Genomic DNA, 53765 nt, shown 5'->3' with positions numbered 1-53765 from the left:
CGCGGCAGTGAATGCGGGCATTACGCGTCCGGAAAAGGGTCTTGGTGCTGCGACTTAAGGCCTGAATTATTGACATCCCGTTGCCTGCCGCACGGCTTTCCGGGCGAGATCAAGCGCCCGGAGGGACATAGGGCGGGCGTGGTATCGCCATATGGGCGGCCCGGAGCGCCGCCGACCAGCGCTCGCGCAGGTCGTGGAAATACGGCTCTCCTGCCTCGATCCGACGGTTGAGCTCGAAATCATCGGCGTCGCGCCTGATGACGACGAGGTCGATCGGCAGTCCGACGCCCAAATTCGAGCGCATGGTCGAATCCATTGAGATCAGCCCGACCTTCAAGGCATCATAGAGATGGGTCTTGTAGGTGACGGCACGGTCGAGGATCGGCTTGCCGTATTTGTGCTCGCCGATCTGCAGGAACGGGGAGTCGATTCCGCATTCGATGAAGTTTCCGGCGCTGTAGATCATGAACAGGCGCATCGGCTGCCCCTTGATCTGGCCGCCGAACAGCATGCCGATCTCGAACTTGACGTTCGCCTCCTCCAGCGCGGGCCCGTCGATGTCGCGGACATGGCGGATGCAGCGGCCGACGAGCTGGGCGGCCCTGAACATCGAGCTCGCGTTCTGCAATGTGTCGAGCTCGCCGCTCTCGGGATTGAGCAGACCTTCGTGGAGGAAGCTCACCACCGATTGCGTGATCGAGAGATTGCCGGCCGTCATCAGGCCGAAATTGCGATCGCCCGGCCAGTTGAAGACATGGAGCTTGCGGAAGGTCGAGATGTCGTCGAGCCCGGCATTGGTACGGGTGTCGGCGATCATGACGAGGCCATCCTGCACGAGGATTCCGGCGCAATAGGTCACGGGTTCGATCCCTGCTTTCTGGCCCTGCGTTCCCGGCCTCCCCAGAAAGGAGGCGGCTACTGGTTGGCGAAGCGGCCTTCGGCCTCGCGGGCGCTGACGCGGACGTCGAGGCTCTCACCTTCGCCGCCCTGGCGCGACCCGCGAACCGGTGCGGCGTCCGCGTAGTCGAGCCCTATCGCAACACGCACATGCGTGTCGATCGGGCAGAGCGCATTGGCGCAGTCGAAACCGATCCAGCCATACTCGTCGAGATGGACCTCGGCCCAGGCATGGGCGCCGTTGCCATGGGGCAGGCTCTCGGACTGCGCGACATAGCCCGAGACATAGCGGGCGGGCAGGCCGAGATGCCGGGCGCAGGCCATGAAGACATGGGCGATGTCCTGCGCGATCGCTTCGCGCGCCGCAAAGGCGGAGGCCGCGCCGACCCCGCTGCGGCCGCTGGCCTCGACGCAATCCATGCGGTCGCCGACGGCATTCATCAAGGCATGCATCTGGGAAAGCGGCGTGCCGGCGCCCGCCGTGACCGCGTCGGCGAAGCTGCGCAGCGCCTCGTCCTGTCCGGTGAGGAGCGTGTCGCGGCAATAGACCTCGCAAGGCACGCGCTCCAGCCCGCCGCGGACGGCGCCGGCGAGATCGATCGTCTCGATCAGCCCGTCGATGCGGATCGCGAGCGAGGAGATCGGCCCGTCGGCGTAGAACGAGTGCACGATATTGCCATGGGCATCCTGCGAGGCGCGCAGCCGGCCGTCGACATTCGGCTCGATGCGCCAGGACATGACATGCTGGCCGTCATGGTCGCGCGGCGTCAGCCGCAGGATCTGCGTGATGTGGCGCGCCGGCTCGGCATATTCGTAGCCGATCGTATGGGAAATCCTGATCCGCATGATTCAGTCCGGGGCAGGGTTTATGGCAGTCGCGCCGAGAGCGCAGGCAAGCGGTTCATTGCAGATACTGCTCGAAGATGGTGTTGCCGAGGCGGTTGTTCTCGGTGATGAACTCCTCGATGAACTCGTGCAGGCCGTGCTCGAAGACGTCGTCTATCCTTGTGTTGCTGAGGCTGCCCAGCGTCTTGCGCGCCTGGCGTTGCGCCGGGCCCTGGCGGCCATAGGCATCGCCGAGCGCATCGAGGAAGCGCGAGATGTTCTCGTAGCAGGCTGCGAGCGAGCGCGGCATGCGGCGGTTCAGCACCAGGAGATCGGCGACGAGGATCGGCTTCACCGCCTCGCGATAGACCCAGTGATAGGCCGTCAGCGCCGAAACCTCGCGCAGCACGGTCGTCCACTGGAAATAGTCGAGCGAGCCGCCGACCTGCTCGTCGGCCGGAAGCAGGACGTGGTATTTCACGTCGAGGATGCGGGCGGTGTTGTCGGCGCGTTCGAGATAGACACCGAGGCGCGAGAACCAGTAGCCGTCGTCGCGCAGCATGGTCCGGTAGGCCGAGCCGTCGAAAACCAGCGAGACGTTCTTCACCCAGTCGAGAAAGCGGGCGAATTCCTCGCGGTCCATGCGCTTCTTCTCGAAGCGCTGCAGTTCCAGCCAGGCGCCGTTGAGTGCGTCCCACATTTCCGAGGTCAGCGCCGTGCGCACGCCGCGCGCATTCGAGCGGGCCTGGGCGAGGCAATTGCGGATCGAGGACGGGTTGTCCGGGCTGAAAGTCAGGAAATCGCAGACATTGCGTTCGTTTGCTTCGCCATAGGCCTTGGCGAAATCCTCCTCGCAGCCGGCGGTGAGGACCGCGCTCTGCCATTCCGTGCCTGCACCGCCATAGGTCGTCGGCAGGTTGGTCAGGCGCGTCGTGGCGTCGAGGATGCGGGCGAGATATTCGGCCCGTTCGACATAGCGGGAAACCCAGTAGAGGCTGTCTGCGGTACGCGAAAGCATGGTCAGCGTGTGCCTTTCCGCGGGATGGCAGGCTGTTTCGGGAGGAGGGCTGGGGAGGGCGCGGCGGGGATGCTCATGCGTCGAGCACCCAGGTGTCCTTGGTGCCGCCGCCCTGGCTGGAATTGACGACGAGCGAACCTTCCTTGAGCGCAACGCGGGTCAGGCCGCCGGGCACGCAGGAGATGCCGTTGGCGCCGGAGAGCACATAGGGGCGCAGGTCGACATGGCGTGGCGCGACGCCCGAGGCGACGAAGGTCGGGCAGGTCGAGAGCGCCAGCGTCGGCTGGGCAATGAAGCCTTCGGGCTGGGCCTTGAGCTTGCGCCGGAAGGTCTCGATCTGGGCCTTGTTGGCGTGCGGACCGACGAGCATGCCGTAGCCGCCCGAGCCGTTGACCTCCTTGACGACGAGCTTGTCGAGATTGTCGAGCACATAGGCATTGGCCTCGGGCTCGCGGCAGCGGAAGGTCGGGACGTTCTTCAGGATCGGCTCCTCGCCGGTGAAGAACTTCACGATCTCCGGCATGTAGCTGTAGACCGCCTTGTCGTCGGCGACGCCGGTGCCGACCGCGTTCGCCAGCGTGACATTGCCGGCCTTGTAGGCGCCGATGATGCCGGGCACGCCGAGCACGGAATCGCTGCGGAAGGCGAGCGGGTCGATGAAGTCGTCGTCGATGCGCCGGTAGATCACGTCGACGCGCTTCGGCCCCTGGGTCGTGCGCATGTAGACGACGTCGTCCTTGACCAGCAGGTCCGAGCCCTCGACCAGCTCGACGCCGAGCTTGTCGGCCAGGAAGGAGTGTTCGTAGAAGGCCGAATTATACTGGCCGGGGGTCAGCAGGCAGATCGTCGGGTCCGACGAGGCGCTGCGCGGCGCGACCGAGCGCAGCGTCGCGAGCAGCTGATCCGGGTAGTTGTCGACCGGGGCGACGCGATGCGTGGAGAAGAGCTCGGGGAAGAGCCGCAGCATCACCTCGCGGTTCTCCATCATGTAGGAGACGCCGGAGGGCGTGCGGGCATTGTCTTCAAGAACATAGAAGGTATCGGCGTCGACGCGGATTATATCGATGCCGGCGATGTGGCAGTAGATGCCGTGCGGCACCTTGAAATCGACCATTTCGAGCTGATAGCAGGCGTTGCGATAGACCAGATCGGGCGGGATGATGCCGGCCTTCAGGCATTCCTTGGGGCCGTAGACATCGGCCAGGAACATGTTGAGGGCGGTGACGCGCTGGCGCAGGCCGGCTTCCAGCTTGGTCCATTCCGGCTTGGTCAGCACGCGCGGGATGATGTCGAAGGGGATCAGGCGCTCGGTCGATTCCTCGTCGCCATAGACCGCGAAGGTGATGCCGATGCGGCGGAAGAACAGCTCCGCCTGGCTGCGCCTGAGCGCCAGCATCTCGGGCGGCGCTTCCTTCAGCCAGCGATCGAGAGCCTCGTAGGCCGGCCTCAGTTCGGCTCCCGAACCGGTCATTTCATCGAATGCGACCATGCAGCCCTCTTCCCCGTTGAAGCCAGCCTATGCGCATTCGCGGGCGTTCGGGAAGAGGGAGAATAGCCTCGCGATTCATCTGATCTGCCTTTTTCGTAGGCAGTATTGATTAGGTACAGTTTGGTTTAGATGACCTCGGCAAAGATGAGCCAGACCGCTGGATACGGCTGTTCCTTCATCATGGCCGGCGCAGCGGCTCTGCCCGCACTATTCTTGGACCGAAAGTGTGCGGCCGTCCAGCCAGAGGCGCAGTGCCAGCGCATTGTTCCGATTCTCGTCCTTCGCCGCATAGAGCAGGACGACCGGGCCCTTCTTCCGCTCGGCGGCGAGGGTCGCCAGTGCGGCCTGTGCCGAGGGACTGCCGAGCTCGGTCGCATAGGCGACGCAGAATTCGTCCCAGCGATCGGGATGGCCGTGGAATTCGTGGCGGAGCGCGTCGCTGGGCGCGAGGTCCTTGAGCCAGAGATCGATCCGGTCCTTCGAGACGCCGCGCGGCCAGAGCCGGTCGACGAGGATGCGCCTGCCGTCGCCGGGGGCAGGGGGATCGTAGACGCGCTTGATCGTGAGGTTCGTCATCAGATCAGCCCAAGACTGCGGAAGCTGGCATGGCCGTCACGGCCGACGATGATGTGGTCGTGGATCGCGACGCCCAGCGGCTTGGCGATGTCGACGAGCTCGCGCGTCATGCGCATGTCGGCGCCGGAAGGCGTCGGGTCGCCGGAGGGATGGTTGTGCACGAGGATGATCGCCGAGGCGGAGAGTTCGAGCGCGCGGCGCATCACCTCGCGCGGATAGACCGGCGTGTGGTCGACCGTGCCGGTCTGCTGGACCTCGTCGGCGATCAGCATGTTCTTCTTGTCGAGGAAGAGGATGCGGAACTGCTCGCGCTCGGCGAAGGCCATCGCCATCCGGCAATAGTCGAGAACCGAGGACCAGGAAGAGAGCACCGGCCGCTTGCCGACGGCACCCTTGGCCATGCGCTTCAGGGCGGCTTCGACGATCTTGAGGTCGAGCGCGACGCCTTCGCCGACGCCCTTCACTTCGGTCAGGCGCGAGGCCGGGGCGCCGAGGACTTCCGCGAAGGAACCGAAACGCTGGATCAATTCCTTGGCGAGCGGCTTGACGTCACGCTGCGGGATCGAGCGGAAAAGCAGCAGCTCCAGCAACTCGTAATCCGGCAGGGTTTCCGCGCCGGATTCCTCGAAACGCGTGCGCAGGCGTTCGCGATGGCCGCGATAATGCGGCGTGCCGGCGTCGGAAGAGGTAGCTGGCGAGGGCGCCTTTCGCGGTCCCTTACCTGCCCCCTTGCCGATGCCGACGCTCATCGAGACCCCTCCGGGTTTTGTTAGGAGCTCTTAGCGGCGAGCGGATTGTCGAGGCCGCCGGGCGAGAGCGTGAAGATCTCACAGCCCTGCTCGGTCACGCCGATCTGATGCTCGAACTGGGCCGAGAGCGACCGGTCGCGGGTCACGGCGGTCCAGCCGTCGGAGAGAACCTTCACGCCCGACTTGCCGAGATTGATCATCGGCTCGATGGTGAAGACCATGCCGGGCTTCAGCAGCACGCCCTCGCCGGGGCTGCCATAGTGCAGGATGTTCGGTGCGTCGTGGAAGAGCTGGCCGATGCCGTGGCCGCAGAAATCGCGCACCACCGAGCAGCGCTCGCTTTCCGCATAACGCTGGATGGCGAAGCCGATATCGCCGGTGGTGGCGCCGGCGCGCACGGCCTTGATGCCGCGCTGCAGGCTCTCATAGGTGATCTCGACCAGGCGCTCGGCCTTCCGCGAGATCTCGCCGACGCCGTACATGCGGCTCGAATCGCCGTGCCAGCCGTCGACGATCAGCGTGTAGTCGATATTGAGGATATCGCCCTCGCGCAGCGGCTTGTCGTCGGGAATGCCGTGGCAGACGACGTGGTTGATCGAGGTGCAGATCGACTTGGTGTAGCCGCGATAGAACAGCGTCGCCGGATAGGCGCCGTTATCCATGGCGAACTGGAAGGCGAGCTCGTCGAGGCGCTGCGTGGTGGCGCCGGGCTTGACGTGGGAGCCGAGCATGTCGAGCCCCGCGGCGGTCAGCCGGCCGGCCTTGTGCATGGCCGCGAAGGCTTCGGGGCCATGAATCTTGATGGCGGGCTCGCGCGAACGCGAGCGGCCGATGGTGTCTTCGAAGGTCATTGCGCGCGGAAAACTCCTTGCCCCATATCTATTGCGTTTAATGGCGCACGCAAGCCGGTCGAGCGCGAGAGGCGGGTGACTGGCGCGCGGGCGCGGCGAGGTGTATCAGGCGGGCGCATGGCCATCATCGAACAGAACCCGGCGGAAGAGCGGCCTTTCGGCACCTTCGCTCCGAAAGCCTATCTCGCCCGCATCATCGCCCGGACGCGGGCGGCCTCCGACAGCTTCCTCGGGCGCAAGGTGGCCTATGCGCTGCGGCGCCTCGGTCTGCGCTCGCTTGACGGCGCGCCTGTCGACATCGAGTCGCTGGGGGCGAAGATGCGCCTCTATCCGGACGGCAATGTCTGCGAGAAGCGGGTATTGTTCACCCCGCAATATTTCGATGCAACCGAGCGCGAGCTCTTGGCCTCGCGGCTGCGCGACGGCTTCACCTTCATCGATATCGGCGCGAATATCGGCGCCTACTCCCTCTTCGTCGCGGCGCGGGCCGGGCGGGGCGCGCGCATCCTGGCGGTCGAGCCGCAGCCCGAGATCTTCGCGCGGCTCGCCTTCAACATCGCGCAGAACCCGTTCGGGACGGTCAAGGCGGTGGCCTGCGCGCTGGCCGACAAGCCGGGCGAGCTGACGCTCTTCATCGACTCGACCAATCGCGGCGAGTCGAGCGTCCGCATCCTCAATTCGAGCGCCGGGACCTCGGTCAAGGTTCCGGCGATGACGCTGCTCTCGCTGGTCGAGGGCGAGGGCTACGAGCGCATCGACGCGGTCAAGCTCGATGTCGAGGGCGCCGAAGACCTGATTCTCGAACCTTTCCTGCGCGACGCGCCGCAAGCGCTCTGGCCGGGCTTCATCATCATCGAGGATTCGCGCCAGCGCTGGCAGACCGATCTTGCCGGCCTGCTCGCGCGCAGCGGCTACAGGCTCGTCGCCCAGACGCGGCTCAACCTGGTGTTCGAGCGCAAGCCGGCCTGAGCGGAGCGCGTCGAGGGCGTAAGCCGTCATTGCTTCGCTGCGCTTGGTTCCTCGCAATGACGGCAACGGCTCTGCAGCAGAGGAGCTTGAGCGCTTCACGCGGAAAGCCTAGCTCTTGGGTGCAAGCCAGGAGCGCCGCATGTCCGCGAACGAAGCCAGTTCCTCCGCCACCATCGTCACGGCCGCAATCCTGGTGATCGGCGACGAGATCCTGTCCGGGCGGACCAAGGACAAGAATATCGGCTACATCGCCGAGTATCTCACCAATATCGGCGTTGACCTGCGCGAGGTGCGCGTCGTGCCTGATGTCTCCGAGGAGATCGTCGCCGCGCTCAACGCGCTGCGTGGCCGCTATACCTATGTCTTCACTACCGGTGGGATCGGGCCGACGCATGACGACATCACCGCGGACGCTGTCGCAACCGCGTTCGGCGTGACGATCGACCACGACCCGCGCGCCGTCGCGATGCTGTCCGAGCGATTCTCGCCTGCGGAGCTCAACGAGGCCCGGATGCGGATGGCGCGCATTCCCGCCGGGGCCGAACTCGTCGCCAACGGGATATCGAAGGCGCCGGGCTTCCACATCGGTAACGTTTACGTGATGGCCGGCGTGCCTGCGATCATGCGGGCCATGCTCGATGTCATCGGCCCGACCCTGCAGACGGGGGCGAAAATGCTGTCCGATACGGTGCAGGCCGGGCTGCGCGAAGGCGATATCGGGGGGCCTCTCGCCGAGATCGCGAAAGCGCATCCGGAGGCTTCGATCGGCTCCTACCCGTTCTGGTCCGAAACAGGTCCCGATACCAATATCGTCGTCAGAGCGCGCGACCCGGAGAAACTACTCGCTGCGATGACTGCTGTGAAATCCATGGTTGCTGCCGAGAAGCAGAAACGGCTCTAAAGAAAGTTTATTCTACAATTTTTACGTTTTTTGTACAACTTGACGGAGCGTTTGTGTCTTCAATAACCTAAATCTAATCTTCGTGCGCTTTTCGACCGTATTTTATAAATATGACGTATCGTTTTCGCGAGAATTTTCTACTATAGGTTGAGTTAAATTCTAGAAATAAACCAATCATAAACTAGTTTTGGGCGAGATTTGGGAGGGCCGGAAAGCATTCGGCCTTCCCTGCCGCGCTCCAGGCGCCGTAGGTATCCGATTAAGGGCTTTCACGACGACGCCGGCCACAAAGACGCCTGATCCGCGGGCCGCGCCGAGGGGGATATCAGATGTCGCTCTTTTCCGGCCTTTTCTCGACCCGGCACACTGCGGGGCAACTGGATGCGATCAATCGCTCGCAGGCCCGCATCGAATTCGACCTCGACGGCAAGATCCTGGATGCCAACGAGAATTTCCTGTCGGCGGTGGGTTACACGCTGGCGGAGGTGAAGGGCCAGCATCACAGTATCTTCGTGACGCCAGAGGAGAAGGGCAGCCCCGCCTACAAGCAGTTCTGGGCCGATCTCGGCCGCGGCGAGTTCTCGCGCGGGCAGTATCTGCGGCTCGGCAAGGACGGCAAGGAAATCTGGATCCAGGCGAGCTACAACCCGATCCTGGGAGCGGGCGGCAAGCCGGTCGGCGTGATCAAATACGCCTTCGACGTGACCGAGCAGAAGAACCGCCTCGCCGATCTCGAAGGGCAGCGCGCCGCGATCGACAAGGCACAAGCCGTGATCGAATTCGACCTCACCGGCAAGATCCTGACGGCAAACGAGAATTTCCTGAGCGTGCTCGGCTATTCGCTCCCCGAGATCGTCGGGCAGCATCACCGCCTGTTCGTCGACCCGGCCGAGCGCGAGACGCAAGGCTATCGCGCCTTCTGGGAGCGTTTGGGTCGCGGAGAATACGACGCCGGTCAGTACCGCCGCATCGGCAAGGGCGGCAAGGAGATCTGGATCCAGGCGAGCTACAACCCGATCCTCGATGCGCAGGGCCGCCCTTACAAGGTCGTCAAATTCGCCTCCGACATCACCGCCACCTTCAAGGGCAAGCAGCTCGAAGCGGCCGTGCAGGAGACGAGCGCGGTGATCGACCGGGCCAAGGGCAAGGACCTGACCGGGCGCGTGCCGCTCGACGGCAAGACCGGCGAGGTCGCGACGCTCTGCGCCGGCGTCAACGACCTGCTCGATACGCTGGCTGAGGTGGTCGGCACGGTCAGCGACATCTCGGCCCGTATCGATGGCGCGTCCCTCAAGATCACCTCCGACAGCCAGCAACTGGCGGAGCGGACCGAAGCCAACGCCGCGAGCCTGCAGGAGACGGCGGCGACGACGGAGGAGCTTGCCGCGTCGGTCAAGCACAGCGCCGGCAATTCCCGGATGGCGGTCCAGCTCGGCAACGAGGCGAGCGCGGTCGCGGCGCGCGGTGGCGCCATCGTCACCGACGCGGTGGCGGCGATGGAACGGATCGAGCAGGCCTCGTCTGGAATCTCGGAGATCATTTCGATGATCGACGAGATCGCCTTCCAGACGAACCTGCTGGCGCTTAACGCCGCGGTCGAGGCGGCACGTGCCGGCGATGCCGGGCGCGGCTTCGCCGTTGTGGCGACCGAGGTGCGGGCGCTCGCTGCCCGCTGCAGCGAATCCGCCAATGGCGTCAAGGCGTTGATCGCGAATTCTACGCAACAGATTCAAGCCGGTGTCGGCCTGGTCAAGGATGCCGGAACGACGCTCGGCGAGATCGTCGGCGCTGCCTCCAAGGTCGCCTCGACGGTCAGCGAGATCTCGCAGGCGACGACCGAGCAGGCCAACGGCATCGACGAGATGGCCCGCACCGTCGCGCATATGGACGAGATCACGCAGCAGAACTCGCTCCTTGCGGAGCAGAGCGCCAAGGTCGCCCGCGATCTCCAGCAGGAGACCGCGGCGCTGAGCACGATGGTCTCGGCCTTCCAGCTCGGCGACGACCGGCCTCGGCTCACGCCGCAACTGGTTCATTCCGCGCCTCCTGCGCCGGCACGCGCTGCGCCGCCGGTGATGCGCGGCCGGCGCGTCGCTGGCGGCGGCACGGCCGATGGCTGGGCGGAATTCTGAGACGGTTTGTCGACGCTGAATTGGGGATGTTCGGCGCGTGCCTCTTGTCAGGCGCGCGCCGATAGGCTTTTCGGTCGGAAACCCGCGCCTTTCGCGTCGGGCCAAGTCCGGAGCGCTGTCCATGGCCGAACCGTCCTCGAACAAGGCTTTCCCGGTTTCCTGGGATCAGTTCCATCGCGATGCCCGCGCTCTCGCGTGGCGCCTCGCAGAGAAGGGGCCGTTCGAGGCGATGGTCTGCATCACCCGCGGCGGGCTGGTGCCGGCGGCGATCATCTGTCGCGAGCTCGGCCTGCGGATGATCGAGACGGTCTGCGTCGCGAGCTATCACGATTACAAGAACCAGACCGAGCTCCAGGTGCTCAAGGACATCGCCCCGAACATCAAGGCGATCGGCGACGGCACCGGCAAGGGCGTGCTGGTGGTCGACGACCTCACCGATACCGGCAAGACCGCACGCGTCGTGCGCGAGATGCTGCCGAATGCGCATTTCGCCACGGTCTACGCCAAGCCGGCCGGCGTGCCGACGGTCGACACCTTCATCACCGAGGTCAGTCAGGATACCTGGATCTATTTCCCCTGGGATCTCGGGCTCTCCTATGTCGAGCCGATCGCCAAGGGGCACAAGGGCTGAAACGCCGCGTATTCGCCTCAGCCCGTCGAGGGCGAGCGGAACGCGATCAGCATGCCGGAGACGACGATCGCCATGCCGACCAATTCGGTAGGCGAGGGCGTCTCGGCCAGCAGCAGGGCGCTGGCGGCCGCCGTCGCCACCGGCACCAGCGGCAGGAACAATGTCGCCTTGGCCGCGCCCAGCGTCGCGACGGAGCGGGCATAGAGATAGAGCGCGACGACGCCGACTAGAACCCCCTGGTAGAGCGCCTGCAGCACGAGTTCGGCGAACGGCACGCGTGCCATATGGATTGGCAGCGCCAGCGCCACGATCACCAGCAGCGGCACCGAGAGGATGCATGAGGCGGCGGTGATCTCCAGCGAGCTGGCGCCCCAGCGGCGGGCGAGCAGACCAAAGATCGACCACAGCAAGGCGATCAGCACGAAAAGCAGGTCACCGATCCAGGCGTCGGGCCGCGACGGTGCCATGGCAAGCGCATCGCGCGAGAAGATGCCGATGCCCAGCACGATGATGCCGAGGCCGATGAGCCGCACCCGCCCGGCGCGCTCGCCGGTGACGAGAAAGATCAGCAGCGCGGTGAAGACCGGGATCAGGCCGGGGGAGATGATCGACGAGTGCAGGGCTGGCGCAAAATGAGCGCCGCCGACGAGGATCAGGCTGTAGAGCGGGCCGATCAGCAACGCCATCACCCAGGCGCGCGGCCAGCCGAGCGAGCCGACCGGGAAGGGCCGCATATGCCGGAGCGCCCAGGGCAGCAGCACGGCTGCGGCCGAGACGAAGCGCAGGATCGTGACATCGGCCGGGGTCAGGTCGATCAGCATGGCATGCCGCGAGACGACCGACTGGACGCCCCAGATCAGCGCGGTCAGCAGGCCGCAGAGGATGCCGAGCCATTGTGCGCGGGAGGTCATGGACGGGCGGCTTTCGGCGGGGCTGTGCAGGCGGCGGGATTCCGTGGCGCCGCTATGCCTGCGTGCGTGAACGGCCGCAATGGCGCCGGGTGCAGCCCGCCCCGGCGTTGCACCTATGCCGCACGCTTCGTGCTGGAAGGAAGGGGCATCCCGACCAGCGGCAGCAAGCGGGAATCCGCGATGGCGGCCAGGCGGTGTCCGTAGCCGGCGAGATAGCCCTCATGGCTGGCGAAGGCGATGAAGTTCTCCACGGAGGACTGCCTGATCAGCATCGCGCGGTCCCAGCGTTCCGCTTCCGGACCGATGAAGAACGGCCCGCCTTCGCCAATGAAGAGCAGCGAACCGCCGCTTGCCTCGAGATAGGGCAAGGTATGGCTGATGTAGCGGTGGAAGGCTTCTGCTCCGCTGATCGCTTCCGCCGGTGCCAGCTCGGGCGTGACCGCATAGTCGGCGATGTCGCGAAAGCGCAGGAGATTGAGCATCACGACCTCGCCAATGATGTTGCGGCGGAAGAGATCGCGGCCGGCTTCCCAGCTTGGAACGAGGTAAGCGGTCACGGCTTCGGTTCCGGCAGAGCGTGACCGGCGATGAGCTTCTGCGCATAGATTCGGATATCGGCGGGCCAGCTTCGGCTGTGTTCGGCAAAGCCGTCGCCGTCCCCGGCGAAGAGGGAGCGCGAGGCTTCCTCGAAACCTTCGCGGTCGCCCGCCATGGTCGCAATGAAGGCATAGGTGCGTTCTTGCGCCATTCGCGCCTGGCTGCGTCCGCCATCGTTCTTGCGGGCATCGTCGACGAGCCGCCGGAGAGCTTGCGAGGCACCGCCCGGTTGCAAAGCGAGCCAGTCCCAATGACGCGGCAGCAAGGTCACCTCGCGGGCGACGACACCAAGCTTCGGACGTCCTCTGCCGCGCGGTGTATCGGTTGCTTCGTCTGTTCGAGGGGCATAGCGCGCCGCGATCTCGGCATCGCTGCCGCGCAGGTCGAGATCGACCACCTTTCCGGTCGCATCGTCGAAGACGAGGATTGCGGCGGCCGGATCGGCGGTGAAGGCGGCTTTCACCGCGAGGGCGATGGCGGCAAGCGGGCCACCGGCGATGCGGGTGGCGTCATGAAAGGCAGTGTGGGGCATGGATTCCGACCCTGAGGTTCGTTGATTGCGAGCTTATTATCCGGGTGAATGTCTCCTGGCAATATGATCCGGGTAAAATATCGCCTGATCCACTGCGTCGCCTCGGCATGACGTCATGTCGAATTGGATCGGCTTTGAAACCTGGGTCGATCCCACTAGTTTGACCGAAAGAGGAAACGCCGACGGGGAGACGCGCCGGGCATGGCCGCCACCAGCTTCGACGCCGCGGGCGCGCGGATCACCATCTTCCGCGCCCTGCTTCAGACCATCGCCCGCCATGGCAAGGGCCGCATCGCGCTGGAGGACCCCGAGCGCCAGCCGATCACCTATGGCCGGCTCGTGCTCGGCGCGCTGGTCCTGGGGCGCAAGCTTGCGGCGCTGACGGCGCCGAAGGAGCATGTCGGTGTGCTCTTGCCGAACATGCAGGGCATGGCAGTGACGCTGTTCTCGCTCTTCGCCTATGGCCGCGTGCCGGCGCTGCTGAACTTCACGGCCGGCGTCCGCAACCTGCGCGCGGCTGCCGAACTGGCTGAGCTCAAGACCATCGTCACCTCGCGCCGCTTCATCGACCAGGGCAAGCTCGACGACGAGATCGCGGCGCTCGGCGAGGGGCGGCGCGTCGTCTATCTCGAAGATGTCCGCCGGGAGATCACCAGCTTCGACAAGGCACTCGGCGCCTTGCAGAGTCTGGCGCCGGGGCTCGTCCATGGCGCCCATGAAGCGCAGCCCGATGATATCGCGGTTGTCCTGTTCACCTCCGGCACCGAGGGCAAGCCGAAGGGCGTGGCGCTGAGCCATGCCAATATCGTCTCGAATGCAAGGCAGGTCTTCGCCCATGCGGCCGGCGCGATCTCCGAGCAGGACGTCTTCATGAACCCGCTGCCGGCCTTCCATTCCTTCGGGCTGACGGCCGGGCTGATGGTGCCGCTGCTGCACGGCATGAAGGTCGTGCTCTATCCGAGCCCGCTGCACTACAAGCAGATCCCGAAGCTGATCGGCGACATGAAGGCGACCTTCCTGCTCGCCACCGACACCTTCCTGCAAGGATACGCCCGCGCTGCGGAGAAGGGCGATCTCGGCAGCGTGCGTTATGTCGTGGCCGGGGCCGAGCGCGTGAAGGCCGAGACCAAGCGGATGTGGGAGCCCTACGGCACCACCATCCTCGAGGGCTATGGCTGCACCGAATGCTCGCCGGTCCTGGCCGTCAACACGCCGGCTGCGATGCGGGAGGGCACCGTCGGCAAGCTCCTGCCCGGCATCGAGGCGAAGCTGGAGCCGGTCGAGGGTATCCATGAGGGCGGGCGGCTCACCGTGCGCGGGCCGAACGTCATGGCCGGCTATCTCGATCCCGAGCAGCCCGGCCGCATCATCCCGCCGGAAGGCGGCTGGCACGATACCGGCGACATCGTCGTGATCGAGGACGGTTTCGTCGCGATCCGCGGCCGGGCCAAGCGCTTCGCCAAGCTCGGCGGCGAAATGGTCTCGCTCGCGGCGGTCGAGACCATGGTCGCCAAGGTCTGGCCGGACCAGAACCATGTCGTCGTCGCGCTGCCCGATGCGCGCAAGGGCGAGCAGCTCGTGCTCGTCACCGAGACGCCGCATGCCGATCGGGCTGCCTTGCAGGAGGCTGCGAAGGCGCAAGGCTTCCCGGAACTGTGGGTGCCGCGCGCGATCCTGGTGACGCAGGCCATCCCCGTGCTGGGCAACGGCAAGATCGACTACGGCTCGACGCGGGAGCTCGCGGCGTCGCGGCGGGCTCTGCTGTGAGACCGCCTCGCTGCCGTATGGCCACAATTGTAATTCTATTACGCCGGATGATGATTCCGGGTTCCGCCCTGGCGCTGCTGCGTGTCGCTACTCTTGCCCCTGTCCTGTCGCTGACGGGGCCGTCCGACCTTTCGGCACAGGCGCAGGCCTCATTCTATGTGCGCCGCGACGAATGCGTCGAGGCGGGCCGGCTGACTGCGGAGCAGTGCGAGTTCGCCTATCGCAACGCCCGCGCCGAATTCGAGCAGGCGGCGCCGCGTTATGGCTCGCGCGCAGCCTGCGAGCGCAACCACAAGCGCTGCGGCGCCCAGATGATCTCGGCCGGCGGCTGGGAATCCTTCGGCAAGGGCGGGGCGAGCTATGTGCCGCGCTTCATCGGCGTGCGCGTGACCGGCGAGGGCGCCGCGCGCCGCGCCTTGCCGGTGGTCGAGGGCACGGCCAAGGTCGCCTTTGCCGGGCGCTCGGTGACGGAATTGCAGGACAAGGTCGCGGGCCGGCGTGGCATCATCGGCCAGGCCAGCAGCGTCGGGCGCGGTGCGCATGGCCATTCCGGCCAGGGCGCTGCTCCCTATGTCAAGCGCGGCGACCGTGACGACACGGTGCGCGTCCCGATGGAAGAGAAGACGATCGGGTCTGACGTCAAGCCGGGGCTCTATGTCGATCCCGACGGGGTCGAGTGGTACAAGCCCGCCCGCCCGCATTGAGCGCTGCGCGGCCGGAGCGCGATCGCCGAGGCTTGCGCCGGCTGACGCTGCCCGCTATCGCTGTGCCCGCTGCGGACGTGGCGAAACTGGTAGACGCACGAGACTTAAAATCTTGCGCCTTCAAAGGCTTGCGGGTTCGAGTCCCGCCGTCCGCACCATTCGCCTCGCGGTGATTCCGGGATGCGCGATCGCGCCATCGGCGGTCATCTCTTCCTGAAGATCACGCTCAGATTGTTGGCGGGCATCTCGATGACCTCCGGCGCGCCGAAGCCGTTACTTGTGCCGAGCGCTGCGACGGCATCGAGATCGCGCAGGCCCCAGGCCGGATCGCGCCCGCGCAGGCTCTCGTCGAAGACGGCGTTGCCCGGTTCGAGCGGCCGGCCCGGCCGGCGATAGGGGCCGTAGAGATAGAGCGGCTGGCCCCGCTTCAAGAGGCGCCCCGCCTGCCGGAACAGCCCCTCCGCCGCGGCCCAGGGCGCGATGTGGATCATGTTGATGCAGAGGATCGCATCAGTGGATTCGACCGGCCAATGCAGCGCGGTCGCGTCGACGACGACCGGCGGAAGAATGTTGCCGAGGCCCGATTCCCGGGTCCAGGCCGCGATGCTCGCCACCGCGTCCGCAGAAGGGTCGCTCGGCTGGAAGGTCAGGCCGGGCAGGGCGCCGGCGAAATGCACGGCATGCTCGCCGGAGCCGGAGGCGATTTCCAGCACACGCCCGGATGGCGGGAGCACTTCCTTGAGGACGGCGAGGATCGCGTCGCGGTTGCGCTGGGCTGAAGGTGCCCGCAAGCGGGGATCGGTGCCGGTTTGTGTATCGGCGTTCGGCTGCCAGAAGCTGGGCTTGCTCATCATCCGCTCACGAATCTTTCGTCCGGCCCATCGCGTTGGGGCGATGATCCGCTATAAGGAGGCAGGAAGCGGGCCGCCAGATGTCGTGGCCTCGCAGCAAGCAGGCTGGTTTTGTTAACCGAAATCCTGATCGTCGTGGCGCTGACGATCGTCAATGGTCTCCTCGCCATGTCGGAACTCGCCGTGGTTTCGTCACGCACGGCGCGCCTCAAGGTTCTCAGCGATCAGGGCAACAAGGGCGCCGCAACCGCGATGCGCCTGGCGGAAGACCCCGGCCGCTTTCTCTCCACAGTCCAGATCGGTATTACGCTCGTCGGCGTGCTTTCGGGCGCCTTTTCCGGTGCGACGCTTGGCGCGCGCCTGTCGGAATGGCTGGGCACGCACGGCTTCTCGCCATCGGTTTCGGACACGCTCGGCGTCGGCCTCGTCGTCGTCGCGATCACCTATCTCTCGCTGATCCTCGGCGAGCTCGTGCCGAAGCAGATCGCGTTGCGCGACCCCGAGCGGGTGGCGGCGCGGGTTGCGCCGGCGATGTCGCTGCTCTCGAAGATCGGCGCGCCGCTGGTGTTCCTGCTCGACATCTCCGGCAAGGCGGTGCTGCGCCTGCTCGGCCAGAAGGGCGAGTCGGAAGAGAGGGTCACCGAGGAGGAGGTCCGCACCATCATCGCCGAGGCGGAGACAGCCGGCGTGCTGGAGCGCGACGAACGCGAGATGATCGCGGGCGTGATGCGCCTCGCCGACCGTTCGGCCCGCGCGCTGATGACGCCGCGCCGCGAGGTCGAGGTCATCGATCTCGAGGACAGCGCCGAGGAAATCCGCGAGCAATTGCGCGCGACGCGTCGCTCGCGCCTGCCGGTGCAGGATGGCGAGGCGGATTCGATCGTTGGCGTGGTCGTGGTCAAGGACCTGATCGAATTCCTTCAGGCGGGCGACATGCAGAATCTGCGCACGCTGGTGCAGGAAGCCCCGATCGTGATGGACACGGCCGATTCGCTGCATGTCCTGCGCGAGATCCGCTCCAGCCGCGTCCATATGGCGCTGGTCTTCGACGAGTACGGCCATTTCGAGGGCATCATCACGCCGGGCGATGTGCTGGAGGCGATCATCGGTGCCTTCCAGGAGGAGGAAGAGGGCGAGCCGGCGATCGTGACGCGCGCCGACGGTTCCTATCTCGTCGCCGGCTGGATGCAGGTCGACGAATTCTCGCATGAGCTGGGCATTCCGATCCCGCGCGATGCCGATTTCCAGACGGTCGCCGGCTTCATCCTGGCCGAGATGAACCATCTGCCGAATGTCGGCGAGAGCTTCGACAAGGGCCATTGGCGCTTCGAGGTCGTCGATCTCGACGGCCGCCGCATCGACAAGATCCTGGTCACGCGGATCGAGTGAGATGGCCGCCGGCGTTGACGCCGGCGGAGCCCACGTGGTCTAGTCGTCGCCAAGGGGTGCATCGCGACGACCCCGTGAGGCTTCGGCCCAATGTTCGCGTCCAACTTCCTCGCTCAGGATGGACGCAAGCCATGTCTTCCAACGAACAGATCACGGTCGCCCAGCTGTCACGGCTGGTCGGCCTTCCCGATGCGCCAGCCATCATCGATGTCCGCATCGATGAGGATGTCGCCGCCGATCCCGTCTTCCTGCCGGGTTCGGTTCGCCGCGACTATCGCGCCGTTTCCGAATGGGGCGCTGAATTCGCTGGGCAGCGGCGCGTGGTGGTCGTCTGCCATCGCGGCCTCAAGCTCAGCGAAGGTGCCGCCGCCTGGCTGCGACATCTCGGCATTACCGCGGAAACTCTTGAAGGCGGTCATCAGGCCTGGCGACAGGCTGGTGGGTTGACCTTTTCGCCGGAACGTTTGCCTTCGCCAGGGGTATCCGGCGGCAGCGTCTGGGTGACGCGGGCGCGGCCGAAAGTCGACCGCATTGCCTGTCCCTGGCTGATCCGCCGCTTCATAGACCGGCGCGCCGTGTTCCTCTTCGTTGCGGCCTCCGAGGTCGAGGCGGTGGCCGATCGCTTCGGCGCCACGCCTTTCGACATCGACGGCGTGTTCTGGAGCCATCGCGGGCCGCTTTGCACCTTCGATACGATGATCGCGGAATTCCGGCTGGCGTCGTCCGCGCTCGACCGATTGGCGCGGATCGTGCGGGCGGCCGATACGGCGACGCTGGAGGCCGAGCCGCAGGCGGCCGGCCTGCTCGCCGCGTCGCTCGGGCTGTCGCGCATGTACAAGCACGATCTCGAACAGCTCGAGGCCGGCATGCTGCTCTACGACGCCTTCTATCGCTGGTGCCGCGACGCTGCCGAGGAAACCCATAACTGGCCCGTGCCTAAGCCGGCTGGGGAGGCGAGGCGATGAGCGTCGCGGACACGGACATGACGGTGCAGCCAGCGGACCGCCTGCCGACGCTTGGCGAGGCGACCCGTATCTGGGCGCGGATCGGCTTTCTGTCCTTTGGTGGGCCGGCCGGCCAGATCGCGCTGATGCACAAGGAGCTGGTCGAGGAACGGCGCTGGATCGGCGAGGAGCGTTTTCTGCACGCGCTGAACTACTGCATGCTCCTGCCGGGCCCGGAGGCGCAACAGCTCGCCGTCTATATCGGCTGGCTGATGCATAGGACGATCGGCGGTCTGATCGCGGGCCTCCTGTTCATCCTGCCCGGCGCGCTGGTGATGCTCGGCCTGAGCATCCTCTATGTCACCTGGCGCCACGTCCCGGTGATCGACGGGGTCTTCTTCGGCGTGAAGGCGGCGGTGCTGGCCATCGTCATCGAGGCGGGTCTGAGGATCAGCCGCCGTGCGCTCAAGACCGGCGCGATGGTGGGCGTTGCGATCGCAGCCTTTGCTGGCATTTTCCTGTTCAAGCTGCCGTTCCCGCTGATCGTCCTGCTGGCGGGGCTTTCCGGTTGGATCGGCAACCGCATCCGGCCCGGCTGGTTTGGCAAGGCCGGTGCGGGCGCAGTTGCCGATGGCGCTGGCGAGGGGCTGCTCGACGCTCTGCTTGCGCGCGGAGAGCTCGACCATGTCAGGCCCTCAGCCGGGCGGGCGGCCCGCGTGCTCGCCGCCTGGCTGCCGCTCTGGCTCGGCCCCGTGGCGCTGTTCTGGCTGGTCGCCGGCTCGGCCAGCGTCTGGACGCAGGTCGGCAGCTTCTTCAGCGCGATGGCGGTGGTGACCTTCGGCGGCGCCTATGCGGCGCTGGCCTATGTCGCGCAAGCGGCGGTCGACGGTTTCGGCTGGCTCGCGCCCGGTGAAATGCTCGACGGGCTCGGCCTCGCCGAGACGACGCCGGGGCCGCTCATCCTCGTGCTCGAGTTCGTCGGCTTCCTCGCGGCGTTCCGGGCTCCGGGCAGCCTGCCGCCGCTCGTCGCCGGCGGGTTAGGAGCGCTGCTCACGGTCTGGGTGACCTTCGCACCCTGCTTTCTCTGGATTTTCCTGGGCGCGCCCTATGTCGAGGCGTTGCGTGGCAACCGGGCGATCTCGGCTGCGCTCGGGGCGATCACGGCCGCGGTGGTCGGCGTCATCGCCAATCTCGCGCTCTGGTTCGGGCTGCATGTCCTCTTCCGCGAGGTCTACAGCCTGTCCTTCCTCGGCATGAGTCCCGAGATGCCGGTCCTGACGTCGCTTGACTGGCGCGCGGCCTTGCTGGCGGCCGGCGCCGCGATCGCATTGCTGCGCTTCAAGCTCGGGATGATGCCGGTTCTGGCGATCTGCGCGGTTGCCGGCATCACCCTGAAGGGCGGCTTCTGAGCCTCAGCGCCGGGGCTCGTCCGGGTCGATGATGCGGTATTCGGCGTCGATGACCTCGACGCGGTCCGGCTGGCGCGGCTGGTTGGCGAAGGGATTGGCCGGGTCAATGCCCGCCGCCTTCAGCTTGGCCTTGAGGCGCCAGACCGCGATCGCGCCGACGACCAGCACGACCGGGATCAGGATGAGCGCGAGGCTCGCGGCCAGCACGAACAGCGCAACGCCGACGATCAGGCTTGCTGCCATGGCGAGCCAGGCCTGCCAGCGCGGCATGGCGCGGGCGCGGCCGTTGAGCTGTTCGTAGAGATTGACGCGGATCATATGATGTCGGTTCCTTCCCTCGGCACAGAGATAGGAAGCGAATGCGGCTTTGACGAGGTCAGGCCGCAAGCTTAGGCCGCATCCTGCCAGTCATAGAGCCAGCCATAGCGGTTGCGCAGGCCGTTCGGCCCGAGCCGTTTCAGCGCGAAATCGCGGGCGATGCTGAGCGGCCAGCCCATATGGTAGTTGCGGCCATTGCCCCGACTTTCCTCCTGCACGCGAGCGACACGCCGGGCGCGGGTAGCGGCATAGGCGGCGAAGGCTGCGGGCACGCCGGGGGCGCCATCGCGACTGAGGGTCTCGGCGAGCAGGCGGGCGAGCACGGCGGCATCCTCGATGGCGAGCGACGCTCCCTGCGCAAGGAAGGGCAGGACCGGGTGGGCGGCATCGCCCATCAGCGCGATCCGCCCCCTGGCCATGGCGGCGGGCTTGCGGTCGAAAAGCGACCAGACCTGCCATCCCTCCGCCGCGCCGGTGAGCTCGCGCAGGGCCGGTGAGGCGCCGGCGAGATGCTCGGTGACGACATTGCGATCGCCCTCGCGGGTCCAGCCCTCGCGGGCTTCCTTCGCCTGCCGGACGACGACGAGGTTGATCTCCCGGCCGCCGGCGACGGGGTAATGCACCGCGTGGCGGCCGGAGCCCATATGCAGCGTCACATGCGGCTTGTCGCCAGCACGGGCCGGCACGACCGCGCGCCAGGCCTCGTAGCCGGTGAAGACCGGCGGCGAGGCGTCGCCCGAGAGATCGCGCACGCGCGACCACAGGCCGTCGGCGCCGATCAGGCCAAGCGCTGAGAGCGTCCCGCCGATCCCGTCACGCGCGGCGAGCCCGACCGTGACGCCTTCGGCAGTCTGGCTGACCTCATCGACGCTGCGGCCGACCATCAAGCGGATGTTCGGCATGGCGCGGGCGGCGTCGAGCAGGACGGTGTGGAGGTCGTTGCGCTTCATCATGCGGAACGGCGTCGGCATGCGCTCCGGGCTGGAGGGCATCTCCAGCACCTGCGAGCCATCGGCCCAGCGCCGGATCATCAGCCCGTGCGAGGTGACGCTGACGCGCTTCAGCGGCAGGGCGAGGTCGAGCGCATCGAGCACGCGGCCGGAATTGGAGGTGAGCTGCAGGCCGGCCCCAGTCTCGCCGAAGCCGGTGCGCTTCTCGACGACCGTCGCTGCGATGCCGCGCCGCGCCAGCGACAGGGCCATGGTCAGGCCGCCGATGCCGGCGCCGGCGATGACGAAATGAGGAGCGGACACGGGATCGGGCGCCTTCGATGATGATGCTGGAAGACGAGGCGCGGATGCCCCTCAGAATCCGCGCCGCCGGTAGAGTGTGCTGAGTCTCAGGCGGCCTTGGCCGAATCCGAATAGGCGCATTCCGGCGGGATACAGGCCGCGCCCTTCAACGACGGCTCGTATTTGAACAGCGTCGAGCAATATGGGCAGATGATCTCGTGATCCGCGCCCATGTCGAGGAAGACATGCGGGTGGTCGAAGGGCGGCTTGGCGCCGATGCACATGAACTCATGCGCGCCGACCTTGATGACGGGAACGCCGAGGTCGTTGTGGAAATGCGGAATGCCGGTCGCGGCCATGGTCGTTGCTCTTCGAAAGGCTGGAATTCGGCCGCAACCTATCGCGTGAGCCGGTCCAGCGCCAGAGCATTTCCGCATTTCTCCGAAACGCGAACATGCTCTAGTCTTTTGTTTTGTCGCATTTTCTTCACGCGAACCGGTGCCCACTTCGCTCGAAAATGCGACAGTGCGCTGTTTCGCATCAGCGCCCGTCGCGCAGGCAGCCCTGGGCGAGTTCGGTCATCCGGGCGCTTTCCTGCGGCGAGAGCAGGTTGTCGAGCGCCTTCTGCCAGAGCTGCTCGCGCTTGAGGCCTTCGACGGTGCAGGCGCAGACCATCCGGCAGACCTGCTCGGGGGCGTTCGGGCCGGCGCAGCTGCGCTGGCAATCGGTCCGGAAGGCGCGTTCCTCCGGCGAAGGCGGGGCGATGACCTGCGTCGCCAGCATCAGCGCGCCGATGAAGAGCGGCTGGTGGACGAGATAGACCAGCAGGCTGTGGCGCCCACCCCAGGCGATGATTCGGGTCGCCTTGTTGCCCGGCAGCCAGCCGGCGAGCGCGGTACCGGCCAGGCGCGGCAGGACGAGGCGAGCCAGCACGATCCCGCTCAACACGCAGCCGAACCAGGGGAAGACCGGCACGAAATCGGCCGTGTGGATTTCCGCGCGGGAGAAGCCTAGCCAGACCGCCCAGGGCTGGTCGAGCAGCGGATGGGCGACGAAGGCGGGCAACGCAAAGGCGATTGCAGCAGCGATCGCGACGACGATGGTCGGCAGGCGCAGGAAGGGCAGGGCGAGCACGCTCGCGACTGCGACATGGTGCAGGATGCCGAAGAAGATGAAATCGCCCGGCATGAAGCGCCAGGTGCCGAGCGTGACCAGGGTCGCTGCGCCCGCGACCATGGCGAGGCGCTTGAGATAGGCCGTGCTGTCGAAGCCCTTGCGCGTCGCGAGGACGAGGCTGAAGCCGACGATGGTCAGGAAGCTGCCGGCGATGCCGCGCGCGAACAGGCGCCAGCCCGGCTCGCTGACGATATCGGTCTCGATCAGCCGGAACATCGAGAGGTCGTAGGCGAAATGGTAGACGAACATGGCCAGCAGCGCGACGCCGCGGGCGATGTCGACGATGGCGAGGCGCGACGATTCGCGAGAGGCGGGCTGGGTCATGCGGCCATCGTTCATCATGGCGGGCGCTCATAAGCAAGTCGCGCCATGGCGGGTACCCAAATCCGCCCGGCCATGGCAGGGAAGGGAACCATTCCGACGTTGCGACCCGAGACCCGCATGCAGAGCTTTTCTTCCGATGGCGTGAAGATCGCCTTCATCGACATGGCGCCGACCAGCGACGTGCCGAAGCACCGCACCGTGATGCTCGTCCACGGCTTCGCCTCCTCGCACATGATCAACTGGGTCAACACCCAGTGGACGAAGACGCTGACCCATGCCGGCTACCGGGTCGTCGCGCTCGACGATCGGGGCCACGGCCAGAGCGAGAAGCTCTATGATCCCGCCGCCTATTCCTCGCAGGTGATGGCGGAGGATGTGCGCCGCTTGATGGACCATCTCGACATCCCGCGCGCGGCGGTGATGGGCTATTCGATGGGCGCGCGTATCTCGGCGCATCTGGCGCTGGCGCATCCGCGTCGGCTGGAAGCATTGCTGCTCGGCGGGCTCGGCATCCATCTCGTCGAGGGGGTGGGGCTGCCGCTCGGCATCGCCGATGCGATGGAGGTGCCCTCGCTCGATGTCCTGACCGATCCGATGCAGCGGATGTTCCGCGCTTTCGCCGAGCAGACGAAGAGCGATCTCAAGGCGCTGGCTGCCTGCATCCGCGGCTCGCGCCAGACCTTGACCGCCGAGCAGGTCGGGCAGATTTCGATGCCGACGCTGATCAGTGTCGGTACCAAGGACGACGTATCCGGCTCCGGGCCGGAGCTGGCGAAGCTCATCCCCGGCGCCGTTGCCTTCGACATCATCGGGCGCGACCACAATCTCGCCGTCGGCGACAAGACCCACAAGCAAGCCGTCCTCGACTTTCTTGCGCGTTTGTGAGAGCATGCAGGGGTATACAGGCAATCCAGAAAAGCGGGCGACGCCAATGTGTTGTCGATCCTCCCTGAAATTCTGATTCCGCTGCCTCGCTTTTAGATTCAACTTCGGTTCGGCTTGAGCTTTTGATGCGGACGCCTGCTTCAGATCGGGCTGTCCTTTCGCTGAACCCGTCTTTTCGGAGAATGACCATGCCGTCGAGGCACTCCGTCGTGGAAGTACGCGACCTTGCAACCGGGCTCGACCGGGTCGATCCCGTCTGGTCGCGCCTGCAGACCGAGGCCGAAGCCGCTGTCGCGGCCGAGCCGGCGCTCGGTACCCTGATCGTCGCCTCCGTGCTCAACCAGCCGAGCTTCGAGGCTGCTGTCGCTCATCGCGTCGCGGCTCGGCTTGGCCACCCCGCCGTGACCGCCGACCTGATCGAGCAGGGCTTCGCCGAGGCCATGGCGGATGACGAGACGATCGGTGCCGGCATGCGCGCCGACGTGATGGCCGTGCTCGACCGCGACCCCGCCTGCTACCGTGTGCTGGAGCCGGTACTGTTCTTCAAGGGCTTCCACGCGCTGCAATGCCACCGCCTGGCGCATTGGCTCTGGAAGCGCGACCGGCGCGATTTCGCGCTCTACCTGCAGGCCCGCTGCTCCGAGGTTTTCCAGGCGGACATCAATCCGGCAGCGCAGATCGGGAAGGGCGTCTTCCTCGACCATGCGACGGGCCTCGTCGTCGGCGAGACCGCCGTCATCGAGGACGATGTCTCGATGCTGCATGGCGTCACGCTGGGCGGCACCGGCAAGCAGGGCGGCGATCGCCACCCGAAGATCCGCAAGGGCGTGCTGATCGGTGCCGGCGCCAAGATCCTCGGCAATATCGAGGTCGGCCAATGCAGCCGCATCGCGGCCGGTTCGGTCGTGCTCCAGCCCGTGCCGCGCAACAAGACCGTGGCGGGCGTGCCGGCCAAGGTGGTCGGGGAAGCGGGCTGTGCCGAGCCTTCGCGCTCGATGAATCAGACTTTCGCCGGCGATTGCGGCGCCTATATCTGACGCGCTCAGTCGGCCGCGCCGGCGAGCCAGCCCATGATCTCGGCCCGGCGCGGATGCGCGCCGGCAGCCGTTGCGGCTGCGAGAGTCAGCCGGTCCGGCGTCGGCATGGCCTGCGGGAAGGGCGTGACGAGCCTGCCCGACGCGAGATGAGGCCCGACAAGACTCATCCGTCCCATCAGCACGCCTGAGCCCGACAGGCAGGCATCCAGCGCCAGGCTGTAAAGCGAGAACGCCGGGCCGCGGCTCGGGTCGATCTTCGTGCCGGGTACGGCGAAGGAGAGCCAGCGCGCCCAGTCACTGCGCCAGACCGCATCGTGCAACAGTGTCTGCGTGACAAGGTCGGCTGGCGCCGCGAGCTTTGCAGCAAGAGCGGGGACGCAAACCGGTAGGATCGCGTCGCCCGCCAATTGAAGCCCGCCGCTGGCCGGCGTGGCTTCCCGATAGAACAGCGAGAGATCATAGGGATCGCGCTGTGGGTCGGGCGGCTCCTCCATCGCCGAAATCGAGATCTGCAGATCCGGGAATGCAGTCCGGAGCGCCGGCAGGCGCGGCGAGAGCCAGAGCTGCGCGATGCAGGGCAGGGCGGCGATGGCGAGCGGGCGGTTAGGTTGGGCTTCGCGCAGGACCTGTACCGTCTGTCCGAGCATGTCGAAGCCGCGCGTCAATCGCGGCAGGGCCTCGCGGGCGGCCTCGGTCAGGGCGACGCCCTGCGGTAGGCGGCGGAAGACCGCGAAGCCCAAGGTCGCTTCGAGCTGCCTGATCTGCTGCGTGACGGCGCCGGCCGTGACGCCGATCTCGTCGGCGGCCTTGGCGAAGCTTTCCAATCGTGCCGCGGCCTCGAAGGCGCGCAAGGCATTGAGCGAGGGCAGGCGCGGACGCGGCGGCTTGACCGGCAAGGCAAGGCTCCAGGTTGAGGCTGAGAATTCCTCAGCCTGCGAGCGATGAATACTCGTTTGCGCACGGGCCGGCAAACCGCTGTTATGGCGGCAACGAGGGATTGGTCGGTTCGGGAGACAAGCGAGATGACGGCACTGAGCAGGCGCGACTGGGTTCCCCAAGCGAGCGAGGACTATGTGCTTAAGGTCGCGACCGAGACGGCGAGCCAGCCGCTCGACGCAATCGCGGCGCGGATCGATGCGCTCGCCACCGAGAACCGGACGATCCATGAGCGCGACTGCGTCAATCTCAACCCCGCGACCAATGTCATGAACCCGAAGGCCGAGGCGCTGCTCTCGGCAGGGATCGGGGCGCGGCCCTCGCTCGGCTATCCCGGCGACAAATACGAGATGGGGCTGGAGGCGATCGAGCAGATCGAGATCATCGCCGCCGAGCTCGCGGCCGAGGTGTTCGGGGCGAAGTACGCCGAAATCCGCGTGCCCTCTGGCGCCATCGCCAATCTCTATGCCTTCATGGTGGCGGCCAAGGCCGGCGACTGCATCATCGCGCCGCCCGGCGAGATCGGTGGTCACGTCACCCATCACGGTGCGGGCGCGGCCGGGCTTTACGGCATCGTCACCCATCCGGCGCCGATCGATCCGGTGAATTACACCGTCGATGTCGGGCAGCTCAGGATCGATGCGCTGCGCCTCAAGCCGAAGCTGATCTCGATCGGCGGCAGCCTCAACCTCTTCCCGCATCCGATCCGCGAGATCCGCGCCATCGCCGACGAAATCGGCGCGCTCGTGCTGTTCGATGCGGCCCATATGTCCGGCATGATCGCCGGCCATGGCTGGCAGCAGCCGCTGGAGGAGGGCGCTCATCTGATGACGATGAGCACCTATAAGAGCCTCGGCGGCCCGCCCTCGGGCCTGATCGTGACCAATGATGCGGAGATTGCCAGAAAGCTCGACGCCATCGCCTATCCCGGCCTCACCGCCAATTTCGACGCGGCGAAATCGGCCTCGCTCGCCATTTCGCTGCTCGACTGGAAGGCGTATGGCCGCGCCTATGCGCAGGAGATGGCGAGGACGGCGAAGGCGCTGGCCGAAGCGCTCAGCGAGCGGCAGGTGCCGGTCTTCGCCCGCGACCGGGGGATGACGACCTCGCACCAGTTCGCGATCGAGGCTGCTGTTTACGGTGGCGGGCAGGCGGCGGCGAAGAAGCTGCGCATGGTCAACATCCTCTCCTGCGGCATCGGCCTGCCGTTGCCCGCGGTCGAGGGCGATGTGAACGGGCTCAGGCTCGGCACGCCGGAGATCGTCCGCTTCGGCATGAATGCGGCGGATATGCCAGAGCTGGCGGGTTATATCGCGGAAGGGCTGAACGGCTCGCGCCCGGCCGAAGCCGTGGCGAAAGATGTTACGGCCTTCCGCAGCCGGTTCCGTACACTGCATTTCATGCGCTAGGAATCGTTGCCGGGCGCGAAGAAGCAGAGCAGTTCGCCGGAATCGTCGATGCAGAGATGCCAGCGGCCGTCCGGCGACTGCTTGGCTTTGTCCTGCGGGATTTCAAGCGTCAGCGGCTTCTTGCGCTCGCTCGACCACATCGGATGCTTGCCGGGGGCGATCGTGACGACGAAGCCGCCGGTGACCTCCCGCACGGCTTCCGCCTCGATCTGGGCGCAATCAGAATCGAGACAGCAATAAAACGGATAGTCCCAGCCGCTCGGCGCCTGATGGGCGAGCGCGATCGTCGCTCCCGAAACCAGGACAGCAGCGATCATCGAGGCAAGAACACGCATCGGCCAGCCCTCGCGATGGAGGTTGCGACCGGAAGGCGGCGAATGCGTGGCGGAGGCCCGGAGCGTTTGAACGGAACGGGCTAGGCGCCCGATCCGCCGCCGTAGCGCTCTTCCATCTCGGCGCGCATGGCGTCCGCGCCGAGCAGGCGCGATCCCGCCATCTTGACCGAGCGGATCTTTGCTCCGTCACGCTCCAGCGCGACGGTCTCGCCGGGGCTGTGGAAGCCCGACGCGCGGACGATGCGGCCTTGATCCGGGGCTTCGACCGCGATCTCGGCGGCGTCGAGGAAGGGCGTCAGCAAAGCCGGAGTGGCGCAGAGCACGCGCTCGGCGACGGGCACGAGATCGGTCGCGCCCCAGAGCGTCCACCAGCGGCCGGTCCAGTCGCGCGTCTCGGCCGAAGGAGCACCACGCTCCGCAAAGGTCTTGAGGATATGGGCGACGCCGTCGAGCCAGGGATGGGCGAGGCCGTCGGTGGCGTTGGTCAGGACCGAGATCGTCAGATCCTGTTTCGGGATGATCGCGGTGCGGGTGATGAAGCCCTGGAAGCCGCCGGAATGGCCGACCCAGCGCCAGTCTCCCTCGCCGCCGGAAATGGTGCCGAGGCCGTAATGGCGGCCGAGGCTGGATTCGTCGTCCGGCCAGAGCCGGCGCGTCATCTCGCGGCGGCTCTTGGCCGAGAGGATGCTGCGCTCGGCACTTGGCGAGAGCTGCGCGAAATAGCGGGCGACATCGGCGGCGGTGCCGACGAAACCGGTGGCGGACGCCATGGCATGGCAGTGATTATCGGCCGGGATGATCGCGCGCCGGCCGAGCAAGTACCTGCCGGTATGGCCTTTCGCCATCGGCCGCTGGCCCCACAGCCCGATATCGGGCTTGGTCTCGGTGAGGCCGACCTTGGCGACGACCTCGTCGGTGATCCATTCGTTGTAGCTCTGGCCGGTCACGGCCTCGATGACGAGGCCGAGCAGGCCAAAGCCGTGGTTCGAGTATTTGAAGCGCTGCGAGCTCGGAAGAACCGGCGGCTTCGCGAGGTCGGCGAGCAGTTCCGCCTTGCTGCAGAAGGGCTTGCGGTCGAGGAACTGGCCGGCATCAGGGCCGTCACGGGTCAGGCCGGCGCTATTCGAGAGAACCTGGCCGATGGTGACCCTGGCGATCTCCGGGTGCAAACCGTCGATCAGGCTGCCGACCTCGTCGTCGAGCCGCAGGCGGCCTTCGTCGACGAGGCGCAGGATGCCGGCCGAGGTGAAACTCTTGGAATGCGAGGCGATGCGGAAGCCGTGGCGCGGCGTCAACGCCTCGCCGGTCGCGAGGTTCGCGCTGCCGAACGCGGCTTCGAGCACGATCGCGTCGCCGTCAGCGATCGCAACGGCGCAGCCCGGCTGGTCATGGTGGCGGCGCTGGAAATCGAGCCAGGTCGCGACATAGTCGAGGGCGGGAGCAAGCCACGGCTTCATGATCTCAGGTCCGTCACGGTTCCGGAAGGGTGTGAGCATCGCACGATTCCGCCGATGCCGGACAACCACCGGAAAGGCTGGCCGGCCATGCCCGCTGCGGTTGCTTTCGCTTGCCCTTCCCGGCCCGTCGTGGCATCGCTCCCGGCCAATTTTCGAAAGGACCCAGGATCGTGGACAAGACAGAACTCGCCAAGCTCGAAGGCTATCTGCGCCGCACCTTCAACAATCATGCGATCAGCGTACGCGCCCGAATGAAGAAGAACGACTCGGCCGAGGTCTATCTGGGCGAGGAGTTCATCGGCATCATCCATGTCGACGACGAGGATGGCGACCGCTCCTTCAACTTCACCATGGCGATCCTCGACGTCGATCTCGAGGACTGAGGTCGCCAAAGCCGAAGGCTCGAGCCCTCCTCCTGAGGAGCCGCGGACGCGGCGTCTCGAAGGATGGTCCAGTAGGTTCCAGAGACTGCTGAAGCATCCTTCGAGACGCCATTCCCGAGGGAATGGCTCCTCAGGATGAGGGCTTCGGGCGCTTCTTGCGGGCTCTGGAAGGCCGACTTCCTACCGGATCAGCCCGTCGAGCGTCCGCCTGACACCGCCGAGCATCACCGCCCAGTCGGCGATGATGGCGCGGGGGAAGCGGATGTTCACGTCCATGCCGCGATGCTGGAAGGTGATGCGGCAGGGCTCATCGAGCCCGGAGCCGGTGTCGATCGGGCAGCGCGCGGCAAAGCCCTTGCCATCGGGGACGGAGACGTAGAACTCGTCGTTCTCGAAGGGCGAGCCCTTGCGGAAGCCACGCACTACGAGGCCGCCGGGATTCGACCAGACGGTCGGGGTCAGGAAGCGGGCATAGGTCGCGAGCTGCCTCGCCGGCTCGTTGACCCGGTCGGGCGGGCTCAGCGTGACAAGGAGCCGCTTGCGGTTCTCCGGCTGGGCCGGACCGAGGCTCGGCCAGTCCAGGCGCAACCGGACCATGCCGACGAGCCGGCTCGTATCGTCATCATCGTCGATCCCGGAGAGGTCCTTCGGGATCATCAGGGCGACATCGCCGACGCGGGCCGGCTGCGGCACGCCCCCCGGTTCGTCGCGGCGATGGGTCAGGTAGACGGCCAGCGCCGTCGCCAGCACGCCCGCCGTCAGGATCAGCAGTGCCGCCTTCAGCAGGGCGCCGTCGGCGCGCGGCAACGGAGCGGCCCGCTGCTGCAGGCGCATGCGCACCATCGAGGTCAGATGGGCGGCCTGGTGGCCGGGCCGGTGGTAGGGCAGCGATGCGGTCATTCCGGTGCCTTGCGATCAACTGGCACCACTGAATCACCGACGGCTTAATGCGCCGTAAACCATGACCGCGCCGGTACGGTTAACCATCGGTTATCCTGGATCTCTCTCCGGTGTCCGCTTCTACGGGCCGCTGGTCAGATTTTTCTCGCGTTGTGATTTTGCAGACGGTTGTTCCGCAGACGTCCCCAAGCTTCCAAGCGCCGGTCGATAGGGCGATGGCACTTTATGACCATTTGGAGCGACATGCCGACCATTGCGGCGATCTGCTGATGCGCCCGGCCCCGGATACGCTCATTGCAAACCTAGGTGGCGCGGAGGTCGTGAGCGAGGGGAGGGCCTTTCATCGCCAAGCCCCGCTCTAAGCGCCCAGGCGGTCAGAAGCCGCTACGTCCCCAGCCGCTGCTTGAGCTCGTTCTCAATCTCTTGAGCAACCGGTCGCCTATAGTGGGTGCGGTCAAAAAAATTACTCGGGTCGTTGGTCAGATCGCTGGCTGTCTTGCCATCAATCAACACTCCTCCCTTGCGCCGCGCTATGAACTCCCCGAACGCACGCTTGCATGCTTCTTCTGAAGCCAGTGCCGGGCCTTCTTTCGGGATAATTGGCGCCCAAACCGGCAGCATTACCAGTGCTACGGCTGCATCCTTTGGAGCAGCATCGAGAGCTTGATCCAGCATACGAAGGGCCGGGTACTCGCCGGTCAAATTGATCGAATTGACCCAAGGCTTGGCGAGCTCTTGGCCGACCTTCTCCCTGTCCCATTTGTAGTCGAGTTCAAGATCCCAAAACCCGCGAGGGTCGGGTGGGCGAGCGGTCGCCTTCTCTGGATTGATGAACCACTGGAACGCCTGCTCGACACTGTCATACCGAAACAACCCGACTGCATACGAGAGCAGGCTCTCGCTTATGAGCCATGTCGGCAAAACTGGCTCTTCGACGTATCGAGGAACCGATCGGCACCAGACGTCGTCAACACCAATGACGATAGCCCGAGTGCGGGCTCCTCGGTTCTTGAGAAACCATTTGAGTGCCAGCATCTCTGACGCGGTCGACGCCCCTGGCAATGTCAACGAGACGAATTCCAATCCGGTGCTGCTTGAGAGGCGATGTGGTGACAGCGGGGCAACATGCGAATTGCCAATGATGGCCGCGTTGAATTGCGGGTTGCGCCCCAGGCTAGCGACCGCCATGCGGCTTGATATCGAGGAAAGCGGACGTTGCCCAAAAGCGGAAAGTCGTCCGGTGTCGTAGGGATCGGCCAACAAAGTGAAAAGCCAAACTGTCGCGGCCCCGCAGAAAGCCGCTATGAGAAAGGCCGTCACGAAACCCGCCCAATTTCGCATTTATATCCCGTCCCGAGCGCCGCACGAATCCGATGCTGCTTTCGTCGCTGAGGTCGACAGATAGATCAACCTTAGGCGAGCGCCGCTGTGGCTTCAGGGAAGCTGCCACTGTCCCGTCTCACTCCCCCTGGTTCCGGTTCCGCCCCGATCTGTTTCGCTCGGGCGTGAAAAACGGAATCCCGTGTGGTACGGGGCTTTTAACGATCTCTGTTTACCATTGGTTAAATCTTTCCTTCACAGTTCGTAAACCATGCGGCAGGCTCGGGCGTCGCCCTGGTCGAGAGTTCGCGTCCGTGACCATCCAGCCTTCCGCCGTCGAGGCGCTCCAGTCCCTGTTCCTCGGCTTTGCCTTCGCCGGGTTGCTGGCGAGCGCGTTCGAGCTGTTCACGGCGCGGCGCGCGGATTTCAAGCTGCTGCAGGCCGGCGGTCTCGCTGCCGTCGCCAGCGTGCCGGTGGTGGTCTTCTGCGCGCCCTTCCTGATCCTGCGCAACACCGTGCACAGCCGGCCGTCGGACGGGAGGCCATTCGCCTTCGTGATGCTCGCGAGCATGACCGCGGCGATCTGGAGCCTGGTCTCGGGACGGGTCGTGCTCGACCTGCTGCATTTCCTCGGCGCTTGACGACGGGCGCTGCGGGCCTGCAATCCTGAGGGCTCGAACCGTCAGGACAAGCCGATGCCCCTCTATGCGCTCGATGGAACCAGGCCCGAAACCGCCCCGGCCGGAGACTGGTGGCTCGCGCCCGATGCGCATGTCATCGGCCGCGTCAGGCTGGCGGCCGGGGTGGGGATCTGGTTCGGCGCGGTGCTGCGTGGCGACAATGAGTGGATCGCGATCGGCGAGGGCAGCAATATCCAGGAAGGCTGCGTGCTCCATACCGACATGGGCTTTCCGCTGACGGTCGGCGCCAATTGCACGATCGGTCATCGCGCCATCCTGCATGGCTGCACGATCGGCGAGAACAGCCTGGTCGGCATGGGCGCAACCGTACTCAACGGCGCCAGGATCGGCCGCAACAGCCTCGTCGGCGCCAATGCACTGGTGACGGAGGGCAAGGAATTTCCCGACAATTCGCTGATCGTCGGCTCGCCGGCCCGCGCGATCCGGACCCTCGACGAAAAGGCTGCGGACGGGATCACGGCTTCGGCGCGTGCCTATGTGCAGCGTTGGCGGCAATTCGCGGCCGGCCTCCAGCGGCTGGATTGAAGCCAAAAACGAAGCGGGCCGGCTTCCCGATGAGGAAAGCCGGCCCTTGGCGAAACCCGATCCCTTGGGGACGGGTGGGTGGGGACGTGACCGAGCCTCGCCGTTCTTAGCGCCGCAGCCGGCTTGTAGCTGCGGCAGTCTTCCTCAATGCTGCACCGAGGCGACCGTCGGTGTCTGCGCGCCGCCGAGCGAGGTCCAGCCCGTGCGGTACTGGGACTCGCGCTTGACGTAGACGTAGCCGGTCTGGCTCCAGGGCAGGATGGCGTTACGCTTGTTGTCGAGAATGAAATCGCCGCGATCGGTGCGGATCATCAGCACGGCGTGGCCGGCATTCTCCTCATCGATCACCACGGTGACCAGCATGGCGCGGCGGGGCAGGCCGGCTTCGGCCAGGCGCTTGCGCTTCAGCAGAACGTAGTCCTCGCAATCGCCCTTGCCGTCGGTTGGGATGTCCCAGCGGTCGACGAGGCCCCAATGATCCTCGTCGGTGATCGCCTCGATCTCGCGATTGATCGTGTTGTTGACGGCGACGATCGTCTTCCAGAGCTTGGAGTTCACTTCGATCCGCTCGGCCTCGCGAGTGTCGGTGCGGCATTCCGACGGCATACGCTTGCAGAAATCCGTCCAGGCATAGGGTGCGCGGGCGTCGCCGGAAGCATTGGCCGGAAGGCTCGCCACCGGGATGCCGGCCGAGCCCTGGGCCTGTGCCGCGGTTGCGCCGGTCATGACGACCATGGCGGCCAGTGCGGTACCAATCAGATTGCGATGGAGTGAGAGCATGTCGTCCCCTTTCTGTCCCGGGGAGACGATGCGCGGCGGCAGATGGATTCGAACTGAAATGGAAACGTACAAATTTATGTATTCGGCCGGTAGGGCGGCCAAGTAAAAATCAGGATCAACCTTGTTCGAAATCGGAAGTAATGATTCGATGCGATGGAACAACCAAGCGTTAACTATTAATTGTTCGTTGTGCTGAAAGGGTCGATTAACCTAATCATTCGTTACCGCGCCGAGGTGCAGGAAGGGCGCCGGTCGACCCACCGATTCCGGGCGTAGCCGTGGAGAGGGCCGCAGCATCGAGTGGAACGCCAGCCTGCGATGAGGAATTGTTCCCAACCGACTCAGGTTCGAAAGGCTCGCTATGACTGCACTGACGATCTGGACCTATGATTGGGTGCCCAAGGGCGTGTGGGGTTTCGTTCGCGATCTCAGGCTGAGATGGGCGTGCGAGGAAGCCGGCCTCGCCTACGACGTTCGCACCATCCCGTTCGACGGTCGTGAGACCAATCATCTCGCGCGCCAGCCCTTCGGCCAGATTCCGTTCCTGGATGATGGCAACGTGAAGCTGTTCGAGAGCGGAGCAGGCCTGCTGCATCTGGCCCGGAAAAGCGAGACGCTGATGCCGATCGATCCGATCGGAGAAGCGGACACGCTGCAATGGACGCTGGCCGCGCTCAATTCGATCGAGATGGTCGCCGTGCCCTGGTGGTTCCTGACAGTGACCGGAGCTCCCGACAATCAACTGACGGGGTGGCTCGACATGCGCCTCGGCCAGCTCGAAACGCTTCTGGGCGAACGCGAGTGGCTCGCGGCCGGCCGCTTCACCGTCGCGGATCTGCTGATGGCGGATGTGCTGCGGGTCGAGAAGCTCCGCGCCTTCGGCGACCGGCCGGCGACGGAGGCCTATATCGCCCGCATCACCGATCGCCCGGCCTTCCGCAAGGCCCAGGCCGATCAGACCGCCTTGTTCAAGGCCGCCGACGCGAAGCGGCGCGCTTGAGCGTGATGCGGAAAGGGCAGGAGGCCCGCAAAGCGGGCGTCAGAGCTCCAGGTTCTCGTCGAGCAGGTCGGCCGAGAGCGGGAAGCGGAACTCGGCGGCATAGCCGCCGTCGAAGCGGCGCACGACGCGGGCCGGCGTCGTGCCGATCCGGACCGGGGTGTTGATCGGCAGGTCGAGGTCGCTGGAAAAGGCGGCGCCCGAGAGCGAGATGTCGATGATGCGGACGATATGCTCGGCGCCGTCATCCATCGTCAGGACCGAACGCGGATTGCGCGGCACGATGCGCTCGTGGCGGCGATCCTCGGGCAGGCCGAGCTCTTCGCGATTGGCCAGCCAGGTCAATTGCGCGGTGAATTTCTCGCGCTTGCGGCTGGTCGCGGTGATGGTCATCGCGAAACCTTCGGCCGTGGTGCGCACGCAGGTGCCCTCGATGCGGCCGAGATGCTCGAGATAGACGATGACGCGTTCGCCGGGCCGGGCCTTGGCCGGCGCCGCGAGATGGACGCCGCCAGGCGAGATGTCGATCGACTGGCAGGGATATTCCATGCGGTTCGGCAGCATGTAGCGCCCCAGCAGCACGACCTTCATACGGAAATGCCGCCTGCGCTCAGCAGGGAAAGCAGCCGCACGGGGCGTTTTGAGGGCGCTCAACATCAATTACCGACCTGGATTCCCGGGTGATCCTAGGTGGGCTGGGTTAACGTAACGTTCAGATCAGGCCCGCCCGCCCGGTAATACCACGAGACGAGGCGGTTCGGCACGGCGCGGCGAGACTGGCGGGCGCGCGGCCGCCGCAGGCCAGAGCATCCTGAGCGAGATCATCCGCATCGATTCGATGGTGTCGAGGCCGAGCCAGTCCGGCGACAGGGCAGGCGAGAGTGCGCCCAGAACGCGGGCATGGGTCCGGCCCCGATAGCGCAGCGGCAGCAGCAGCAGTTCGAGATAGATCGGCGTGCCGGTGGCCGATTTGCCCGAGAGGCCGGCAACCGCCCCGGCGCTCTCGTCCATCACGGTCTGGACGAGGCGGCGCATGTCGCCCTGGGCCTCGACATCGGCCCAGAGCGCGGTGAAGGCGCGGCCGCGCAATTCCTGGCCGATCAGGGCGCAGAGCCGTGTCCCCGCGAGCCGGAAGACCGGGCCGATCGGCTCGTTCTCCAGCACGAAGGTGTCGGCAAGGGCGTGCCGCAAGGCTCCAGGCTCGATCTCGCCGCGCTCCGGCGCGGCCCGGTCGCCGCGCAACCCGTCCCAATATTCGAAAACCAGACGTGTGCTCGCGTTCTTCATCCTGTGCCCATATCGCCGTCTGTCTCTCCCCGGAGCGGTCTCGCGTCCGAAGATGACGCGGATCCGTCCGAAAGGAGGACGAATCAGTCCCTCGGAAGATCGCTGACGCATTCGCCGTGCCGTCTTGCCACCGCCGCCTGAGTCGGGGGAGGCGGCAGGGTCGTTAGGGTTAATCAAGTGTTAGGATTGTGGATGATCGTTAAAATGCGCATCAATTGCCCCGGATTTCGCGGATGCGGACAGCATGCGCGGCACGAGGTGGAGGGGGGCGTGAGCCAGCCGCCCGGCATGACCGGGCGGCCTCACAGCCGGCGAAAAAGGGGACGGCGCGAGCTGCTCCCCTTTTTCGTTGAGTCGAGGCGGCCGGCCGCTTGCGCCGCGCCGGTGCTTCGGCAAGTGTGACGGCCGCATGGCTTCCCACGATCCTTCCCCGCCGCGGCGCGAGCCCGTCTTCAACCTGCCTTCGGTCGTGGTCTGGCTGCTGGCGGTCCTGGTCCTGATCCAGGCCGGCCGCTCGCTTTTGTCGGACTATGACGATTACGTGCTGATGTCCTGGCTGGCCTTCGTGCCGGCGCGATTGACGCTCTGGCTTTCGCCGGGCCGGATCGACGATGTCGTCGGCGCGATGGCCCAGTCCACGGCGGGGCAGGACGTGGTCGAGCGGCTGCAACTCGTCAGGCTCCTGCTCGCCGATGGCGGGGTCCGTCTCTGGACGGTCCTGACCTATGGCTTTCTGCATGGCTCCTGGCTGCATCTCGTCTCCAATGCGGTCTGGCTCGCGGCTTTCGGCAGCCCGGTCGCGCGACGGCTCGGACCGGGCCGCTTCCTCAACCTGGTGGCGCTGGCGACCATCGGTGGCGCACTGCTGCACTGGTGGTCGCGCGATCTCGACGTGCTGCCGCTGGTCGGTGCCTCCGCCGGCATCTCGGGGGCGACGGCGGCGGCAGTCCGCTTCGTCTTCGCGCCGGGCTTGCGCTTCGGTGAGCTCGGCGACGACGCGGTCGTCAAGGCGATTCCCGCCGAACCGCTCGGGCAGCTCTGGCGCAATTCGCGCGCGCTGCTGTTCATCGCGATCTGGTTCGTGACGAATATCCTGTTCGGCGCCGGGCTCGTGCCGATCTTCGGCGATGAGACCAGCATCGCCTGGGAGGCCCATATCGGCGGCTTTATCGTCGGGCTGCTGCTGTTTCCGCTGCTCGACCGGGGCCAGCAGCGGCGCTGACGGGGCAGCTCCGGTCCGCTTCCCGCGATCTTGCCTGCGTCATGGTCTTCGCCCACACTCGCTTCATTGCGAAGCACTTCCCGAGCCGGCCGGCATGGAGAGTCTTGCCGGCGCTTGCGGAGTTCCAGCGAAACCGCGCGCCGGAAACGGCGCGCCTGCGAGGAGGGATGAGCCATGAATGTCGAGCAGTTGCTGAGCGGCAAGGGGCATGATGTCATCTCGATGCAGCCGCATCGGACGCTGTCCGAGGCGATCCGCACGCTGAGTGAGAAGCGCATCGGTGCCGTGATCGTCATGGGGGCGGATGGCGCGCTGGTCGGTATCCTGTCCGAGCGCGACATCATCCGGGCGCTCGGCGAGTTGGGCGGCGCAGCCCTGGAGAGCGCGGTCTCGCGCTCGATGACCTCGAAGGTCGTGACCTGTCGGCCGCAGACCAGCGTCGACGAACTGATGGAGATCATGACGACCGGCCGCTTCCGCCACGTCCCGGTGGTCGAGAATGGGCGCGTCACCGGTATCGTCTCGATCGGCGACGTGGTGAAGCACCGGGTCGCCGCGATCGAGGCCGAGAGCCAGGCGATGCGCGACTATATCGCCATGGCCTGATGCCGTCTGCGCGGCCGGAGGGCTTCAGCTCTCCGGCGCGATATGGTTCGCGGCAACGAGGGTGGCGATGTCGTCCAGGGCCCGCCGCGCCGCCTGCCGGCCGAGCTCGATGGTCTCGCCGGCGCGGTGGAAATCGAACAGGCCGATGCGGCCGAGCTTCGGGCCGATCATCACGTCCGGCGGATCGCCTGCCAGGCGCGAGCGCGAAATCCGGTCCTGCGTGATGTTGAAGGCGTCGATCATCACGCCGGCGAGGCCGGGACGGTTCTCCGCCGGGCGGCCGACGATGTTGCGGACGCGCTTGGCGGCGCCGCTGATCCCGTCATACCACCGTGGCTCCGGCTCGACCCGCACCTCAGGCACGAGCGGATCGGGATCGGAACCCTGATCCTGGATGGTCGTGCCGCGGCCGGCGAGGTCGTTGTTGAGGTTGACGCAGATCACGACGTCGGCGCCGAGCGCGCGCGCCGCCGTGACCGGGACCGGGTTGACCAGTGCGCCATCCATCAGCCAGCGACCGCCGAGCTTCACCGGATCGAAGATGCCGGGAAGGGCATAGGACGCGGTCAGCGCCTCGACCAGCGGGCCATGGGTCAGCCAGATCTCGTGACCGAAGCCAAGCTCCGTCGCGATGGCGACGAAACGGCGGTCCAGTTCCTCGATCCGGATACCGTCGAGTTGCTGTTCGAGCAGGCGCTTCAGGCGGCTGCCGGCGATCAGCCCGGCGCCGCCGATATGGAAATCCATCAGCCCGACGATGCGGCGCTTGGTCATGCTGGTGGCGAATTCGGCGAGCTCGGGCAGCTTGCCCGCGGCAAGGCAGCCTCCGACCACGGCGCCGATCGACGTCCCGGCGATGACGTCGGGGGAGAAGCCAGCCTCGATCAGCACTTCGAGAGCGCCGATATGGGCCCAGCCGCGCGCCGCACCACCGCCGAGCGCGAGGCCGATCTTCGGCCTGACCAGAGCCGGCTGGCCCTCGACCGGGCGCATGTCATTCATTGCGGCACCACCTCCGCCGAGACCAAAGGCTCGCCGCGCGACACCATCCCACCGCATGGGCCTGTCCCTCCGTGGAATGAGAGGGTCTCAGAAGCCGATGAGCGAAAGATGAACGGCCAGCCTCCGGCCATTATCGCCTCTCTTTGACGGATCCGTGAAGGCGTGCCGGCGGCATTGTCGGTACGCGCCGGCTTCAGGTCGATCAGTCGCATACGATCAGAGGCTTCCCCGCCTCATCCCGCAGCGGCCGGGCCCGGTAGAAGCAGGAGCAGCGCCCGGTGTGGCAGCAGCCGCCGTCGCCGGCCACCTTGACCTTGATCCAGAGCGCGTCCTGGTCGCAATCGATCCGCATCTCCACGATGGTCTGGATCTGGCCCGAGGTCGCGCCCTTGTGCCAGAGTTCCTGGCGCGAGCGCGACCAGTACCAGGCCTCGCCGGTCTCGATCGAGCGCTGCAGCGCCTCGGCATTCATATGGGCGACCATCAGCACCGCGCCGCTATCGGCCTCCGTCGCGACGACCGTCACCAGCCCGTTCGCGTCGAAGCGGGGGCTGAGCACCGTGCCCTCCTCGAGGGCGTGCTTGTCGGATGCGGTGGGGAAGAGGGACATGGAGGCTCCGAGGAAGGCGGTCACGCGTCGCGCCTTGTAAAGGAATGCCGGGAGCGGCCACGAAGCCGCCAAGTGATGCAGACAGCTACTGGAAACACGCCGCTGGAACCACCGTTGTCATTCCGGGGCTTCGCGTAGCGAAGAGCCCGGAACCCACGACTGGGCGAGCGGCTCACAAGCCGGCATAAAATGTCCCACCCAGTCGTGGGTTCCGGGTTCGCGCCTACGGCACGCCCCGGAATGACAAAGGTGGTGCGAAATCGCTGCTACCAAGTGTCAACAGTGCCTACAGCCCCGATGATTTCACCATTGTGAAGAAGCGGACCTGTTCGGCCGTGTCGTCACGGAAGATGCCGCGATATTGCGATGTCATGGTCGATGAGCCCTGCTTCTGCACGCCGCGCATCGACATGCACATGTGCTCGGCCTCGACGAGGACGGCGACGCCGCGCGGCTCCAGCACTTCCTCGATCACGTCGGCGATCTGGGCGGTCATCGTCTCCTGCGTCTGCAGGCGGCGGGCATAGACATCGACGATGCGGGCGAGCTTCGAGAGGCCGACCACGCCCTTCGACGGGTAATAGCCGATATGCGCCTTGCCGACGAAGGGCACCATGTGGTGCTCGCAATGCGAATAGAACGGGATGTCGCGGACGAGGATCATGTCGCGATAGCCCTCGACCTCCTCGAAGACGCGGTCGAGGATGTGGCGCGGGTCCTCGGCATAGCCCTTGTAGAATTCCTTGTAGGCCTTGGCGACGCGCCGCGGCGTGTCGGCCAGGCCCTCGCGCGACGGATCGTCGCCGGCCCAGAGCAGGAGCGTGCGGACAGCGGCCTCGGCCTCTTCCTGTGTCGGCTTGCGGACCAGAAACTTGTCGGCGGAGGGGCCGATGGCCCCCTCGACGGACAAGGACTTAACCACAGGGATCATGTGGTGCCTCCCGTTGGGACGATGAAGCCTCGCGAGCCGCCCCTTAGAGGCAGCGGCTGCTTGGCTGGTGCGACAAGTTTGATGCCTCGCGGCGGAAGAGGTTCCCATGCCCTCCCGTTTTGCGGCGATCAACCTTATATTGGGTCCTGGTGCCGGTCATTCCAGACCGGCCGGAGCCGGGTCTGATCAGGTTATTCAACCTGATCGGTGAATCCGCCTCCGACTATACGATAGAGAACGCGTTGTCCGATCGGATTGCGCTGCAATCCGATCGGAGCGTGCTCTAGGATCCAACCATGCTGGACGACGTCTACAACAAGCGCATCCTCTCGCTTGCCGCCAATATCCCCCTGCTGCAGCGCCTGCCATCGCCTGATGCGACGGCGCGCGCGCATTCGAAGCTATGCGGCTCGACCGTGACAGTCGATGTCACCATGGCGGGCGATGTCGTCACCGGCTTCGGCCATGAGGTGAAGGCCTGCGCGCTGGGGCAGGCCTCGTCCTCGATCATGGCGCGCCATGTCGTCGGCTCGACGGCGGCGGAATTGCGGGAGGTGCGCGAGCAGGCGCGTGCCATCCTGAAGGAGAATGCCGAGCCGCCCGAGGGCAAATGGGCCGATCTCGCCGTGCTCGTACCGGTGCGCGACTTCAAGGCGCGCCACGCCTCGACGATGCTGACCTTCGACGCAGTGGTCGATGCGATCGACCAGATCGAGGCGAAGCGGCGCGAGGCCGCGGCCTAGCGGCCCGCGATATTTGCCATACCTTTGTCATTCCGGGGCTTCGCGTAGCGAAGAACCCGGAACCCACGACTGGGTGGGACACCCGACGCCCAATTGTCAGCGGCTCACCCGGTCGTGGGTTCCGGGTTCACGTCTTCGACGTGCCCCGGAATGACAAGGGTTGGTTCGAACCGGGAACGTTTCCGCGCCGCCTGACGATATGCCGTTCGTTTACTTCACGCCGAAGGCGACGCGGATTTCCGGCAGGGTCTCGTCGAAGCGCACCTTGAAGGCGTGGTCCGCCAGCAGGGCCTTGGCGACGGCGCGGCCGACCTTGTCGCCGGCAACGAGGTCGCTCGGATAGTGGAAGCCGCAGATCAGGCGGCTCTCGTCATAGCTCTTCACCCGTTCTTCCAGCTTGTCCGAGAGCTCGGGGATGGCGGCCTTGAGCAATTCGGCATAGAGGGCCGCCGTCGCGGCGTGGCCGGACGGGAAGGAGGTGCCGACCGGCCGCGCACCGGGGCAGGGCTTGACCCGGACCTTGGCCCAGAGCTGGAAGGGGCGCTGGCGACTGGTCAGGCGGTGAACGCTCTTCAGCAGGATGCCGAGCTCGACCTGCGCCTCGCGGAAGAGCAGCCGGACCTCACGATGGGTACCGTCGACATAGCCGGTGTCCATGCCGTTCAGGAAATTCACCAGCGCCTGGCGCTGATCGGCGATCGCCTGCTTCTCGCGCTCGGGCGTGCGGTTCAGGGTGATCTGCTGGACCTGCTCGAACTCGGCCTTGCCCTCGGGGCTGTTCTGCGCCGGCGGCAGCCCGATGATCTTGGCGACGTCGAGCTTGGCGCCGTCGAGCCAGAGCAGGTAAGGCCGCTGCTGGGCCGAGGCCGGCATGGCGAGGCCGAGACCGAGTGCCAGTCCGGCACCGAACAAGGTCTTGCGAACGAGGGCTTGGCGAAAGCGGGCGGCGCGCATCATGTGTCCGGTATCGAGCAAGGGAAGCGGTTCTGATTGTGGCTGAACGGAACGAAGCAGACGATCTATTTCAGCGTCTTTTTGTTAAGCAAAGATGTTCGCGCTTGCGAAGGGCTGCGCTTTTGCCTCGGAAAGCCGCTCATATCGCGATTCGTGGCTATCAGCTCAGCCTTTCGATGCTGGTCGGGCGGCATTGCCGGCACTGGCCGAGCTGCTCGGCCTATACCGATGAGGCGATCCTGCGCTTTGGCCTCTGGCGCGGCGGCTGGGTCGGTTTCGCGCGGATCTGCCGTTGCAACCCATGGGGCACCAGCGGCGTCGACATTGTCTGCGAGGCATTGCCGCCCGCGGCGAGGTGGTATAGGCCATGGTCCTATGGCCGCTGGCGCGGGACGAACGTGCCGGCGGCTTTCGATTCCGACGCCGAACCGACTGCGGGCGGCGGAACGTAACCCTCACATTCGCAGCCGGTCTGACTTACGGGGTCCGTATCCCCGAGTGAGCAGGAGCACGATCGATGACGATCTCCCTGACATTTCCCGATGGCGCCAGGCGCGAATTCCCCTCCGGCATCACCGGGGCCGAACTCGCCAAGGGCATTTCCCCCTCGCTGCTGAAGCGCACCGTCGCGATGGCGCTCGACGGCGCCGTCGTCGACCTCGCCGACCCGATCACCGCTGACGCCAGGATCGAGTTCCTGAACCGGGAAGACCCGCGTTCGCTCGAACTGATCCGGCACGACACCGCCCACGTCCTCGCCGAGGCCGTGCAGGAACTCTTCCCCGGCACGCAGGTGACGATCGGCCCGGTTATCGAGAACGGGTTCTTCTACGATTTCGCCCGCAACGAGCCCTTCACTCCGGAGGACTTCCCGGCGATCGAGAAGAAGATGCGCGAGATCATCGCGCGCGACAAACCCTTCACCAAGGAGGTCTGGAGCCGCGACAAGGCCAAGGATTTCTTCGCCGCCAAGGGCGAGGCCTACAAGGTCGAGCTGGTCGATGCGATCCCCGCCGACCAGACGCTGAAGATGTACGCGCAGGGCGACTGGATCGACCTCTGCCGCGGCCCGCACATGACCTCGGTCGGCAAGGTCGGCAACGCCTTCAAGCTGATGAAGACGGCCGGCGCCTATTGGCGCGGTGACAGCAACAACGCGATGCTGACCCGCATCTACGGCACGGCCTTCGCCAGGCAGGAAGAGCTCGACGCCTATCTCAAGCAGCTTGAGGAGGCGGAGAAGCGCGACCACCGCAAGCTCGGCCGGGAGATGGACTTGTTCCATTTCCAGGAGGAGGGGCCGGGCGTCGTGTTCTGGCACTCCAAGGGCTGGCGCCTGTTCCAGGAGATCATCGCCTATATGCGCCGGCGCCTCGCCGCCGACTATGAGGAGGTGAATGCGCCGCAGATCCTCGATAAGTCGCTCTGGGAGACCTCGGGCCACTGGGGCTGGTACCAGGACAACATGTTCGCGGTGAAGTCGGCCTCGGCCTTCGAGAACCCGGCCGATGCCGAGCGCGACCATCGCGTCTTCGCGCTGAAGCCGATGAACTGCCCGGGTCATGTCCAGATCTTCAAGCACGGTCTGAAGAGCTATCGTGATCTGCCGATCCGGCTTGCCGAATTCGGCAATGTCCATCGCTACGAGCCCTCGGGCGCGCTGCATGGGCTGATGCGCGTGCGCGGCTTCACGCAGGACGACGCGCATATCTTCTGCACGGAGGAGCAGCTCGCGGCCGAGTGCCTGAAGATCAACGACCTGATCCTGTCGGTCTATGAGGATTTCGGCTTCACCGAAGAGCTCGTCATCAAGCTCTCGACCCGGCCTGAGAAGCGTGTCGGTTCTGACGCGGTCTGGGACCATGCCGAAGAGGTGATGACCGGCGTGCTGGAGCGGATCGCGAAACAGTCCGGCAACCGGATCAAGACCGAGATCAATCCGGGCGAGGGTGCCTTCTACGGGCCGAAATTCGAATATGTGCTGCGCGATGCCATCGGCCGCGACTGGCAATGCGGCACGACGCAGGTCGACTTCAACCTGCCGGAGCGGTTCGGCGCCTTCTATATCGGCGCCGATGGCGAGAAGAAGCAGCCGGTCATGGTCCACCGTGCCATCTGCGGCTCGCTGGAGCGCTTCACCGGCATCCTGATCGAGCATCATGCCGGGCATTTCCCGCTCTGGCTGGCGCCCGAGCAGATCGTGGTCTGCCCGATCACCTCTGAGGCGGATGCCTATGCCGAGGATGTGACGATGGTGCTGATGGGGGCTGGCCTCAGGGCGCGTGCCGATCTGCGCAACGAGAAGATCTCGTACAAGGTGCGCGAGCACTCGCTGGCTAAGGTCCCGGTCATCCTCGCCGTCGGCAAGCGCGAGGCCGAGGAGAAGACCGTGACGGTCCGCCGCCTCGGCAGCCAGGCGCAGACGGTGATGACGCTCGACGAGGCGCTCGCGGCGCTGGGCCAGGAGGCGTTGGCGCCGGATCTGGCGCGCAAGAAGGCCGTGAAGGCGGGCTGACGACTTGCCGACCAACGATTGTCATTCCGGGGCGCGCGTAAGCGCGAACCCGGAACCCACGACCGGGTGAGCCGCTCGTAACCGAGCATTGGATGTCGTACCCGGTCGTGGGTTCCGGGTTCTTCGCTGCGCGAAGCCCCGGAATGACAAGGGTGGTTGCGCTCCCCTAGCGAATCCTGGCCTCGCCATGCCAGATTGCCGGCAATGCTGACCGGTTCCTATCGCAAGCGGCTCGAAGCCGATCTTCCCCGCTGGGTCACTGAGGGTTGGCTCAGTGCCGAGAGTGCCGGCGCGATCCGGCGCTCGGTCGCGCGCGAGCAAGGCGGCATCCGCCTGCCGGCCGTGCTCGGCCTGCTTGGCGGATTGCTGATCGCAGCCAGCGTCGCCGCCTTCGTCGCAGCGGGCTGGGAGGACATCCCGCGCCTCGTCAAGCTCGGCATGATCCTGGCGGCGATCGCCATCTGTATCGCCTATGCGTTCCGGCTGGAGCGGCAGGGTTCGCCACGTGGCGCCGATGCCGCCGTGACCTGCGGCGTGCTGATCTTCGGCGCGGGCTTGGCACTGGTCGGCCAGATGTACCACCTGCCGGCCGACTGGCCGGGTGGAGCGCTCTTGGTCGCGCTCGGCGGCCTGATCGCCGCCGTCCTGATGCGCTCGAACGGCGCCCTGGCGATCGCGCTGATCGCGATCTGCGCCTGGAGCGGCGGGCGCTGGGAAGAGGCGCGCAGCGGCGCCCATCTCGGCTTCTTCATCCTCTATCTGCCGGCCTTGTGGCTCTCGCTGTCGCGCGACAACCGGCTGGTCCATCACCTCGTCGTGCTGGCGGCGGCCGCCTGGCTCGCCATGGCGCCGGGCTATGGGCTGTTCGATCGCTTCGATTACGGGCTGCTCGCCTATGGGCTGGCGCTCGCCGTGTTCTATGTGGCGCTGGGCGCGCTGGCGCTCGACCGGGGCCTGCCATCGGTCCTGACCGCCTGCCTGCCCTGGGGGCTGCTCGGGCTGGTGCTGGTTCTGAATGTCGAACTGATCCGCATCCTCGACAGCGACGAGGCGCGGGCTGGGCATGCTTTCCGCTTCGTCTTCCTCGCCTATGCCGTCGCTTTGCCAGTCGTCGCCTGCATGGCCGGGCTCGCGCGGGAGCGGCGCTTCGCCTGGCCGCTGGCGGCGGGGCTTGCCTTCGCCTTGCTGGTGCCGGCCGTGTTCTGGACCGGCATCGTCACTGCCATGGCCGGCAAGATCATCGTCGCGAGCCTTGTGCTGCTTACTGCTACGGCGCTGGTGGCAGCAGGCGCGGTCGGCGGCATTAGGCGATTGGTGCTGGCAGGCTCGGTGCTGTTCGGCGTCGCGATCCTGATCCTGCTCTGGCAGACGATTGGCACGCTGCTCGACCAGTCGCTGTTCTTCCTCGTGGCGGGCGCGGCGCTTCTGGCGATCGCCTCCGGTGCGCGACGCCTCTTCGCCCGCCTCAACCCGCCTGAGAAGGAAGCCGCCTGATGCGCGCGCTTTCGGCCGATACCCTCGTCGCCAAGGTCCCGCTGGTCTGGCGCGCGCTGGCAACCGCGCTGCTACTGGGGCTCGTCCTGCTCGCGCTCGTCGAGCAACGGGCGCGGATACTGCGGGGTGGGGCGGAAATCCGGCTGCGGAGCGTGCCGGTCGATCCGCGCGATCTCTTCCGTGGCGACTATGTCATCCTCGCCTATCCGATCAGCACGGTGGAGGCCGATGCCGCGGGCCAGCTGGCGTTCGCGCGCGGCGAGCGGGTCTATGTCAGCCTCGGTCGTGACGAGCAGGGCTTTGCCAAGGCGACCGGTGTCACGCGCGACTGGCCGAAGGCCGGGGACGGCACGGTGGTGATCGCCGGACGGGTCACCTCGACCTCGGCCTGTGCCACCAATGAGAACGGCGACTTCGATTGCAGTGGGCGGCGCAACCGCCTGCGCATCGCCTATGGGCTCGAGAGCTATTTCGTGCCGCAGGGCGAGGGCAAAGCGATCGAGACCACCGACAAGGCCCGCATCGAGGTCGTCGCCGCCGTCTCGTCATCTGGAGAGGCCGCGATCAAGCGCCTGCTGATCGACGGCAAGCCGCTTTACGCCGAGCCGCCGTACTGAGGCGCATTGGCCGTTCGCATGAAGGCGCTGCGGTCTCTTAAAAGCGCGAGTCATCCCGGACGGAGCGAAGCGGAGATCCGGGATCCATTCCTGAACCTCAAACGGGAGCGCTCCGGAATGGATCCCGGGTCAAGCCCGGGATGACACGCGTATTTTCCTTCAACCTTAGCGGGCTCTGAGAGGCGCCCGGCATCACATTGCCGTGTCGTCCTCGCCCCGTCTCAGCTCCGCCGCAAAGCCGCTCATGATCCGCCACACGCGCTTGTGACAACACGCCGCGTGACGCGAATCCTCAGGAGTTATATGAACGGCAGATGAACAGGTTCGACAACGAACGTTCATCTTGAGCGCGGCGAGTCGGGAACCGTCATCGGCTCGCCAGCGTTTCGATCCTGAATTCCGGCCTCGCTGAAGGACTTGCGTCCCGTGTCCTCCCATTCCTCCTTCAGGCGCTTTCTGCTTCTCGGCCGACCGGCCGTGGATGCGGTGCTGGCTGTGCCGGGGCGGGATGCGCGGATCGACGTGATCCGTGGGCTTTCCCTGCTGATCATCTTCATCAACCACATGCCGGGGAACGTCGTCTCGGCCTACATGCCGCATAATTTCGGCTTCTCGGACGCGGCCGACATCTTCGTGCTGCTGGCCGGCGTCTCGGCGACGCTCGCCTATGGCGTGCTGATCGAGCAACGTGGCTTCGCGGTCGCAGGCTTGAAGCTCGGTGCGCGGCTCTGGACGCTCTACATCGCCCATATCGCGGTGTTCATCATCGTCTGCGGCGTGGTCGCGACGGCGGTGACGCGGACGCAGAACCCGCTCTATATCGAGGCGATCAACATCCAGCCGTTCTTCCGCGACACGGTCGAGGCGCTGATCGGCGCGCTGACGCTGACCTATCAGCCGTCCTATCTCGATATCCTGCCGCTCTATATCGTGCTGCTGGCGCTGTTCCCGGTGATCTACTATGCGGTGCGTCTGAGCCCGCTGCTCACGCTGGCCTGCTCGCTGACGATCTGGCAGGCGGCGCTCGCCTTCGAGCTGAGCCTGCCCAATGGCAATGCCGGTGTCTGGTTCTTCAATCCGTTCGCGTGGCAGGTCGTGTTCACGCTCGGCGTCGTCATCGGGCGCGGGGCGCAACTCGGCATCCGCACGCCGCGCCTCGTTTGGCTCGATCTCGCCGCGGTCGCCTTCATCGCCTTCGCCTGGGCGGTGAAGATATCGAGCGGCAATCCGACGGGTATCGCTGCGTTGAATGACTGGTTCGATTCCGTGCAGCTCGGTTCGGACAAGACCAATCTTGCCTGGACGCGGCTCCTGCATATCGGCGCGCTGGCCTGGCTGGCGATCCGCTGGCTGCCGGCGGGACCCGCTCTGGCGAAGGCTCTGCCGGGCCGCATGCTGGCCAGTGCCGGGCAGAACTCGCTTCATGTCTTCTGCGCTGGAATCGTGCTCTCGATCATCGGGCAGATTCTTCTTGCGGAAACATCCTTCGATCTGGGCGTTCAGTTGCTGATATGCACGGCTGGCGTTACAATTCTGACAGGGTTAGGGATTTTCCTGTCGTGGTACCGTTCGATCACGAAACGCGGCGCAAGCGCCGAGACGGCCCCGGCCCGTGGCGCACCGCCAGCGCGGCCTTCCTTCTCCTCGCACTGAATTCCGTGGCGGGTGCGGCGCCGATGCCGCCGCCGCCCGATGTACGCTGCCGCGCGGAAGCAGCGAAGACCCTCTTCCAGCCGCGCCTGCCGGCAGCGCGCAAGGCCCTTCAGGAAACCGGCCGCCTGACCGTCGTGGCGCTGGGCTCCTCGGCGACCGCTGGCTCCGGCGCCAGCGCCGACGACAAGAGCTATCCGGCCGTGCTCCAGGCGGAATTGCGCCGGCGCCTGCCCGGGGCGGAGGTCAGGGTCGTCAACAAGGGTGTCGGCGGCCAGTCGGCCTATGACATGCTGCTGCGCATGCAGGCCGATGTCGTCGACGAGAAGCCGGCGATCGTGATCTGGCAGACCGTCATCAACGATGCGATCCGGGATATCGGCGAGGACAAGCTCGCCAAGATCCTGCGCAAGGGCGTGGGCAAGGCCCGCGCCGCCGGGATCGAGATGATCCTGATGGACCTGCCCTGGCTGCCGCGCGAGGGGCGCTACCCGCATTACGACGACTATCGCGCCGTGCTGGTGAAGACGGCGCAGGATCAGGGGGTCTCGCTGTTCCCGCGCTATGCTATGATGAAGGGCTGGTCGAATTCGCGCCAGTTCACGCCGGAGGAACTCGTCGGCATGGACGGGCTGCATCTGGTCGATGCCGGCTACCGCTGCCTGGCGCTGCGGCTGGCCGACGGAATCGTCGCCGGGATCGGGCCGGTGAAGATCGAGACGGCCGGCAAGGGCGCAAGGCCGACGAATTGAGGCCTCTGTCATTCCGGGGCTTCGCGCAGCGAAGAACCCGGAACCCACGACTGGGCGAGCCGCTTGCAACCGGACATTCGATGTTTCACCCAGTCGTGGGTTCCGGGTTCGCGCCTGTGGCGCGCCGGAATGACAAAGGGCGTTCCGGAGCTTCCGGCAGGCACCACGCCTACTTTGCCAAAACCTCGATATCGCGGTCGCTGCCTGACTCGACCTTGAAGTCGCGGGAATAGACCTGGCCCTCCTGCCGGGCGATCAGCACATAGTCGCCCTCCGCCAGGATGACCTGCGGGAAGGCGCCGATGGCCTCGCGGATGACGTCGCCGCCCGGGGTCAGCACGCTGAAGGCCGTGCCGGCGAAGGCTTCGCCGCCGGCATTGGCGACGAGCTTCAGCGTGACCTTGGCGGCGCGGTGATGCAGCGTCGCATCCGTCACCTTGCCGTTCTCGACTTTCACGTCGGCGCGCTGGATCGCGTTGGAATCACCGTAGGTCGAGACGACGTGATAGGTGCCCTCCGGCAGGCGGATGATCTCGCCGGCCTTGGCGCCGTTCGTGATCAGCCGGCCTTCCGAGTTGCCCTGCAGGGGCACGAAGACCGAGAAGGACAGCAGCGTCCCCGGGATCGGCGCGTCGCCGATCGAACCGGCCAGCGAGAGCGCGCCGGCGCTGATCGGGACCTGATCGCGCAGTCCCTGCTGGCCGAGGCTGACGCGCTTGGTGCCGCTGGCGAAGCCATAGCCGGCATGAACGGTGTAGTTGCCGGGTGGCAGCGAAAAGGCGGGCTCCGGCTCGGATGAGCGCGCGACGATCCGGGGCGACGCACCATCGACGCTTTCGCTCACGACGCGCCAGTTGAGCCCGGAGCGGATCGGCTTGCGGTCGGCCGCGAACTGCGCGGAGACGGAGAGGCGCGCCAGTCCGTTCGGCGCGACCGGCTGGCCTTGCATGGGGGCGGGGGCCGGCGTGTCGGCACCGGGGCCCGGATCGGGTGCCTGGGCACCGGCGAGATTGGGCGCAAGCAGGACGGCCACGGCGAAGACGGCGCCCGCAAGGCGGCGGCCAGCTTCAAAACCATTTGGATTTTTGTCGTGTCGCATTCTCTTCACGCGAACCGGTGCCCACTTCGCTTGAAAATGCTCCAATTCAAGCATGCTTTTCGTCCTCGGCGGCTCTGCGGCGATGTATGAGCAGCTCCGCTTGTCCTCATCATGGCGAAGGAATAGGTCAATTCCCAAGCCACTGTCAGGATGTTTCATGACCGATACGCTCTCTCTGCTCAAGCTGCGTCGCTCCGTGCCGCCGCAGTTCCTCACGGCACCCGGCCCTAACGGCGCCCAGCTCGACGAATTGCTCGCCATCGCCGCGCGCGTGCCGGACCATGGCAAGCTCGCGCCCTGGCGCTTCATCGTCTTCAAGGGCGCGGCCCGCGAGGAGGCGGCCGAGACCGTCGCGCGCATCTTCCGCGAGAAGAATCCGCAGGCGAGCGACGATCAGGTCGAGTTCGAGCGCAAGCGCCTGCTGTATGCGCCCGTCATCGTGGCCGTGGTCTCGCGGGCGCGGGAGCATGCCAAGATCCCGCTCTGGGAGCAGGAGCTCTCGGCCGGCGCGGTCTGCATGAACATGCTCGTGGCCGCCTATGCCATGGGCTATGCCGGCTCCTGGCTGACCAACTGGTTCTCGTTCGATCGGCAGGTTCTGACCGCGTTCGGGCTGGCCGAGGACGAGCGCATGGCCGGCTTCGTGCATCTCGGCACACCGACGGCGCCGATCACCGATCGCGACCGGCCGGTGATGGCCGATATCGTCAGCTATTACGGGACCTGAAACGATGATCTATTCGGCGACGAAGGACGATCTCGGCCTGCCGCACGATCCGTTCAAGGCGATCGTGGCGCCGCGGCCGATCGGCTGGATCACGGCGCTGAATGCCAAGGGCGAGGTCAATCTCTCGCCCTACAGCTTCTTCAATGCGATCTCGTCGCGGCCGAACATCGTGATGTTCTCCTCGGAGAACAAGAAGGATGCCGTCGCCTTCGCCGAGGAGACCGGCGAGTTCACCTGCTCGCTGGTGACGAAGGCCTTGGCGCAGCCGATGAACCTGACTTCGGCACCCTTGCCACGGGGCGAGAGCGAGTATGCTCATGCCGGGCTGGACATGGCACCGTCGCGCTTCGTCAAGCCGCCGCGTGTCGCCGGCACGCCGGCCGCGCTCGAATGCAAGCTGCTCTCGGTCCAGCAACTGCACGACCTCGACGGCCAGGCGGTGCCGCGCTGGATGGTGCTGGGGCAGGTCGTCGGCATCTTCATCGACGATGCCTTCATCAAGGACGGGCGCTTCGACACCGCGGGCGCCAACCCGATCGCGCGCTGCGGCTATGCCGATTATGCCGAAGTGACGAGCCTGTTCTCGATCACGCGCCCGGCCGGCGGGTAGAGGCGTTTCAATCCGCCAGCGGCCTGACGCGATAATCCCCGAACTCCGCCAGCGCCTTGTTGATCGCCTCGGCCTCGAGCTTGGCACCTTCCGGCAGGATGAGGCGCGGCGGATCGAGCGTCACTGTCGCGCCGGGAGCCAATGCCGTCGCGGCGCGCTGGACGCGAGACGCGCAGCCGCCGCAATGCATCCCTGAAATCTCGAAAACCTGAATCATTCGAATCGTCTCCCGCGGTTCATTCAGCCAGTTTGCGAGCCCGTGCGACGAGCCGCTCCGCTCTGATCAGATGGGGACGATCCAGCATTTCGCCATCGAGGCCGATGACGCCGGCGCCGGGACTGGCTTCGAACAGGGCGATGATCTGCCGGGCCTTGGCGAGCGCCGCCGGCGAGGGCGCGAAGATCTCGTTGATCGGTGCGACCTGCGCCGGGTGGATCGCCATCTTGCCGGTGAAGCCGTCGCGGCGCGCAGCCAGGCATTCGGCCCGGAAGGCGTCGTCGTCGCGGAAATTGGTGAAGACGGTGTCGATCGCCTCGACCTGGGCCGCCGTCGCCGCGAACAGGGTCAGCGCGCGGGCGAGGCGGTAGGGATCGGCGTAGGAGCCGTCCTCCAGCCGGTTGGTCTCGGCACCGAGATCGGCGGAGAGGTCTTCCGCGCCCCAGGTCAGGGCCATCAGGCGGTGCGAGGAGCGAGCATAGCTGCCGAGCCCGAAGATGCCCTTGCCGGTCTCGGTGCCGATCGGGAGGATGCGCGTCATGCCGTCCGGCAGATCGGCCTCGGCCTCGCGCACGGCGATCTTGGCGGCGAGGTGGCCGACATCGGTGCCGCCCTCCGATTTGGGCAGCATGATCGCGTCCGGCGCACCCGGCATGATCGCGTCGAGATCGGCATCGCTCATCCCGGTCGCCAGGCCATTGATGCGGACGATCAGCAGGGGGCGCTTCGGCAGGGCCCGCGCGGATTCGAGGAAGGCGCGGGTGATCTCGCGCGCCTGCGGCTTGGCGTCGAGCGCGACGGAATCCTCAAGGTCCAGGATCAGCGCATCAGTGCCGCATTGCAGGCCCTTCTGCTGCTTCTTCGGGCTGTCGCCCGGCACGAACAGGAGCGAGCGCATGCGGGTCAGACCGCGACCGTGGCGGGGGCCGGGCGCTTGCGCATGAAGGCCTGTCGGCGGCACTGGGCGACCAGCGTGCCGTCCTGCTTGTAGGCCTTGTGCACGAACTCGACGATGCCGGCATCGGGACGCGAGCGCGACTCGCGCTTGGCCGCGATCTCGGTGGTGCAGTTGATCGTGTCGCCCTCGAAGAGCGGGGCGGGGAAGACGACGTCGGTCATGCCGAGATTGCCGATCGTGGTGCCGACCGTGGTGTCGTTGACGGAGATGCCGATCATCAGGCCGAGCGTGAACAGCGAGTTCATCAGCGGCTTGCCCCATTCGGTTTCGGTGGCGCAGAAATGCGCGTCGATATGAAGGGGTTGCGGGTTCAGCGTCATGTTGGAGAACAGCATGTTGTCCATCTGCGTGACGGTTCGGGTCAGGCCGTGCTCGATGACCGCACCAACCTGGAAATCCTCGAAATAGATCCCGCCACGCTTGTGACGCACCACATCCGCCATCGACGCCTCCCACCACATCATGCCGGCTGCTGAGCCGGAACCAGAAGTCGTAGAGGGACCTCTGCGGGGAGGGAAGCGGAAAGCGCTGCTGCCCCAGCGGCATGAGGTCCATCTTAACGGTTCGCTTACCATAATGGAGGCAATTTCGAGGCGTGCCTTCGCAATGCGCGCAAGGCCGCCCGCCGAAGGTCTCGATGTTCCTCTTCACCACCCCGTCAAGCCAGAGCCGCGAAGCGCCGCCAGCGAGCCCGGTCGTCAGTGCGATCCGCCAGGGCGCGGAGCGGACGGGGGCGGGGTTCGACTATCTGCTCAAGACGGCGCAGCGCGAATCCTCGCTGGAGCCCAACGCCAAGGCGAGCACATCGAGCGCGACGGGGCTGTTCCAGTTCATCGAGCAGACCTGGCTTGCCATGGTCAAGCAGGAGGGCCCCAAGCAGGGCCTCTCGCAATATGCGGACGCGATCAGCGAGA

Annotated in this window: 60 protein-coding genes and 1 tRNA gene (2 of these 61 running past the window's edge); 29 read left to right on the top strand and 32 right to left on the bottom strand. The window is 66.1% G+C overall.

Features of this window, described 5'->3' with window-relative positions:
* The 8 genes from ACWIEX_RS14065 to map all read right to left on the bottom strand — a co-directional run.
* Window positions 1-21, bottom strand: the beginning of a protein-coding gene (locus ACWIEX_RS14065) for a putative bifunctional diguanylate cyclase/phosphodiesterase (RefSeq protein ID WP_454033659.1). Its footprint begins 2211 nt before the window's first position; the window shows 21 of its 2232 coding nt (coding positions 1-21); it begins with the start codon at window positions 19-21; the stop codon falls past the left edge of the window.
* A gap of 88 nt (window positions 22-109) precedes the next feature.
* Entirely contained in the window at window positions 110-859 is a 750-nt protein-coding gene (locus tag ACWIEX_RS14060) for a proteasome-type protease (RefSeq protein WP_454033658.1), read from the bottom strand.
* A 56-nt stretch (window positions 860-915) separates the two neighbouring features.
* Entirely contained in the window at window positions 916-1743 is an 828-nt protein-coding gene (locus tag ACWIEX_RS14055; RefSeq protein ID WP_454033657.1) for a transglutaminase family protein, read from the bottom strand.
* Window positions 1744-1798: 55 nt separating this feature from the next.
* Window positions 1799-2740: an alpha-E domain-containing protein gene (locus tag ACWIEX_RS14050; RefSeq protein ID WP_454033656.1), complete on the bottom strand. Its 942-nt coding sequence runs from the start codon at window positions 2738-2740 to the stop codon at window positions 1799-1801.
* Between the two features lie 73 nt (window positions 2741-2813).
* Window positions 2814-4229, bottom strand: a complete 1416-nt coding sequence (locus tag ACWIEX_RS14045) for a circularly permuted type 2 ATP-grasp protein (RefSeq protein WP_454033655.1) — start codon at window positions 4227-4229, stop codon at window positions 2814-2816.
* A gap of 207 nt (window positions 4230-4436) precedes the next feature.
* Window positions 4437-4805, bottom strand: coding sequence for a DUF488 domain-containing protein (locus tag ACWIEX_RS14040; RefSeq protein WP_454033654.1), 369 nt, complete (start codon window positions 4803-4805; stop codon window positions 4437-4439).
* A complete protein-coding gene (gene radC / locus ACWIEX_RS14035) occupies window positions 4805-5554 on the bottom strand; it encodes a RadC family protein (protein ID WP_454033653.1) in 750 nt (249 codons plus the stop codon). The genes ACWIEX_RS14040 and radC overlap by 1 nt, the downstream gene beginning before the upstream one ends.
* A 20-nt stretch (window positions 5555-5574) precedes the next feature.
* Window positions 5575-6405 (bottom strand): type I methionyl aminopeptidase, encoded by an 831-nt coding sequence (map, locus tag ACWIEX_RS14030; protein WP_454033652.1) that lies wholly within the window; start codon window positions 6403-6405, stop codon window positions 5575-5577.
* Window positions 6406-6522: 117 nt separating this feature from the next.
* Between map and ACWIEX_RS14025 the strand changes: the two genes are divergently transcribed.
* From ACWIEX_RS14025 to gpt, 4 genes are all read left to right on the top strand, one after another.
* Entirely contained in the window at window positions 6523-7374 is an 852-nt protein-coding gene (locus ACWIEX_RS14025) for an FkbM family methyltransferase (protein ID WP_454033651.1), read from the top strand.
* Window positions 7375-7513: 139 nt separating this feature from the next.
* The gene (locus tag ACWIEX_RS14020) at window positions 7514-8275 is read left to right on the top strand and encodes a competence/damage-inducible protein A (protein WP_454033650.1); all 762 of its coding nucleotides are present in this window, start codon (window positions 7514-7516) and stop codon (window positions 8273-8275) included.
* A 329-nt stretch (window positions 8276-8604) separates the two neighbouring features.
* A complete protein-coding gene (locus ACWIEX_RS14015) occupies window positions 8605-10407 on the top strand; it encodes a methyl-accepting chemotaxis protein (RefSeq protein WP_454033649.1) in 1803 nt (600 codons plus the stop codon).
* Between the two features lie 121 nt (window positions 10408-10528).
* A complete protein-coding gene (gene gpt, locus ACWIEX_RS14010) occupies window positions 10529-11038 on the top strand; it encodes a xanthine phosphoribosyltransferase (protein ID WP_199092453.1) in 510 nt (169 codons plus the stop codon).
* 17 nt (window positions 11039-11055) lie between these two features.
* Here gpt and ACWIEX_RS14005 read toward each other — a convergent pair whose 3' ends face one another.
* From ACWIEX_RS14005 to ACWIEX_RS13995, 3 genes are all read right to left on the bottom strand, one after another.
* Window positions 11056-11949, bottom strand: a complete 894-nt coding sequence (locus ACWIEX_RS14005; protein WP_454033648.1) for a DMT family transporter — start codon at window positions 11947-11949, stop codon at window positions 11056-11058.
* Window positions 11950-12062: 113 nt separating this feature from the next.
* Window positions 12063-12506 (bottom strand): DUF1330 domain-containing protein, encoded by a 444-nt coding sequence (locus ACWIEX_RS14000; RefSeq protein WP_454033647.1) that lies wholly within the window; start codon window positions 12504-12506, stop codon window positions 12063-12065.
* Complete coding sequence (locus tag ACWIEX_RS13995; RefSeq protein ID WP_454033646.1) at window positions 12503-13078, bottom strand: DUF2239 family protein; 576 nt, start codon at window positions 13076-13078, stop codon at window positions 12503-12505. The genes ACWIEX_RS14000 and ACWIEX_RS13995 overlap by 4 nt, the downstream gene beginning before the upstream one ends.
* A 201-nt stretch (window positions 13079-13279) precedes the next feature.
* On the opposite strand from ACWIEX_RS13995, the gene ACWIEX_RS13990 reads away from it, so the two are divergent.
* The 3 genes from ACWIEX_RS13990 to ACWIEX_RS13980 all read left to right on the top strand — a co-directional run bounded on the left by ACWIEX_RS13990 (window position 13280) and on the right by ACWIEX_RS13980 (window position 15707).
* Complete coding sequence (locus ACWIEX_RS13990; RefSeq protein WP_454033645.1) at window positions 13280-14845, top strand: AMP-binding protein; 1566 nt, start codon at window positions 13280-13282, stop codon at window positions 14843-14845.
* 50 nt (window positions 14846-14895) lie between these two features.
* Window positions 14896-15549, top strand: a complete 654-nt coding sequence (locus ACWIEX_RS13985) for a DUF1190 domain-containing protein (RefSeq protein WP_454033644.1) — start codon at window positions 14896-14898, stop codon at window positions 15547-15549.
* Window positions 15550-15620: 71 nt separating this feature from the next.
* A tRNA-Leu gene (locus tag ACWIEX_RS13980) sits at window positions 15621-15707 on the top strand.
* Between the two features lie 45 nt (window positions 15708-15752).
* On the opposite strand, the gene ACWIEX_RS13975 is transcribed toward ACWIEX_RS13980, so the two are convergent.
* The gene (locus tag ACWIEX_RS13975) at window positions 15753-16400 is read right to left on the bottom strand and encodes a DUF938 domain-containing protein (RefSeq protein WP_454033643.1); all 648 of its coding nucleotides are present in this window, start codon (window positions 16398-16400) and stop codon (window positions 15753-15755) included.
* Window positions 16401-16511: 111 nt separating this feature from the next.
* Here ACWIEX_RS13975 and ACWIEX_RS13970 point away from each other — a divergent pair, with 111 nt between their 5' ends.
* From ACWIEX_RS13970 to chrA, 3 genes are all read left to right on the top strand, one after another.
* Entirely contained in the window at window positions 16512-17789 is a 1278-nt protein-coding gene (locus ACWIEX_RS13970; RefSeq protein WP_454033642.1) for a hemolysin family protein, read from the top strand.
* 131 nt (window positions 17790-17920) lie between these two features.
* A complete protein-coding gene (locus ACWIEX_RS13965) occupies window positions 17921-18754 on the top strand; it encodes a chromate resistance protein ChrB domain-containing protein (RefSeq protein WP_454033641.1) in 834 nt (277 codons plus the stop codon).
* Window positions 18751-20142: a chromate efflux transporter gene (gene chrA / locus ACWIEX_RS13960; RefSeq protein WP_454033640.1), complete on the top strand. Its 1392-nt coding sequence runs from the start codon at window positions 18751-18753 to the stop codon at window positions 20140-20142. The genes ACWIEX_RS13965 and chrA overlap by 4 nt, the downstream gene beginning before the upstream one ends.
* Window positions 20143-20145: 3 nt before the next feature.
* On the opposite strand, the gene ACWIEX_RS13955 is transcribed toward chrA, so the two are convergent.
* The 4 genes from ACWIEX_RS13955 to ACWIEX_RS13940 all read right to left on the bottom strand — a co-directional run bounded on the left by ACWIEX_RS13955 (window position 20146) and on the right by ACWIEX_RS13940 (window position 23192).
* Window positions 20146-20460 (bottom strand): hypothetical protein, encoded by a 315-nt coding sequence (locus ACWIEX_RS13955; protein WP_454033639.1) that lies wholly within the window; start codon window positions 20458-20460, stop codon window positions 20146-20148.
* A 71-nt stretch (window positions 20461-20531) separates the two neighbouring features.
* The gene (locus ACWIEX_RS13950; protein WP_454033638.1) at window positions 20532-21713 is read right to left on the bottom strand and encodes an FAD-dependent monooxygenase; all 1182 of its coding nucleotides are present in this window, start codon (window positions 21711-21713) and stop codon (window positions 20532-20534) included.
* An 86-nt stretch (window positions 21714-21799) separates the two neighbouring features.
* The gene (locus tag ACWIEX_RS13945; RefSeq protein ID WP_454033637.1) at window positions 21800-22051 is read right to left on the bottom strand and encodes a zinc-finger domain-containing protein; all 252 of its coding nucleotides are present in this window, start codon (window positions 22049-22051) and stop codon (window positions 21800-21802) included.
* A gap of 181 nt (window positions 22052-22232) precedes the next feature.
* Window positions 22233-23192, bottom strand: coding sequence for an acetyltransferase domain-containing protein (locus ACWIEX_RS13940; RefSeq protein ID WP_454033636.1), 960 nt, complete (start codon window positions 23190-23192; stop codon window positions 22233-22235).
* 117 nt (window positions 23193-23309) lie between these two features.
* On the opposite strand from ACWIEX_RS13940, the gene ACWIEX_RS13935 reads away from it, so the two are divergent.
* A complete protein-coding gene (locus ACWIEX_RS13935) occupies window positions 23310-24077 on the top strand; it encodes an alpha/beta fold hydrolase (RefSeq protein ID WP_454033635.1) in 768 nt (255 codons plus the stop codon).
* Between the two features lie 188 nt (window positions 24078-24265).
* Window positions 24266-25114, top strand: coding sequence for a serine O-acetyltransferase (cysE, locus tag ACWIEX_RS13930; protein ID WP_454033634.1), 849 nt, complete (start codon window positions 24266-24268; stop codon window positions 25112-25114).
* Between the two features lie 5 nt (window positions 25115-25119).
* On the opposite strand, the gene ACWIEX_RS13925 is transcribed toward cysE, so the two are convergent.
* The gene (locus ACWIEX_RS13925; RefSeq protein WP_454033633.1) at window positions 25120-26010 is read right to left on the bottom strand and encodes a LysR family transcriptional regulator; all 891 of its coding nucleotides are present in this window, start codon (window positions 26008-26010) and stop codon (window positions 25120-25122) included.
* Window positions 26011-26136: 126 nt separating this feature from the next.
* Here ACWIEX_RS13925 and ACWIEX_RS13920 point away from each other — a divergent pair, with 126 nt between their 5' ends.
* Window positions 26137-27459 carry a serine hydroxymethyltransferase gene (locus ACWIEX_RS13920; protein ID WP_454033632.1) on the top strand — a complete coding sequence of 441 codons (1323 nt, stop codon included), beginning with the start codon at window positions 26137-26139 and terminating at the stop codon, window positions 27457-27459.
* Here the strand turns inward: ACWIEX_RS13920 and ACWIEX_RS13915 are convergent.
* A complete protein-coding gene (locus ACWIEX_RS13915; protein ID WP_454033631.1) occupies window positions 27456-27794 on the bottom strand; it encodes a hypothetical protein in 339 nt (112 codons plus the stop codon). The two genes, ACWIEX_RS13920 and ACWIEX_RS13915, sit on opposite strands and share 4 nt — an antisense overlap.
* Window positions 27795-27874: 80 nt before the next feature.
* The gene (locus ACWIEX_RS13910; RefSeq protein ID WP_454033630.1) at window positions 27875-29251 is read right to left on the bottom strand and encodes a serine hydrolase domain-containing protein; all 1377 of its coding nucleotides are present in this window, start codon (window positions 29249-29251) and stop codon (window positions 27875-27877) included.
* Between the two features lie 170 nt (window positions 29252-29421).
* Between ACWIEX_RS13910 and ACWIEX_RS13905 the strand changes: the two genes are divergently transcribed.
* Window positions 29422-29634 carry a DUF3126 family protein gene (locus ACWIEX_RS13905; protein WP_061967041.1) on the top strand — a complete coding sequence of 71 codons (213 nt, stop codon included), beginning with the start codon at window positions 29422-29424 and terminating at the stop codon, window positions 29632-29634.
* Between the two features lie 180 nt (window positions 29635-29814).
* On the opposite strand, the gene ACWIEX_RS13900 is transcribed toward ACWIEX_RS13905, so the two are convergent.
* Both ACWIEX_RS13900 and ACWIEX_RS13895 read right to left on the bottom strand, forming a co-directional pair.
* Window positions 29815-30534 (bottom strand): hypothetical protein, encoded by a 720-nt coding sequence (locus ACWIEX_RS13900; RefSeq protein ID WP_454033629.1) that lies wholly within the window; start codon window positions 30532-30534, stop codon window positions 29815-29817.
* 384 nt (window positions 30535-30918) lie between these two features.
* Complete coding sequence (locus ACWIEX_RS13895; protein ID WP_454033628.1) at window positions 30919-31854, bottom strand: hypothetical protein; 936 nt, start codon at window positions 31852-31854, stop codon at window positions 30919-30921.
* A 314-nt stretch (window positions 31855-32168) separates the two neighbouring features.
* On the opposite strand from ACWIEX_RS13895, the gene ACWIEX_RS13890 reads away from it, so the two are divergent.
* Both ACWIEX_RS13890 and ACWIEX_RS13885 read left to right on the top strand, forming a co-directional pair.
* Complete coding sequence (locus ACWIEX_RS13890; RefSeq protein ID WP_454033627.1) at window positions 32169-32495, top strand: DUF6949 family protein; 327 nt, start codon at window positions 32169-32171, stop codon at window positions 32493-32495.
* 54 nt (window positions 32496-32549) lie between these two features.
* Window positions 32550-33080 (top strand): gamma carbonic anhydrase family protein, encoded by a 531-nt coding sequence (locus ACWIEX_RS13885; protein ID WP_454033626.1) that lies wholly within the window; start codon window positions 32550-32552, stop codon window positions 33078-33080.
* A 144-nt stretch (window positions 33081-33224) separates the two neighbouring features.
* On the opposite strand, the gene ACWIEX_RS13880 is transcribed toward ACWIEX_RS13885, so the two are convergent.
* On the bottom strand, window positions 33225-33860 hold the full coding sequence (locus ACWIEX_RS13880) for a transglutaminase-like cysteine peptidase (protein WP_454033625.1): 636 nt from the start codon (window positions 33858-33860) through the stop codon (window positions 33225-33227).
* A gap of 361 nt (window positions 33861-34221) precedes the next feature.
* Between ACWIEX_RS13880 and ACWIEX_RS13875 the strand changes: the two genes are divergently transcribed.
* Window positions 34222-34860 carry a glutathione S-transferase family protein gene (locus ACWIEX_RS13875; protein WP_454033624.1) on the top strand — a complete coding sequence of 213 codons (639 nt, stop codon included), beginning with the start codon at window positions 34222-34224 and terminating at the stop codon, window positions 34858-34860.
* 39 nt (window positions 34861-34899) lie between these two features.
* Here ACWIEX_RS13875 and ACWIEX_RS13870 read toward each other — a convergent pair whose 3' ends face one another.
* A complete protein-coding gene (locus tag ACWIEX_RS13870; protein WP_454033623.1) occupies window positions 34900-35514 on the bottom strand; it encodes a PilZ domain-containing protein in 615 nt (204 codons plus the stop codon).
* A gap of 60 nt (window positions 35515-35574) precedes the next feature.
* A complete protein-coding gene (locus tag ACWIEX_RS13865; RefSeq protein ID WP_454033622.1) occupies window positions 35575-36144 on the bottom strand; it encodes a PAS domain-containing protein in 570 nt (189 codons plus the stop codon).
* 409 nt (window positions 36145-36553) lie between these two features.
* On the opposite strand from ACWIEX_RS13865, the gene ACWIEX_RS13860 reads away from it, so the two are divergent.
* Together ACWIEX_RS13860 and ACWIEX_RS13855 are read left to right on the top strand one after the other, a co-directional pair.
* Entirely contained in the window at window positions 36554-37366 is an 813-nt protein-coding gene (locus ACWIEX_RS13860) for a rhomboid family intramembrane serine protease (protein WP_454033621.1), read from the top strand.
* Between the two features lie 174 nt (window positions 37367-37540).
* Complete coding sequence (locus ACWIEX_RS13855) at window positions 37541-37972, top strand: CBS domain-containing protein (protein ID WP_061967056.1); 432 nt, start codon at window positions 37541-37543, stop codon at window positions 37970-37972.
* A gap of 24 nt (window positions 37973-37996) precedes the next feature.
* On the opposite strand, the gene ACWIEX_RS13850 is transcribed toward ACWIEX_RS13855, so the two are convergent.
* The 3 genes from ACWIEX_RS13850 to folE all read right to left on the bottom strand — a co-directional run bounded on the left by ACWIEX_RS13850 (window position 37997) and on the right by folE (window position 40515).
* Window positions 37997-38974, bottom strand: coding sequence for a patatin-like phospholipase family protein (locus ACWIEX_RS13850; RefSeq protein ID WP_454033620.1), 978 nt, complete (start codon window positions 38972-38974; stop codon window positions 37997-37999).
* 202 nt (window positions 38975-39176) lie between these two features.
* Window positions 39177-39584, bottom strand: coding sequence for a phosphoribosyl-AMP cyclohydrolase (hisI, locus tag ACWIEX_RS13845; RefSeq protein ID WP_454033619.1), 408 nt, complete (start codon window positions 39582-39584; stop codon window positions 39177-39179).
* Window positions 39585-39870: 286 nt separating this feature from the next.
* Window positions 39871-40515: a GTP cyclohydrolase I FolE gene (folE, locus tag ACWIEX_RS13840; RefSeq protein WP_454033618.1), complete on the bottom strand. Its 645-nt coding sequence runs from the start codon at window positions 40513-40515 to the stop codon at window positions 39871-39873.
* Window positions 40516-40811: 296 nt separating this feature from the next.
* On the opposite strand from folE, the gene ACWIEX_RS13835 reads away from it, so the two are divergent.
* Window positions 40812-41258, top strand: coding sequence for an iron-sulfur cluster assembly scaffold protein (locus ACWIEX_RS13835; protein ID WP_454033617.1), 447 nt, complete (start codon window positions 40812-40814; stop codon window positions 41256-41258).
* A gap of 210 nt (window positions 41259-41468) precedes the next feature.
* Here ACWIEX_RS13835 and ACWIEX_RS13830 read toward each other — a convergent pair whose 3' ends face one another.
* On the bottom strand, window positions 41469-42215 hold the full coding sequence (locus ACWIEX_RS13830) for a phosphatase PAP2 family protein (RefSeq protein WP_454033616.1): 747 nt from the start codon (window positions 42213-42215) through the stop codon (window positions 41469-41471).
* Between the two features lie 119 nt (window positions 42216-42334).
* Here ACWIEX_RS13830 and yidD point away from each other — a divergent pair, with 119 nt between their 5' ends.
* The 6 genes from yidD (at window position 42335) to ACWIEX_RS13800 (ending at window position 49240) form a co-directional block, all read left to right on the top strand.
* Entirely contained in the window at window positions 42335-42664 is a 330-nt protein-coding gene (gene yidD / locus ACWIEX_RS13825; protein ID WP_454034793.1) for a membrane protein insertion efficiency factor YidD, read from the top strand.
* Between the two features lie 65 nt (window positions 42665-42729).
* Window positions 42730-44727, top strand: a complete 1998-nt coding sequence (gene thrS, locus ACWIEX_RS13820) for a threonine--tRNA ligase (protein ID WP_454033615.1) — start codon at window positions 42730-42732, stop codon at window positions 44725-44727.
* A gap of 204 nt (window positions 44728-44931) precedes the next feature.
* Window positions 44932-46221, top strand: coding sequence for a DUF2157 domain-containing protein (locus ACWIEX_RS13815; protein WP_454033614.1), 1290 nt, complete (start codon window positions 44932-44934; stop codon window positions 46219-46221).
* Window positions 46221-46838 carry a GDYXXLXY domain-containing protein gene (locus ACWIEX_RS13810; RefSeq protein WP_454033613.1) on the top strand — a complete coding sequence of 206 codons (618 nt, stop codon included), beginning with the start codon at window positions 46221-46223 and terminating at the stop codon, window positions 46836-46838. Before ACWIEX_RS13815 ends, ACWIEX_RS13810 begins: the two co-directional genes overlap by 1 nt.
* 426 nt (window positions 46839-47264) lie before the next feature.
* Window positions 47265-48491, top strand: a complete 1227-nt coding sequence (locus ACWIEX_RS13805; protein ID WP_454033612.1) for an OpgC family protein — start codon at window positions 47265-47267, stop codon at window positions 48489-48491.
* Window positions 48492-48514: 23 nt separating this feature from the next.
* Window positions 48515-49240 (top strand): SGNH/GDSL hydrolase family protein, encoded by a 726-nt coding sequence (locus ACWIEX_RS13800; protein WP_454033611.1) that lies wholly within the window; start codon window positions 48515-48517, stop codon window positions 49238-49240.
* Between the two features lie 169 nt (window positions 49241-49409).
* Here the strand turns inward: ACWIEX_RS13800 and ACWIEX_RS13795 are convergent, their stop codons facing one another.
* Entirely contained in the window at window positions 49410-50339 is a 930-nt protein-coding gene (locus ACWIEX_RS13795; protein ID WP_454033610.1) for a hypothetical protein, read from the bottom strand.
* A gap of 157 nt (window positions 50340-50496) precedes the next feature.
* On the opposite strand from ACWIEX_RS13795, the gene ACWIEX_RS13790 reads away from it, so the two are divergent.
* Window positions 50497-51066, top strand: a complete 570-nt coding sequence (locus tag ACWIEX_RS13790) for a nitroreductase family protein (RefSeq protein ID WP_454033609.1) — start codon at window positions 50497-50499, stop codon at window positions 51064-51066.
* A 4-nt stretch (window positions 51067-51070) separates the two neighbouring features.
* Window positions 51071-51676 carry a flavin reductase family protein gene (locus tag ACWIEX_RS13785; RefSeq protein WP_454033608.1) on the top strand — a complete coding sequence of 202 codons (606 nt, stop codon included), beginning with the start codon at window positions 51071-51073 and terminating at the stop codon, window positions 51674-51676.
* A 7-nt stretch (window positions 51677-51683) separates the two neighbouring features.
* Here ACWIEX_RS13785 and ACWIEX_RS13780 read toward each other — a convergent pair whose 3' ends face one another.
* Genes ACWIEX_RS13780 through ACWIEX_RS13770 form a run of 3 tightly spaced genes read right to left on the bottom strand, consistent with a single transcriptional unit; the run spans window position 51684 to window position 53294 of the window.
* Complete coding sequence (locus ACWIEX_RS13780) at window positions 51684-51893, bottom strand: heavy-metal-associated domain-containing protein (RefSeq protein ID WP_454033607.1); 210 nt, start codon at window positions 51891-51893, stop codon at window positions 51684-51686.
* Between the two features lie 19 nt (window positions 51894-51912).
* Window positions 51913-52791 carry an HpcH/HpaI aldolase/citrate lyase family protein gene (locus ACWIEX_RS13775; protein ID WP_454033606.1) on the bottom strand — a complete coding sequence of 293 codons (879 nt, stop codon included), beginning with the start codon at window positions 52789-52791 and terminating at the stop codon, window positions 51913-51915.
* A 5-nt stretch (window positions 52792-52796) separates the two neighbouring features.
* Complete coding sequence (locus ACWIEX_RS13770) at window positions 52797-53294, bottom strand: MaoC family dehydratase (RefSeq protein ID WP_061967083.1); 498 nt, start codon at window positions 53292-53294, stop codon at window positions 52797-52799.
* Window positions 53295-53488: 194 nt separating this feature from the next.
* Here ACWIEX_RS13770 and ACWIEX_RS13765 point away from each other — a divergent pair, with 194 nt between their 5' ends.
* Window positions 53489-53765, top strand: the 5' end (the start) of a protein-coding gene (locus ACWIEX_RS13765) for a lysozyme family protein (protein WP_454033605.1). The gene runs 788 nt beyond the window's last position; the window shows 277 of its 1065 coding nt (coding positions 1-277); its start codon is at window positions 53489-53491; its stop codon lies beyond the right edge, outside the window.

It is taken from the genome of Allobosea sp. NPDC055353, from assembly GCF_053644975.1.
Note: the sequence above shows the minus strand (reverse complement) of the source record. Positions and strands in the feature narration are given on the sequence as shown.

Excerpts from the sequence above, each read along its gene's own strand:
- ACWIEX_RS14055 (WP_454033657.1), bottom strand. The coding sequence starts at position 1,743 with ATGCGGATCAGGATTTCCCATACGATCGGCTACGAATATGCCGAGCCG.
- ACWIEX_RS14050 (WP_454033656.1), bottom strand. The coding sequence starts at position 2,740 with ATGCTTTCGCGTACCGCAGACAGCCTCTACTGGGTTTCCCGCTATGTC.
- ACWIEX_RS14045 (WP_454033655.1), bottom strand. The coding sequence starts at position 4,229 with ATGGTCGCATTCGATGAAATGACCGGTTCGGGAGCCGAACTGAGGCCG.
- ACWIEX_RS14040 (WP_454033654.1), bottom strand. The coding sequence starts at position 4,805 with ATGACGAACCTCACGATCAAGCGCGTCTACGATCCCCCTGCCCCCGGC.
- radC (WP_454033653.1), bottom strand. The coding sequence starts at position 5,554 with ATGAGCGTCGGCATCGGCAAGGGGGCAGGTAAGGGACCGCGAAAGGCG.
- map (WP_454033652.1), bottom strand. The coding sequence starts at position 6,405 with ATGACCTTCGAAGACACCATCGGCCGCTCGCGTTCGCGCGAGCCCGCC.
- ACWIEX_RS14025 (WP_454033651.1), top strand. The coding sequence starts at position 6,523 with ATGGCCATCATCGAACAGAACCCGGCGGAAGAGCGGCCTTTCGGCACC.
- ACWIEX_RS14020 (WP_454033650.1), top strand. The coding sequence starts at position 7,514 with ATGTCCGCGAACGAAGCCAGTTCCTCCGCCACCATCGTCACGGCCGCA.
- ACWIEX_RS14015 (WP_454033649.1), top strand. The coding sequence starts at position 8,605 with ATGTCGCTCTTTTCCGGCCTTTTCTCGACCCGGCACACTGCGGGGCAA.
- gpt (WP_199092453.1), top strand. The coding sequence starts at position 10,529 with ATGGCCGAACCGTCCTCGAACAAGGCTTTCCCGGTTTCCTGGGATCAG.
- ACWIEX_RS14005 (WP_454033648.1), bottom strand. The coding sequence starts at position 11,949 with ATGACCTCCCGCGCACAATGGCTCGGCATCCTCTGCGGCCTGCTGACC.
- ACWIEX_RS13995 (WP_454033646.1), bottom strand. The coding sequence starts at position 13,078 with ATGCCCCACACTGCCTTTCATGACGCCACCCGCATCGCCGGTGGCCCG.
- ACWIEX_RS13990 (WP_454033645.1), top strand. The coding sequence starts at position 13,280 with ATGGCCGCCACCAGCTTCGACGCCGCGGGCGCGCGGATCACCATCTTC.
- ACWIEX_RS13985 (WP_454033644.1), top strand. The coding sequence starts at position 14,896 with ATGATTCCGGGTTCCGCCCTGGCGCTGCTGCGTGTCGCTACTCTTGCC.
- ACWIEX_RS13975 (WP_454033643.1), bottom strand. The coding sequence starts at position 16,400 with ATGAGCAAGCCCAGCTTCTGGCAGCCGAACGCCGATACACAAACCGGC.
- ACWIEX_RS13965 (WP_454033641.1), top strand. The coding sequence starts at position 17,921 with ATGTCTTCCAACGAACAGATCACGGTCGCCCAGCTGTCACGGCTGGTC.
- chrA (WP_454033640.1), top strand. The coding sequence starts at position 18,751 with ATGAGCGTCGCGGACACGGACATGACGGTGCAGCCAGCGGACCGCCTG.
- ACWIEX_RS13955 (WP_454033639.1), bottom strand. The coding sequence starts at position 20,460 with ATGATCCGCGTCAATCTCTACGAACAGCTCAACGGCCGCGCCCGCGCC.
- ACWIEX_RS13945 (WP_454033637.1), bottom strand. The coding sequence starts at position 22,051 with ATGGCCGCGACCGGCATTCCGCATTTCCACAACGACCTCGGCGTTCCC.
- ACWIEX_RS13940 (WP_454033636.1), bottom strand. The coding sequence starts at position 23,192 with ATGACCCAGCCCGCCTCTCGCGAATCGTCGCGCCTCGCCATCGTCGAC.
- ACWIEX_RS13935 (WP_454033635.1), top strand. The coding sequence starts at position 23,310 with ATGCAGAGCTTTTCTTCCGATGGCGTGAAGATCGCCTTCATCGACATG.
- cysE (WP_454033634.1), top strand. The coding sequence starts at position 24,266 with ATGCCGTCGAGGCACTCCGTCGTGGAAGTACGCGACCTTGCAACCGGG.
- ACWIEX_RS13920 (WP_454033632.1), top strand. The coding sequence starts at position 26,137 with ATGACGGCACTGAGCAGGCGCGACTGGGTTCCCCAAGCGAGCGAGGAC.
- ACWIEX_RS13915 (WP_454033631.1), bottom strand. The coding sequence starts at position 27,794 with ATGCGTGTTCTTGCCTCGATGATCGCTGCTGTCCTGGTTTCGGGAGCG.
- ACWIEX_RS13910 (WP_454033630.1), bottom strand. The coding sequence starts at position 29,251 with ATGAAGCCGTGGCTTGCTCCCGCCCTCGACTATGTCGCGACCTGGCTC.
- ACWIEX_RS13900 (WP_454033629.1), bottom strand. The coding sequence starts at position 30,534 with ATGACCGCATCGCTGCCCTACCACCGGCCCGGCCACCAGGCCGCCCAT.
- ACWIEX_RS13885 (WP_454033626.1), top strand. The coding sequence starts at position 32,550 with ATGCCCCTCTATGCGCTCGATGGAACCAGGCCCGAAACCGCCCCGGCC.
- ACWIEX_RS13880 (WP_454033625.1), bottom strand. The coding sequence starts at position 33,860 with ATGCTCTCACTCCATCGCAATCTGATTGGTACCGCACTGGCCGCCATG.
- ACWIEX_RS13875 (WP_454033624.1), top strand. The coding sequence starts at position 34,222 with ATGACTGCACTGACGATCTGGACCTATGATTGGGTGCCCAAGGGCGTG.
- ACWIEX_RS13870 (WP_454033623.1), bottom strand. The coding sequence starts at position 35,514 with ATGTTGAGCGCCCTCAAAACGCCCCGTGCGGCTGCTTTCCCTGCTGAG.
- ACWIEX_RS13865 (WP_454033622.1), bottom strand. The coding sequence starts at position 36,144 with ATGAAGAACGCGAGCACACGTCTGGTTTTCGAATATTGGGACGGGTTG.
- ACWIEX_RS13860 (WP_454033621.1), top strand. The coding sequence starts at position 36,554 with ATGGCTTCCCACGATCCTTCCCCGCCGCGGCGCGAGCCCGTCTTCAAC.
- ACWIEX_RS13855 (WP_061967056.1), top strand. The coding sequence starts at position 37,541 with ATGAATGTCGAGCAGTTGCTGAGCGGCAAGGGGCATGATGTCATCTCG.
- ACWIEX_RS13850 (WP_454033620.1), bottom strand. The coding sequence starts at position 38,974 with ATGAATGACATGCGCCCGGTCGAGGGCCAGCCGGCTCTGGTCAGGCCG.
- hisI (WP_454033619.1), bottom strand. The coding sequence starts at position 39,584 with ATGTCCCTCTTCCCCACCGCATCCGACAAGCACGCCCTCGAGGAGGGC.
- folE (WP_454033618.1), bottom strand. The coding sequence starts at position 40,515 with ATGATCCCTGTGGTTAAGTCCTTGTCCGTCGAGGGGGCCATCGGCCCC.
- ACWIEX_RS13835 (WP_454033617.1), top strand. The coding sequence starts at position 40,812 with ATGCTGGACGACGTCTACAACAAGCGCATCCTCTCGCTTGCCGCCAAT.
- ACWIEX_RS13830 (WP_454033616.1), bottom strand. The coding sequence starts at position 42,215 with ATGATGCGCGCCGCCCGCTTTCGCCAAGCCCTCGTTCGCAAGACCTTG.
- thrS (WP_454033615.1), top strand. The coding sequence starts at position 42,730 with ATGACGATCTCCCTGACATTTCCCGATGGCGCCAGGCGCGAATTCCCC.
- ACWIEX_RS13815 (WP_454033614.1), top strand. The coding sequence starts at position 44,932 with ATGCTGACCGGTTCCTATCGCAAGCGGCTCGAAGCCGATCTTCCCCGC.
- ACWIEX_RS13810 (WP_454033613.1), top strand. The coding sequence starts at position 46,221 with ATGCGCGCGCTTTCGGCCGATACCCTCGTCGCCAAGGTCCCGCTGGTC.
- ACWIEX_RS13800 (WP_454033611.1), top strand. The coding sequence starts at position 48,515 with ATGCCGCCGCCGCCCGATGTACGCTGCCGCGCGGAAGCAGCGAAGACC.
- ACWIEX_RS13795 (WP_454033610.1), bottom strand. The coding sequence starts at position 50,339 with ATGCGACACGACAAAAATCCAAATGGTTTTGAAGCTGGCCGCCGCCTT.
- ACWIEX_RS13790 (WP_454033609.1), top strand. The coding sequence starts at position 50,497 with ATGACCGATACGCTCTCTCTGCTCAAGCTGCGTCGCTCCGTGCCGCCG.
- ACWIEX_RS13785 (WP_454033608.1), top strand. The coding sequence starts at position 51,071 with ATGATCTATTCGGCGACGAAGGACGATCTCGGCCTGCCGCACGATCCG.
- ACWIEX_RS13780 (WP_454033607.1), bottom strand. The coding sequence starts at position 51,893 with ATGATTCAGGTTTTCGAGATTTCAGGGATGCATTGCGGCGGCTGCGCG.
- ACWIEX_RS13775 (WP_454033606.1), bottom strand. The coding sequence starts at position 52,791 with ATGCGCTCGCTCCTGTTCGTGCCGGGCGACAGCCCGAAGAAGCAGCAG.
- ACWIEX_RS13770 (WP_061967083.1), bottom strand. The coding sequence starts at position 53,294 with ATGGCGGATGTGGTGCGTCACAAGCGTGGCGGGATCTATTTCGAGGAT.